Consider the following 57,671-nt stretch of genomic DNA (forward strand, 5'->3'; position numbering starts at 1 on the left):
ACTTATTAGATCCTTTTCATTCAAAGTACAGATATTGTTGCTGGCTTATCATATTTTTAATATGCAATGGCATTGTGACAAGTCGCGCCCCTACCATCTCAGTTAGTATTCACGAAAATTAACGTAATTAACGGTTCAAAATCGCCGAATCCCAGTCTTCCTCGAGCACGTATTGCAGTGCCACCGACAAAAAATAGCTCAGAAAAATAAGATGCCTCTTATCTCCCTGAGCTATTTTGCCAGACCGACGGAGGGTCCGTCTTTAACTGATCAGCGCCTCAGCGGGAGGCGCGAACTTGGTCAAATTGATGCCGACGACCGCAGACTTGTATTCCTCAATATTTGGCGTGCGGCCAAGGATTGCGGAAAGCACAACGACGGGAGTGGAGGCCAATAAAGACTCACCTTTTTTACGATCGGAATCTTCCACCACGCGTCCTTGGAACAGACGGGTGGATGTAGCCATCACGGTATCGCCACGAGCCGCTTTTTCCTGATTACCCATGCACAGGTTACAGCCAGGACGCTCGAGATACATCATGTTTTCGTATTCAGTGCGTGCCGCGCCCTTCGGTGCGTCGTCGTCGAACTCGAAACCGGAGTATTTCTGCAACATCTCCCAATCACCTTCAGCCTTCAGCTCGTCGATGATGTTGTAAGTCGGCGCAGCCACCACGAGGGGCGCCTGGAACTTCACTTCACCTTGTTGCGCTTCGAGATTCTTGAGCATTTGAGAAACAATCTTCAAGTCGCCCTTGTGCACCATGCAGGAGCCGACGAATCCGAGATCAACGGACTTCTCTCCCTGATAGTAAGAGAGCTCGCGAATAATATCGTGGGTGTAGCGCTTCGAAATGTCCTCGTTGTTGACGTCCGGGTCCGCGATCATCGGCTCGACGATGGCGTCGAGGTCGACTACGAATTCGGCCGAATACTTGGCATTGGCATCGGGCATCAGTGCGGGCTTGGCACCGGAGCGAATGTCGGCAATACGCTGATTGGCAATATCGATCAGGCCTTGCAGCACCTTCGAATCATTGTCCATGCCCTTCTCGATCATGATCTGGATACGGCTCTTCGCGATTTCCAGTGATTCGATCAGTGTCTCGTCCTGGGAAATGCAAATGGAGGCCTTGGCCTTCATCTCTGCAGTCCAGTCCGTAAATGTGAAGGCTTGGTCAGCGGGCAGCGTGCCAATGTGCACTTCGATCACGCGACCTTGGAAGACGTTCTCCCCAAACTTCTTAAGCATTTGAATTTGCGTGGCGTGCACCACGTCGCGGAAGTCCATATGCTCCTTCAGCTCACCCTTGAAAGTCACTTTAACGGACTCAGGGATCGGCATGGTGGCTTCACCCGTAGCCAAAGCCAGCGCCACGGTGCCCGAGTCGGCTCCGAAAGCGACGCCCTTGGACATACGCGTGTGCGAGTCGCCGCCGATAATGATCGCCCATTCATCCACAGTCAGGTCGTTCAAGACCTTGTGGATCACGTCGGTCATGGCATGGTATTCGCCCTTTGGATCACGTGCAGTGATCAGCCCGAACTTATTCATGAACTCCATCAAACGTGGGATATTGGCCTGTGCCTTCTTATCCCACACCGATGCAGTGTGACAGCCGGATTGGTAACCGGCATCCACGGTCGGAGAGATGACTGTGGCCGCCATTGATTCCAACTCCTGCGAAGTCATCAGCCCGGTCGTATCTTGCGAGCCGACGATATTGGCGCGCACCCGAACGTCCGAGCCCGCGTGCAAGACAGCACCTTCAGACACACCAACGGCATTCTTATTAAAAATCTTCTCCACTGCAGTCAGGCCCTGGCCTGCATGCGAAATTTCCTTGGAAGGCGCGAAGGCCGACTCCAACTCAACGCCCAGAGTTTGAGCCGCGAAGCTCTGTAGCTTTTTACCGAAAACGACCGCGTAAGAACCGCCCGCCTTCATAAACTCCAGCTTCTGTGGTGTAAACGAAGCCGTGAGATCGACCAACTCTTGCTCACCATTGTAGAGCTTCTTTTCCTTGGTGTTGATTGTCAGCACTGTGCCAGTTGCGACAGAGTAGACTTCCTCCAGCACGGGATCACCGCTCTCGTTCAAGACCGGCTGGCCCTCGGCATCCAATTTCTTGCGCCAGTTCTTCAGGTCAATCCCGATGCCTCCGGTCACATCCACGGTGGTCAGGAAAATCGGCGAAATCCCATTCGTGCCCGCAACAATCGGAGCAATATTCACAAAAGGAATGTAAGGGCTAGCGGGTTTACCGGTCCACAGAGCTACATTATTGACGCCCGACATACGCGAGGAGCCCACGCCCATAGTGCCCTTTTCGGCAATCAACATCACACGCTTATCAGGATGCTGCGCCTGCAGGCCTTGGATTTCAATCTGCGCCTCTTCGGAAATCATGCACTTACCATGCAGCTCACGATCCGAGCGCGAGTGCGCCTGATTGCCCGGGGACAACAAGTCAGTTGAAATATCGCCTTCGCCAGCGATGTAAGTGACCACTTTAATTTCTTCGTCCACCGGAGGCAACTTGGTAAAGAACTCCGCCTTGGCATAGCTCTCAAATAGCTCCTTAGCGGTGGCATTGCCTGCCTGATACGCGGCCACCAAGCGATCTGTGTCCGCCTCGTAGAGAAAAACCTGAGTCTTCAAGACCGCAGCAGCCTGTGCGGCGACCGCGGCATCCTCACCCAGTGCGAGGTCCAAGAGCACCTTGATCGAAGGGCCCCCCTTCATGTGCGATAAGAGCTCCAAGGCAAACTCGGGAGTAATTTCCTCCACCACAGACTCCCCTAGAATGATCTCTTTCAAAAATTGCGCCTTCACCGTGGCCGCACTGGTGGTGCCCGGTAATACGTTATAAATGAAGAAATGCAGCGAATCCTTCCTGTACTCGTTATCGAGATCTTTAATCTGCTCGATTATGACAGCGAGCAATTCGCCATTATCAATCGGTTTCGGGCTCAGCCCTTGACCTTTACGTTCTTCAATCTCTTTGGTGTATTCTAGGTAAGTATTCATATCTTCAGCTAGAACACAAGGTCTGGCCTCGCCTAGGGATTTCAAGAAGATTTTACGAAATATTACATCCTCTCGATTGATTGTTGATTATTAACTTCACAGTGCTAGCCTGTCCTGCCAGCTTTCCAGCATAATTTTCTCCCGACACCTTTCACACCTTACCAGCCCACGCTCTATATGAGTGATCCACAACCACCCACCTTTCTCGTTAGCGCTTACTCCGACCCTGTCGTAGTCAAGATCAACGGCAAAGCGAATTACCTGAATTGTAATTCATTCCGTGAGTTTATCGAAACAATTCTCGCATCGGGAAGTCGTCATATCTTCATTGATTTCGAAGCATGCAAAGGGATGGATAGCACCTTTTTAGGCATTTTAGCAGGCACTGCAATCGAGTTACGCAAGCTCACGCCCAAAGGCGAACTTGTCGTCGGCAAGCTTGGAGAGCGCAATTACGAATTAATCTGCAATCTTGGCCTACAAAACCTACTCACAGTCTCCGAAAGCGAGGGTAACACTGCAGACAACTTTGCGGCACTTAAGAATCAAGAAGTTTCCGATGCAAAAAACATACTAAAAGCCCACGAAAACCTAACCGAGGCCGACAAAGAAAACGTAGCCAAATTTCAAGACGTCATCGCGTTTCTGCGCAATCAAGTCGAGAAGCAGGACAAAGATTAAAGCACACGCCGATCCTAATCAGGAGACGAACAAGGAGACGCACCTCATTAAGCCCCAGCCATGCTGACCTTCATACTTGGATTAATCGCTGGAGCCCTGGCACTATGGCTGCCCTACACAGCGAAGCGCAAACAAATCAAAATTCTCGACGAAGATAAGCAACTGCTTCGGCAAGAGAAGCAAATCGTCGTAGAGTTCATGCACAACATGGTCGAGGCTGTAGCCGAAGGCAGCGATCGTGAAGCGATGTTTCAACGTATCATTCATGCCGCAATTCTAAGTACGGGGGCAATGAGTGCCTGCATTTTTGAGAAACGTCCGAACGACACCTTAAAGGGCATCGCAGTCGAGGGCCTCTTTCCACCGCAACGCAAGCTGCCCAAGTCTGTCACTAGTAAACTAACCACCCGCACCCAGTTCCTAGAAAGTATACTCAAATCCGAAACCTATAAAATGGGCGAAGGTCTGATTGGACAAGTCGCCAAATCGCACCGGGCCTTGCTAATTGCAGATGCCCAAAATGACCCACGGATTATACAACACGATGACCCCTCCCTGCAGGTGCGCTCCTTCATCGTGGCCCCCGTACTCTTTCAAGGCGAACTCATCGCAGTGCTCGCAGTTGCCAACCCCTCGGACGGACTCGCGTTTACAGAAACGGATTTCTCCTTGGTCGAATCTCTGGCCGAACAAGTAGGACTCGCGGTACATAACAGCGACGCAATGCAGTTGCAAATCGACAAAAATAAACTCGATACCGACATCGAACTCGCCAGCAACATCCAAGGCCTGCTACTGCCCAAGAAATTCCCCCCGGCCGACCACATCGCTTTCGCTTCACACTATACGCCCGCGCAAAAAGTCGGCGGCGATCTCTACGACGTTTTTGCACTGGATGAAAAAACGATCGCCTTCGCCATTGCGGATGTATCCGGCAAAGGCATCTCGGCCTCCATCCTAATGGCCATTTGCCAAACGCACCTGCGCCACTTTGCCAAACTCCACCGCTCCCCCTCCAAAGTAATCAGTTCCATCAACGAGGCAATGGAGCATACGATGCAGCGCGACATGTTCATCACTATGGTTTATGCCATGATCGACTTGGAGACCGAACAACTTACCCTCGCGCGCGCGGGACACGAATTACCTATTTTCTACGACCAGCACTCCAAAGGCGGGCTCGACGTCGGCCCAATTCAATCGCCGGGCATGGCTGTCGGAATGGTCCCACCCGCGGTCTTTGACAGCATCATCCAAGACACCTCTATCCACTTTGGCAGTAATGACGCCCTACTACTCTACACCGATGGCATTACCGAAAGCGCCAACAAAGCTGGCGAAGAATATGGTTCGAAACGCCTCGCGGAATTACTACGCAACCACGGCGACAAAGAGGCACAAGACATCATAAATCAAACACTAGAGAGCGTCAGGCGCTTCTCACAAGGCACAGGACAAACCGACGACTTAACACTCATCGCAGTGAAGCACGCTTAAAGACTCAGAAGGTAGATGCACCACTCCATTCCTGAAACCGATACAGCCAAGTCTTCCAGCGCAAGGACCAGCCCTCCTCTGACCAGTCCCCATAAGGCAAACTCTCTTCATATGCCTCTGCATTCGTCCATAGCGTAGTGAAATAGCGATCGAACTCGCGCCCCAACTCAACGTCATCCTGAAATATGAGGTTCGCCTCTAAGTTTAGGTCATTCAAATTGCGCCGAGTCCAATTCGCTGATCCTAAATAAAGAACATTCTGCTGCGGGCCAACAACACGTAACACTTTAGCATGGTATTGCTCTCCATGAGTCGCGGCCCAGCGCACCTCGACACCCCCCGTCCCCGAGGCCTGCTGCAACAATTCAGCCGCCACCATACGATTCGGGATGCCGTTTTTCTCGCGTCCGAAAGCATCCCGATTCGCATCCATCAAAAGCCGCACTCTAGCGCCACGTTGGATGGCCGTGTGAAAAGCTCTGACAATGCGGCGATCAGAAAAATAAAAAATAGCCACATCAATACGACTGCCAGCTCCTGCTTGATCCAACTGTGCCAGTAATTCATTCTGAATCGCTCCCTCACTACGCCACGCGACGCTGGGCCGGTCGGCACGTGCCTCGGGCAGCGAATCGGCCGCTGGCAAACGCTCACGAATCTCAATAATCGCGCGACGTGTCGCCTCGCCCAGCGGCCCCTGAACCTGCTGGAGGTCAGCCGACGACCATTCCGCCACAGCAAGCTCAGAATGGGCGGCATAAATTGCGACAGCACCATCTACAAGTGCAGCAACATTGGAGTGATTGGCGCTCCCGTCGGCAGGATTAAAACTCCCAACAAGCGCTCGTGGTGCCCCACTCAGTCTGCCTGTAATCAGCACCTTACGATGATTCGCTTTAAAATAGAGTAAACGACTCAGCTCAGACAGACTCAGTTTTTCACCGAGCGAATCAAAGGGATTGGGTATCAAACGCCATTCGCCAAGGGGATGATTCGGCGACCAATACTGCCCCCAAAACCACACCTGAGGCGCATACACAAGGTTCGAATCCGGCATCTGGCTCAAATCAGTGAACACCACGGGGATGCCAGCCCCAGCCAAGCGCTCGTAGTAATCAGGCGCATGCTCCCCATAAATTCGGTTAATTGGATCCGTAATGACTAAGATCGGCATCTCCGGATGCTGAATCCGCTTTCGTATTAAAGCATTTGCCAATTCTTCAGACAATCCACGCAACTCACCAGATGCTTCAATCGCACCACGCCACGGGTTCCATAGAAAAAAATCCGCAATTACAAATGTTTCTGCAGCCTCGATTTCGGCTAGAATGGCATCAAATATATGATGTGAACGCACAATTTGCTGGGTCGATTCATCCCACATCGTACGATCGATCAGTAATTTTGCCTCAGAGTATTCGTAGGCGTCGCTCTTTAAACTCGTGCCAGCAGGCAACTCCCTCTGCTGAAAAAGCAAATAGGGCAAAGTCGCCACCCCCAGAAGAGCCCCCACTAGTATCCATTTGATTGTTCGCATCCCACAATCATGCGCACGCAACAAACGAATACAAGTTCCTACACTCAGAGAGTGAGCATACTACTGCCTCCTACCAAACCTGCAAATTCAAGTCGGCGCTGAAACACTGGCTGTGCCACGCAACTCAAATCACTTCATCAACACAGAAGTCTCTTTCAGGTATGCAGTGATCTTGGAGAGTTTCTCCGCATCAAAGTCTTCATGATTCGGCATGATCGTATTAGGATAAAACTGCTTCGGATTCACAACCATTTTGGCAAGGTAGTCTGCGTTATACGTCGCATGCCCCTGCAAGACAATCAAGGGGCGCTGGGAGACATTCCCACCCACATTCCCGGGACCTTGGTGACAAACATTACAACGCTGTAAAAATAAATCACGGCCAGCTTGCGCCATTGGTGAAAGTTTATCCATCGGCGCATTATAAAATGGTGCATAGCGCTTGGCTGTATTCGTTGCATGGATACCATTCATCTGAGTCGCTGAAATCATGCCATACTTCGGCGCGTCCTCATAGCCACTCATATCCCCAACAACAAAGACATAGTATGGTGCCAGCGCTTCAATATCGCCACCAAACATCGGCCACTCAGATTCCTCTGGAGACTTTCCATTATAATACAACAACATTACTGGATCATTTGCCTCGATGTACTCCAGTGTCACAAAACTCTCCCATGCGTCTGTGCATTCTAATACAAACCCATCGCATGTTTCACCGATTCCCAGAACATCGATCAAAGACTTCAGCGGTAAAACTCCCAAATCAGCCTCGGCAGCCCCGGGGAACACTTCCGTACGGATAGTGGTATAGCCCTCAATAGCTGCCAGCTCTGCACGCGTCAGATAACCTGGCGACTGCCCCCAATCTCCGCTAAAATAAATAGACGCCTCTTTAGGTTCTTCAGAATGCAAACTCAGCGCTGCATGAGAAACCGTCTGGCTAGCGAAAGACAGTACACCACAAAGGAATAGAATACGAGATAGGTAGGAATACATCCCAAGCAATTAGCAAAATCCAAGCCAAAAATTTGGAGTGATTCTTATTTTCGTGAAAGATTGTATAATACAATAGCACCACTGTCGCCGACGAAAAGACTCCATCGCGACAGTGGCACTAAGTAGTTCGTCCGCAAAAACTAACGCTTCACACGTCGGCGCCCCAGTGCACAGCCCAATGTGACACAACCTAATAATGCCGCTGCAGCGGCTGGTTCTGGCACTGCAATCTGATCCGCAAGCAATAAGCTGGAACTGAGTGTCCCCGATTCAGCACCACTTGGAAGTAAAATCGAGTTTTCAGTAAATGCATACAATCCATGCCCCGAAGTTCCATCCGCAGGCATAGTCCATTGACTTCCCAAACTTCCAGTCACTTCATCAAACAAACCATACGCGGCACCAAAGTTCACCATGCCATCGATCATACTGACATCGGGAAACCACACCAATGCCAGCGCATCCCCCTCACTTAATGTATGGCTACCGTAACTACCAAGAGTGATACCTGTAGCCGCCCCAATAAGCAAACCGTCGATGCTATTATTCGTCAGATCAGAAACCCAGAGAACAACATCATCACCTGCAGCACCATTCGATGTCAGACCAGAAGATAAATCCCCTCCGAAAGAAAAAGGTTCAACCGACCCAAAGCCATTATCCTGCGTATCCGCAAGCAGCATAACAACACCGGAAGATGCCATCGCCTCACCTAAAATAGCTGTCTGTAATTGATCCGCCTGAATATCAAAAGAGACGGTCGCATACGAGTTGGACATCATCGCTGAGGCACACAGCAAAACTGTAGAACTAATTTTTTTCATAATAATATTAAATAGGAATGTTAAATTAATCGATATCCGGACTCAAATACCCCGGCAGGAAATGCCACAGATGTGTATCCGTTTCAGAGCTGGCAGCTTTACGAAGAATGACACCTTGTCCTGGCTGAAACACTTCGACCGCATCCATGATAGTCAGCAAGCTACCGCCCTTCAAACGCCAGCCCGGGCCACCAAAAGCGGAACCATTATAATAATAGTAAATTGCCACCGCGGCTTTATTAAAGCCTTCAGCAAAATTATCCACAACCAAGACCTGATCCCCACTCAAACCGGAAATAGAATCAGTGGCCTGAAAGCCTCCCGTTTCAATCAGTTTAGAATCTGCCAGGCTTGTGGGCAACATGCTCGCAGAACTCACACGTAGGTCATTAGAGCTTTCACTGCCCTCAATGACAAAGGCGGACTGTGTCATTTGCACATACCCTGGCAGCAGTAATTCAACAGTTGCATCCGTAACATTGCGAAAAACAAAGGCACGATCAGGCGCAATGGGTTGATCATCATGCAAGGTAGTCAAACTATCCCCCTTCAAGCGCCATCCATCACCACCAAAGTCACTGCCCTCATAGTAATAAAAGATTTCCGATGAAGCTGGATTCACCCCCTCGACATTCGAGAAGAAATGCACTTCAGAGCGCTCGCCTAAACCAGTGATCGAGGCACTCGCAGTGACAGCATCTTGCTCACCAAAAAAGGTGCCTAAGGTCCAATAAGGGATGATCTGCAATACTTGATCGTTTAGGTTAAAGCCATCCAAACTTCCTTCCTCCAGATCCAACTCCAGAGAGTCGGCGTCGTTGCCTGAGATCGTGTAGTAGCAACCTTCCAAATCACCACTCATGAAGAGTGCATAGTAGGTCACTAGTTGCGTATCGGCGACATACACCCATTCGTCCTCCGACCAATCTGGGCTGGCGCCCGTAGTGACTAGGTCGATACGATTTCCTTCAACCGTCGCAATCTGTCCGGAATAGACAGCGGTGCGATGCAGCGGCAGGCTGATCAAGGCATCGGATTGAGCCGGCACTTCCAGCTCTAGGATGCCCATAGGGTCCGTTTCCAGGGTGATGGCTGTCCCCACACTCGCCGTCGCGGCGAACAGCGGGAGCAGTATCCAATTTCGGGTATGTAAATACATATTAAATCTTATTCTAAGTGTTAATGTCTGTAGTGCGTATTATTGAACGACGATGCGCCAGAAGAGGGCTTTGACTTTAGTATCAATCTCAAGCTGGACCGATTCGGTGCCATCCTCGTTGTCGACGATACGTTCGGTGATCTCGACGACTTCTTCGCTGGGCAGGTCCCAGTGGATCAAGTCTTCCGAGACGAGGTAGCTCCATTGCAAGCCGGCATCCTGAATGCGCTGGTAGCGCATTTCATTCACGCCCGCCCCCAGTGTAACGGTTGGCATGTGCAGACCGGATCCACTCTTGGGATTTCCATTAAAGACGAACTCATAATAATTACTATAGCCGTCGCCATCATGGTCGTCCTCGCGGCCGACATTGCTATCTTCGGCATCGAAGAGTTGGTCACGCCACGAGGAGTAAGTGGACCCCGCTGCGGTGAATGACTGTAAGCTGGTTTCCACTGGCTTACGTCCATCCGTTGCTTTGGCATACCACTCATAATGACGGCCAGCCAATAGCTCATCCCACTCGAACTCCAATTCGGATTCGGCAGGTATATCGGTGAAGGTCGCCAACTCCTCAAATTCGGAGATGATGGTTCCCATGTCATACTCCAATTCGAACTGACTGTTCGTATCGGTCTCATAGGCATCCACCCAAGGTGAGTAAGTGCGCACGTAGATCTTATTGTGTGCAGGTTCGAATGTCAGGATTCGTAGGTAACCTTGGCCACCTTCGCTGTAGCCCTGATAGTCTTGTAAGAGGGAGTGCGTAATATTTCCCTCGAACTCATCCGTGCGTTGTCCCTCACCGTGGATGTGACCACCGAGCATCAGGTGTAAGTTAGGATAGCCCTTCAAGCGCTCGTAGATCGCTTCACCGTAGGAACTCCAAGAAGCAGGATTGCCGGTATTAACTAGGTGGTGCGTCGTCACGATGACACGACGATCGGGATAGGCTTGCACTAAGCCTTCGGCCCAATCGAGCACCTCTGTATTTGCAGAGCCACGATACTCCAGACTGATCGAAAGGAAGTCGTATGAGCCAACCGAATACAATTGATAGTAATTATCATTGTTACTGCCGTAGTGGTCGCCGTAGTAGCTCTTGTCGGCCCAGTGATCGACACCGAAATACTTGTTATAGTAAGTCGTAGTGCCATCTGGATCCCAGATCGGCTCTTGGTCGTGATTCCCGACCGCGACGCCATAAGGAATACCTTCAGGCAGTCCAGTGGTTAGCGGATCTTCCAGTAAGTAGAGCGCGTCCGAAGCGTTGATCCACTCCTGCTCTGCAGAGCTTCCGTTACCATACGTATCACCGTTCTGAACGATGTCTCCCAGGTGCAAGACGAAGGCGATATTCAAGGCTTCGCGATTATCAATGACCCATTGTGTTTGTGAAGCGAAGATTTCCTTCACAGCTCCATTGATCTCTGCCGAATAGAATTGTGTATCAGGCAGCAATACCACCGAGAACGCTTCGTCGGAATCAGCGACTAGACGTCCGAAGAGTGTGACATCCAGTAGGTCTTCAAGATTGCCATCAGTGACATCCAGATTAATAACCGCGGGCTCGGCAACTTCAGACGCACCGTCTGTAGGCGCATTGATCGTGATCTCTGGATACAGATTCGCAGGATCAGTATCGATTTCAACAATCAGCTCTGGGCGTTGCTTTGCATCGGCACTTAATGATGAATAGAAACCGTATCCATCGTCGGAGTAGGTTTGAATCACCCAGCCATAGACCGGTGCACCATTCAACCAGTCGACCAGGGTCGGCGTGACCTCGACGTCGTAGTATGACTCTTGGCTAGAGAAGATGCTCACGCTATCGGGCTGACTATCTGATTCGATATCGTCATCGTCGATACCGTTACCGCCCCAGGCCTCCGAGGACCAGCTAGACAAATCATCCCAATCCACCAGCATTTGCTGGAAGTGCATGGGGCCATCACTTTGCACGGAAGTATCGGTGCCGACATAGAGTCGGATATAAGCACGATCGATAATCGAGCCTGCAGGAATTTGCCCCGCAGCTTCACCAAAGATGTCGCCAAAGTTCAGCAATACCTGACGCTCACTGCCATCCGAGTTGTGGTCTACCCATAGGATTGCATTCTGCGCATTGGCCTCAGGCGTATCGGAATCTATCTCAATCTCCAATGCACTCGCATAGTCATTGAAACCTTGCTGAAAGGACAGTTGACGCAGACCATAAGGTCCATCGTCGGTGCGAGCAAACGCGGGCTCACTAATGCCGCCACCAGTTTCGCTCAAAGCGACTACACGGTAATAGTGTGTGCTCTCCGTCTCCAAGCCAGTGTGGCTGTAGGACTGCGTATCTGGATCGAGATCCGCAACTAACACCTCCCACTCACCGTAGTAGTCCGTGGCGTGTTCAATCATATAGGCGGTCTCGTCGCTAGCAACGTCAGTCCAGGTCAACTCAATTTCTGAAGTAGAGACCGGCTCTGCAACTACCGAAGTGGGCGCTGCAGGAGTCGGGCCATCGCTATAGACAACCACTAATTCAGGATGAATATCAATATCTGCGGCCTTGGAAGTCCAGAAGCCAAAGCCATCATTATCGGAGTTCAACAACACCCAACCGCGATTGGTCGCAGTGCCTGCAAGATACGCTTCGATGGAAGCGGTGACGTCCCACTCGCTCCAGGTCTCGATGTCCTTATAGGTTTCATGCACATATTCCGCAGTGGCAACTGCTTCGACATCGTCGGCTGTGATACCATCGACCATCGAATTCCAGCTGCTGTTCGCCGACCAATCCGCGAGCATGCGGTGCAGGCTAATGATATCGTTGCTGGGGTTATTCCCATCTCCAACCCATAGGCGTAGCGTCGCGCTCTTAACGATCGCAGTGGATGGTATTTGCTGCGCGCCGGTTCCGATGATATCTTGGAAATCAATCAGCACCTGATCTTCATCAGTCTCACTATTATTGTCGGTATAGAGGTTGGAAGTATTCCAGGTTGCATCAGCACCAGGCGAGCTCGAGGATCGAATGCCGATATCATTAGTCGCGGTGTATCCATTCATTCCATACTGGAACTTGGCAACTTTCTCATTGTAGCGCGTGCCGATATTCGCACGTATCGCGGAGCTATATACCGTGCCCCCAACAGTGCTGACACGGTAGTAGTAATCTAGATCGGGCTGAACTTCCGTGTCGGAGTAGCTTTCCACATTCGCGGCAGTCGTTTCGATCACAATCCATTCACCCTCTGTGCCTTCGCGGCGCTCCAGCGTGAAACCGGACTCATTACTGGAAGCATCTACCCAGCTCAATTCGATCACTTTATCGGCTGTGGCCAATGCGGTCAGATCCGTGGGAGGAAAGGAGATCACAGATGTGTCCAAGTCGGTGGCTTGCCAATCCGCATCAGTAAAGACCCCACTAACAGCGCCGTGAATTTGCTGACTTTCGTCGTAGGCTGCGGCGCCCGCAGTTTCATCCAGTTTCCAGAAGCCGGACAAGTCTGCATTCGGCAGTGCGGGATTCTCAGTCATCAATGCGCGGATCTCACTCATTTCAAGTGCACGATTCCAAACAGAGACTTCATCAATCAAGCCTGCAAAATAACCCGCCGGTGAGCCGGAGGAATTGAGCGCGGAACCAATACTAAAGTGCTGAATACTATCGGCGCGCAACGGCTGTCCGACATAGAGTTCATTCTCCAGCGCACCATTTAAATATAGCTTCCATGTGCTGCCATCGTAAGTCAGTGCGGCATAATACCACACATGATCTTGAATCGGAGACACACCTACAATCGGGTGATTCAGGCCCGGACTGGTGCCGCCAGCTCCTTCTTCAAAGTCGGCCCCCAGCATACCTGTGCCAGAATCAATGCCGAAGAAATAATTACAATCTACTGTAGTGCCATCACTCTCACCGCGACCTTTCGCGACGAGTGGAATGCCGTGAATACCACCCACACCAGTGGTTGCGGTGGAACCTTCACCGGTTTTCTTAAACCAAAGAGTAATGGTCAACTCAGACATACCGAGCGTGTTGCCCATCGTGATGTAATCATCGATGCCATCGAACTCCAGTGCGCTGGTTCCTGTTCCAAAGCGGAAGGCCTGCACCGCATCGGGCTCGCCTGAGCCAAATGTGTTAGAAGCGCTCACACGATAGAAATACTTCGTATCTTCGAGCACGGTGCTGTCGCTATAGGACGTGCTGCCTGCAGGCAAACTATCCGTGAGTATTGTCCACGGACCATCGAGCGAATAAGCGCGCTCTACGATATAGTTCCCCTCGTCACTCACGCTATCAGTCCATGTAATCAAGGCGGCATTCTCTGGCGTGCGGCTCACGCTGGTATCCGTCGGCGAACCGGGAACGGCACCGAGTGTATAGTGAATGACTAACTCCGGACGCAAACTCAGGTCGCTTGACTCCGAGGAAGTGATCCCGAAACCATTACTGCCCGCATTTAATAATACCCAACCACGATTGGTATGACTGCCATCCAAAATACTTTGCACACGCTCAGTCAAATCCCACTCCGACCAGACACTGGCCACATTCAAACCATTCTGCGCAAAGTCTGGAGTGCTCGCGGCTTCGACACCGTCAGTGCTGATTCCGTCGACCATGCTATTCCAGGTGCTATGGCTGTCCCAATCACTCAACATCGGATACATGCTGATGGTGTTAGAACTCTTCTCATTACCATCGCCGACCCAAATACGTAGGGTCGCGCTTTGAACCACCGAGCCCGCAGGCACTTTGCCATCGGCTATGGCTCCCTCAAGATTGGGGAATTGCATCAAAATCTGATCTTCGTTCGTTGACGAATTATTATCAGTATACAGCGTCACAATGTTCCACGTCACATCGGGTCCAGGCGCAACATATTGGCGCAATCCGATATCAAGCGCATCAAAGTATCCATTCACTCCGTAGCGCAGCTTCGTCACATGATGGCCGGCTGAAGTGCCGGCATTGGCTTGTGTAACTAATGAAGTGGCGCCACCAGACACACGTACGCGATATAGATAATCGACGTCTAAGTCGACCGATTCATCCAGATAGGAAGTGCTATCTGCTGGCAGTTCCGCCAACTCGGACCATGCTGCAGTGCTTGAATCATAACGCTCAACAATATAGCCTGCCTCAGTGCTTGCTTGATCCGTCCAGCTAAGGCTGATCGCTCCTACCTGAGAAGCCCAGGCTCGCAGATCTGTAGGAGGCGTCACAAAATCCGCTCTTACAAAATTGCTGTCCACCCATGTGGATTCGGTCTCGCCAGTAAAGACGCCGTCGTTGTTACCCGTCGCATCGGCGACTGTAACACCAGACGCCTGCTCCAGTGGCCAATAGCCCACCAGTCCGGTTTCTGTGACAGCAGGCGACGAGGTCATCAAGTTCTCGATATCACTTTGGCTCAAGGCATGATTCCAAACGCTGACTTCATTCAGGCTTCCTGCAAAATAGCCCTGAACGGCGCCACTAGAATTCATTGCTGCACCCAATCCGAAATGCTGAATACTATCGGAGCGCAGGGGCTGCCCCACGTAAAGCTCAGCGTCCAACTGACCATTCAAATACAACTTCCAAGTCGTGCCATCATAAGTGAGTGCGGCATGCTGCCACACTCCTTCAAGCACAGGCGTGACACCCACCACTGGATGATTCACCCCCGGACTCAAACCAGCAGCGCCCTCTTCAAAATCAGCCGCAAGCATGCCGGCACTATTAATGCCGAAGATGTAATTACAGTCGAGCGTGCTGGCATCATTCTCACCACGTCCTTTAGCGACAAGTGGGATCACATTGACGCCGCCCGCGCCAGAACTGCCTAGAGCCCCGCCCGCGTCTTTTTTAAACCAGACACTGATCGTGAGTTCGGAAAGACCTAAGGTGTCTCCCATTGTCACGTAGTCATCGACTCCATCAAAATGGAGTGCCTTGAGATCGTCTGCATGCACTAGGTTTGTAGTCGCCGCTGTCGCCAAACAGCCGACAAAGCCGTAGCTACAGTAGCGTGCTACTCGATTATATATTTTATCAAACATCATTTTAATTAGTTTAGTAAATCAGCATCATTGCGGCTCTCAGAGTCCACATGACGCGAAAGTTGATTGTTGCTCGCAGGCTCCCAGCGAAAAGAATCCGCTACGGCGTGCATGACCTCAAAAGTCTCACCACGCCCCTCCAACCAGGCGCTAAGAAATAGACGAGGACTTAAATCGGGAAACCTAAGACAGGCCGCCTCCAACCACTGCGCTTCAGCGTCCATCGAAAATGTCATGTCTAATCGCACCAAGGTCGCGTCCGGCTGACCACGCGCAACGTGACGCCCCCTACGATAATCGAAAGTACTCAATGGGAAACGCGCTACAGCTACATTTGATCGTTTCAGTGCTTGAGTGGGTTCATGGATAGCAAATCCCGCTGCGAGCACCTGCGCCAACTTGTGGTCCGACATTCGCGAATAATCGTATGCCGATTCCCCCCATGCCGACAATGGCCCAATCACAGACCATCTTACGCGCGCTCCGTCTTGTTGCAAATAACTGACAACCGGTCGATTCTCCCAGCCAATACTTGCTTGCTCTAAACTCGATAATTTATGAATTGGCTGAAGGGGCTCATCCCAAACAAACGCGAACTGTATCGGGAATCCAGGTCCCACTTTGGCAGGCAACATGATCATTTCTCCCCGTTGACGTAAGATACAATCTGCATACGCAGGCTCCCCATGATGATCCTGCCCGATATCAAACATCACAGCCAAACTCGCTGGTGGCGTATCCAAAGCATAAGCCAACACTACCTCAATGCGCTGTTGATCAATTCCAAGATTTTGAACCGACTGATCACTAAAATTGGGAAGCTGAGCCCATACATTTGTAGGCAGTAGCACTTCATTCGAATCATCAATTAATTTAAAATGCTTCTGAACTTCTCCCTGATACTCGATCGCGAATTCACGCAGATTCCGCGGCGCCGACTCAATCTCAGCTGCCAATGCATCCCCTGCCATCTTCATTAAATCTGGCATCGTCACATCGACACGCACTTCCGCACGATCCTCATACACATCCATGCGGACACTCGTCTGCGCTGGCCCATGAGCGAACAGCTGCTGCGCAAAGACACAGAAACAGGCGATGCATACTAATCTTTTAATCGTATCCATTTATACAATACATTTATTTTCAAGAAAACCCCTTCAACGCCTCGAAAATCCTACGGTCAATTAACTTCTGCCATGCACGACGACTTTTAACATTCACGCCACAATTCTACACAAAGCAGTCACACAAATGCCTCAATTGACAACTAGTCGAAACCAGCTTGTCACAAAACGGGCTCCATCTTCTAAAACGAGCGTTATCGTCGCTCGAATGCACTCAATCATGTGGATAAACCAAAAGTAAGCTACATAAATAAATCACCTACTCTACGTGACTTAAAAATCACAATTCTACAAACTCCAATAGGAATTGTATCATCTATTCCAGTTATAGCAATTACATCAATTTACTGAATTCAAACGCATTCATCAATTCAATAAAACGTAATTCAAGCACTTCAAGCACCAGAGCAGTCAAAGTGAACAACAGATCTGGTATCAGAACCGATAAAAAGAACGGCACCGTTTAACTAATAGCGATACGTCAAAGTAATCCTAAAACTACGCGGCTCGATAACATGCGAATGCACGTCCTCCACGCTCGCCACCTCTGTGCTCAACTTGGACTCATAGTAATAAGTGATATCATCATCATTCGAATCAAATAGATTCAGCACATCGAAACTTAGGCGCAGGTTGGGACTAAAATCATAGCCTGTCCGTAAATTAAATACTAGCGATGGATCCGACTCCAAACTCCCGTCTTCAACTAAAGGACGACGACCAAAATAACGCGCACGCAGGCCAGCAAAGAACCCAGATTCACTCTGATAAGTCACTCCGCCACTGAGCACTGAATTCAATGCTCCGGGAATTTCATCTCCATTTTCGAAACGTGCCTGCGTCAGTGCCAGGTCGAGGTCGAAGCTCAACCAATCTACTGGATGATAATCATGGCTCAATTCCATGCCATAACGCTCGCTGCCTCCCGAGGCCTCAGTCGCGCCACCATCGCCCACATAAAGCAGCTCTGAATCCAGTTCCAACCACCACACAGAAAGTGCCGTGCGCCACTGTGGATTCCAATCCACATGCAGTCCCACTTCCGCCCCTGTCGAGCGCACCAGGGGATCGACTGCATCAACCGCAGACAAATCCTTAGGGTCCACGGTGATGGTGGTGCCACGTGCATCGTTACTGTGAAACCCAAGACCAAAACTCGCATACAGTTCCACCTGGCGATTCAGCGCATAGAGCATGCTAAACTTAGGACTCAAAATGAGATCATCGGCACTGCCAGAGTTGACATCCAGATCACTCTCCACATCGAAGGCATAATAATCAGCCCGCAAACCGAACACGCTGCGCAGTCGATCGGTCCAGTATATTTCGTTTTCATAAAACAAGCCCGCCGCCAGCTCGCGTACATCATCCACCCGCACAGCATCTAAGCGCTCACGTCCTGCAGTATGGTAGAGCCCCAGGTTATCAATCACGTCATAGCGCACTTGCGTACCAAAAGTATGACGCACATCGCGCTCGAAGAGATGCTCGTGCAGTAAACTATGCGCGAAATTAAAACCGTAAATTATACGATTTTCGGCCTGCTCGAATTCATCGCCATTGACGGGATCATCCAAGTAATAGGTGAAATTCGACCACAAATTGATGTCATAATAGATCGCATAGGCGCTGAGTGAAGACGATTGATCCCCCAGCACTTGCTGGTAGTCGGCCGACAAACTATAGCGCGAGCTTTCGCCCCCAACATCCTGATCCAGAGAGCCCAAGTCTGATATGGTCCCATGCTCTACCGCACGTTCGGGGATCTGATCGGCCGAATCCCAACTCGCTTGATAGCCATGAAAGGTGAAAGACAAGTCCCCCATGTCGATTTGCCTGGTGTATTTCGCAAAGCCCTTAAACTGATTTAGATTTTCGCCAATGTCCCATGGTCCGTCGTAATACTGTGCCTCAAGGCCGACCACCATACGATCCGTGGCATTCAGATCAAAGGCATCCGCGATCACAGTACGCAAATACCCATCCCCCCCAAAGCCTAGCTTCAGCATGCCTTGGTCCAGCCAATCAGCCGTCTTTATCTGCGCCGAGCCAGCTGAGGAAAAATCCCCCAAAGCCGCATAATAAGGCCCTTTGGTATAATTCACCACATCGATCAATTCGGGAATGATAAAATTCACGTCAGAGTAGCCCTGGCCGTGTGCGTGCGATACCATATTGACTGGCATGCCATCGACGTACGTGGCAAAGTCGGTGCCATGATCGAGATTAAAACCGCGCAAGAAATACTGGTTGGCCTTACCAGTGCCACTGTGCTGCGTAACGATTAGGCCGGGCACGACTTCGAGCACCTCCCCAGTGCGCAAGAGAGGACGATATTCGAGATCAGACTGATCGACCGAACCAACTGAACCAAAACTCGCAATGCCCATAGCATTGGCGGCACGATCCCGCACCTCATAATCTGGCAAACTGTGCATGGGGTCTGCACAGAGCGCACAGGTAAACATAGAAAGTGTCAGTATCTTTTGAATCGGGTACATAGTTATTTTATATTTGGAATGGTCGTCAAAAATCAGAAAGTCAGCAGATGTCGGCAAAGTAGTCTCTCCTAAAATTGGTAACATTTCTGTTACAGATCAAAATAAATACGTATCCAAAATTCGAATACCAAACAGCATCCAAATCTCAACCTTGAGTAAAAGTCTCACTCACATTTGTATGTTTCACCGTTCGATGTATCGTAGCACAACTTATTATGCGCCAATCGACCCAACAAACTGAAAACGAAAACCGTCAACTTGTATTATCAGAACGCCCTCAAGGCGAACCCACGGAGCAAACACTACGCTTGGAATCGAAAGCCGTGCCCACTCCCGCAGCTGGGCAGATGCGACTACGAACTGTCTTTCTATCGCTTGACCCCTATATGCGTGGCCGCATGAGCGATGCACCGTCCTACGCACCACCAGTAGAACTGGGCGAGGTGATGGTAGGTGGCACCGTGGCGCGCGTACACAGCTCTAAATTAAACAATTTCAAAGTGGGTGACTGGGTACTCTGTGCCAATGGCTGGCAAGATTACGCGTTGTCAGATGGCCAGGGTGTTACGAAACTAGCAAATGACCTTGAGCACCCCTCGTGGGCCCTAGGCATCTTAGGCATGCCAGGCTTCACCGCCTGGGCGGGGCTTTTAAAGATTGGGCAGCCTCAAGCAGGCGAAACGGTGGTGGTCGCTGCAGCCACAGGTCCGGTGGGCTCCACTGTGGGACAAATTGCAAAAATCAAAGGCTGCCGCGTGGTGGGCATCGCAGGTGGAGGAGAGAAATGCACACACGCAGTCAAGCACTTAGGCTTCGACGCCTGCATCAACCATCGATCCGACGACTTTGAGACGGAGCTCGCTGCAAAGCTACCCGACGGAATTGATGTTTACTTTGAAAATGTAGGTGGCCGAGTCTTCGATGCAGTACTGCCACATTTAAACGCAAATGCACGCATTCCCGTCTGCGGAATGGTCTCGCAGTATAATGCAACCAAGCTGCCGGACGGCCCTGACCGTATGGGTTGGTTAATGGGACAACTACTGCGCAAGCGCATTACAATGCGCGGCTTTATCATTTTCGACGACTTCGCCCCACTCTACCCCGAATTTGCAAAAGAAATGGGTGAATGGCTCAAGGCCGAGCGTATTCATTATCGCGAAGAAGTCATCCATGGACTCGAGGAAGCACCTGCTGCATTCATCGGGCTTTTGCGTGGAGAGAATTTCGGCAAGCGTGTCATACAAGTAGGTGCACTCTAGAGTGAAACTAGAACAGTCGCTGAGAAAGGATACAGTCATACCCATTCTAAGAATGCATGATCTGGTAGACAGGCCGAAAGGTAGCCTCGAAACTGGAGCGCTTCTCAAGAGTAATGACGTAAATCGTATGATGAAATGAAGAAATCTAAATGAACCGCCTCATGCTATAATCGCTCACTCTTACCTGAGGTTACACAGCCAAAGGTAAGCGGTCCGGCTTTAGCCATTAAGCATATTCTAAATTCTTATGCTGTAGTATAAGCGCAAAGAATTTTGAGAAATGCTATATGTTCCGAAGGCGATCGGCATCTCCCCGGTGCTAAGAACCGAAGCTACCAAAAATATCGCGATTTGCTCCAAACTTTTGGCGAAGTCACGGGATTTAGCGGCACCAGCATATGCTCATACGCCCACAAAAAAGCCCGTCCAATGTAAGTGGACGGGCTTTGCTGCAAAGCGGTGCGACTTATGCCTCCACCTGAACAGGCTTCAAGTGCCAGATCTGTTCGGCGTACTGCCCAATGGTGCGATCGGATGAGAACTTCCCAACACGAGCAGTGTTCATAATCGCCATTTTGGCCCAACGTTTCTTATCGCTGAAAGCCTTATCCACATCCTCCTGCACACGCACGTAGTCGGCGTAGTCGGCAAGACAAAGGAAGGGGTCGCCTCCCTCGAGCAAGCTGCTGCAGAGTGGAGCGAAGGCGTCGTGCTCGCCAGGTGTGAAATAATCTGAGCGCAACCAATCGATCACAGCTTTCAACTCCCAGTTACTATTGTAATAGTCATATGGATTGTAGCCCTTGGATTTGATCGCTTCGACCTGTTCTACGGTGTTACCGAAAATGAAGATATTCTCATCGCCGACCTCTTCGCCGATTTCCACGTTCGCCCCATCCAGGGTTCCGATGGTCAGCGCACCATTCAGCGCGAGCTTCATATTGCCCGTACCAGAAGCTTCCTTACCAGCAGTGGAGATTTGCTCGGAGAGATCCGCTGCGGGAATCATCTTCTCGGCCATCGTGATACGATAGTTTTGCGGGAAGACGATCTTGATCTTACCATTGATACGCGAATCGTTGTTCACCTTCTCAGCGACTTTATTGATCGCGCGAATAATATTCTTAGCCAGAGCGTATCCCGGTGCCGCCTTTGCGCCAAAGATAAAGACGCGTGGGTTCATTTCATAATCCGGATCATTCAGCAGGCGCCGGTAGAGCGTCAGAATGTGCAGCAGATTCAAATGCTGGCGCTTGTATTCGTGTAGACGCTTGATTTGAACATCGAAGATTGCATCCGGGCTGATCTCTGTTCCGGAATCTTCCAAGACGAAGTCCGCAAAGGCCTGCTTGTTCGCACGCTTGATATCCATGAACTTCTTCTGGAAAGCAGCATTGTCAGCCAACTTTGAAATCGCTTGCAACTCATCGAGGTGCTTCGGCCAACCGTCCCCGACTTCTTTAGTGATCAATTCACTCAGCCCAGGATTACATGCAAGCAACCAGCGACGTGGCGTAATGCCATTGGTCATATTGATCAACTTGTTTGGGTATAATTCGTGAAATGTCGCGAAGAGATTCTTCTTCAAGAGCTCCGTGTGCAAGGCAGCCACACCATTCACCTTGGTGGAGCCAACGACTGAAAGATAGGCCATGCGCACCATCTTAGGGTTGCCCTCTTCGATGATCGAAAGCTCAGACTTCTTGGCATCGTCGCCTGGCCACTTTGCCTCAACTTCACCTTGCAAGAAGCGTGAATTGATTTCGTAAATAATCTCCAAGTGGCGCGGCAATACCTTCTCAAAGAGGGGCACACTCCACTTTTCCAAAGCCTCTGGCAGTAGGGTGTGATTCGTATAGTTGCACACGCCACGCGTGATCTCCCAAGCAGCATCCCACTCAAGCGCATACTCATCAATCAATAGACGCATCAACTCAGGGATAGCGATAGCCGGGTGGGTATCGTTCAATTGAAGCGCGTTGTAATCCGCAAACTCAGACCAATCGCTATGATTTGCCTCGAAGCGGCGAATAATGTCGCGCAAGGAGCAACTCACGAAGAAGTACTGCTGCACCAGGCGCAGTTCTTTACCGCTCTCAGTGCTATCGTTGGGATACAGGACTTTAGTGATGGTTTCGCTGAAAGCCTTCTCGTGAACGGCCTCAGTGTAGCCCCCTTGATTAAAAGTATCGAGATCGAATTCATCCGAGGAACGCGCGCCCCAGAGACGTAGGAAATTAACGGTTTCGCCGCCGTAGCCGACGATTGAAATATCAAAAGGCACACCTTCGACTGTCTTGGTGTCGACCCATTTAGGCTTAAAGACGCCCTTATCATCCATCTGATGCTCAACACGGCCGTAAAGCTTCACCTCTTGCGCAAAATTAGGCCGCATGACCTCCCATGGGCAGCCCTTGTCCATCCAGTTATCAGGCAGCTCGACTTGATAGCCATCGCGGAATTTTTGACGGAAAAGACCGAACTCGTAGTGAATACCGTAACCAACCGCAGGTAAATCCAGGGTCGCGAGCGAATCCAGGAAACAAGCGGCCAAGCGCCCAAGACCACCATTGCCCAGACCCATGTCCGCTTCTTCATCGGCGACTTCGTTAAAATCCTGCCCCAACTCGGTCAGCGCGTCACGCGTCTGCTCGAAAAGCCCTGCATTGTGCAGATTATTAATCAGCAAGCGGCCCATCAAATACTCGAGACTCAAATAATAGGCACGACGCACCTTCTGCTTATGGTGCACCGCCTGCGTCTTCATAAAACGGTCTAACAAGCGATCGCGGACCGCATAACACGTCGCCGTCCACCATTCATCCTGAGTGGCGTTTTCCTCGTGGCGTGCGAGGGTGTATCGCAAATGGTTCAAAATCGATGTTTTCATCGACTCTTTACTATCACCGACGTCGAAGCGAAAAGCTTTTCCCCCATCCGGGGCGGTCGCAGTTTTTTTCGCAGGAGATTTCTTTGATTTAGTCGCTTTTGTAGTCATGAGATATGTGTGATGTTAAATAAAACTAGCGTAGGTCGAGAAGCACCTGTCTGGGTGCATTAAATAGGCATTTCGCCCCAATAGGGAAGATAGAAAGCAAAAAAGACGCCGAATCCTTACAAATTTGATCTTAGTTTTCAAAAAAGAGACATATCCCCCAATTGATTCGCTCAAACTGCCGCCTCACGTATGACGCAGGGCAATAAGGCGGCATCTTTCATGCCGTGGATAATTTTTTTATCCGCCGGACAAAGTGTAGCCAAAACACCTTGCAAATTTGCGACCTTAGCCGTGTCATCCACGAAATAATAGGGGCACAGCCGCATACGACCTTCCATTTGATACACACTCCCATCGGCTGCATAGACTGGATGCCGTAAACGCTTGGGTTTTTCGTAGGTCTGTAAAATGTGCAGCGATGTGTCCGCCATCGCAATGGCTTGTTGAATCGCACGCTCCCAGTCCGCCCGCGAGGAGTCACTCCCCAAGGTCACACTGCGCGCGCCCCATGCGCTCTCGTGAAAACCACTAATTTTGATAATTAAGTTGCGCTCTTTCTTACTGGCATCGATCAACTGTGACCAATCCGTCATCGGCTTGCCTCCGATATAGGGCGCATCCAACACTGCATTAGGCGGCAATTCAACTGGATCCATCACCCAGCTCTTTGGAATAACTTTAGCCAGCACCTTATAGGCCTGCTTGGACAAATTCTCCCGCCAGAAATCTTCCAAGATATGATGGTGAAAGAGCGCGAGGTTCAGCTTTTCTTCTTGGAAAGGACGCATCGGCGGTGTCAGCCGCACCTGGGCCGCCTCCCGGGCTTTCAGCAAGAAGTCAGCAATCGACACATTGGCCAAATCAAAGAGCTCCCAGAAGCGGTAGATCACATCAACCTTTTGCGGGTCTCCATCCATACCGACACAGATGTCGTCCCCCAACGGCATGACATCATCGGGATGAAACACGTGCACCCGCTTGCCCAGCTGACGTAACTGTGAAGCCAACCATTCCATTTCAGGGCGGTAGGTCGCCGCTTCATCGCTCACAACGATTGCAATATAGGGCGCCGAGATATTGGGCACCCGGCTGGCTAGAGCTTGATAAAAGGCCGTCAGCATATCCTGAGTGCCGGCGCCAATCAACGCATCGCCATGCACATCGGCATAGAGTTGATTCAAAAACGCGGTCAGACCAATGCCCCCCGGCACGGAATCGATCTCCGTCATCGCAAACCCATCCTCCGTCATTAACAGGTCGGGGCGAATCACCATCGGTACGGTGCCACGCAAGGCCTTGGCCCGCGCATGCTGAATCAAAGCTTCCGGCTTGCCACGGTCCAAATACGCGGCCACCCAAGGTGCTTTCAGCGGTCGATTGCGCAGCAAATTCTTCCCTTCGACCGAGCGCAGGTAAAGTGACTCCTGCGCTTTGTAGAACTCGTAGCAAGCCTGCCCAATCTGCTCGACCTGCTTCACTTGCGCAGGTGTCAGCGGAAACGCCTCTGGAGAATAACGCCAAGTCTTGTTTTCAAACAAGCTCTGATCAGAAAATGCCTGCAAGGCATCTTCGTAGCTTAAGGCTGATCTATTTGCTTCTTTCATATCGAGTCGGATCTAACTCAACCAAGCCCGATTCGCGGACTTGGCTAAGATTTTTGATAAGAACAATACACCTGTCTGACCGTGCGAATATGTCAAGGGACCGGAGCAAACTAGAAGCCGCAACAGGCAATTACGACCGAACGGGCAATTGTACCAATTACTGCGGCAGCCAGTCAGCCACAACCTACCAAGCCCCGCAGAGCGGAGAGGGCAAGACCGCCTGAGGCTCAGCACAATGAATATGGCAGCTAAAGCAGCCACTACGCGACTCCGCACTAATCCCCAAATTCGCGATCCGCGGCAGAGACACGTGACGTGGGGCCACCGGCGCGCAACCACGCATGCACGAAGGGATCGAGCGCACCGTCCATCACGGCTTGCACATTCCCGGTTTCCACACCTGTGCGCAGATCCTTGACCATTTGATAAGGCTGAAACACGTAGGATCGAATCTGGTTCCCCCAGGCGATCTCGCCCTTCTCACCGTAAAATCTTTCCATCTCGCTGCGTTTTTCGTCTTCCTGCTTTTCATAAAGACGTGACTTCAATGTCTTCATCGCCGTCGCCTTATTCTTAATTTGAGAACGCTCATTTTGGCAGGTCACCACGATACCACTCGGCAGGTGAGTCAGGCGCACCGCCGACTCAGTCCGGTTGACGTGCTGTCCTCCCTTCCCACTGGCCCGGTACACATCGGTTCGAATATCGGCCTCATCGATCTCGATATCCACATCGTCTTCAATCTCCGCAGTAACGTCCACAGAGGAGAATGAGGTATGCCGCCGGGCATTGGAATCAAATGGGCTAATCCGCACAAGACGGTGCACCCCACGCTCAGCTTTCGCATAACCAAAAGCATTGGGTCCCTCGATACGAATCGTGGCCGAGCTAATGCCTGCCTCTTCCCCTGGCTGGATATCAAGCACCTCCGTTTTGAAACCGGCTTGCTCGGCCCAGCGGGTATACATGCGCAGCATCATATCCGCCCAATCGCAACTCTCCGTGCCACCCGCACCAGAATTCACGGTTAAAAAGGCATTACACGCGTCATGCGGTCCGCTCAGGAAGGACGCCAGCTCCAGCTGATCCAGCTTTGGCTGCAGACGTTTCAATGTGTCCAGGATTTCCTGCTGATACACCTCCGCATCCGGGTCAGTGCCCATTTCATCCACCAATTCCAGCATGGCTTTCAAATCTGCAATCTCTGCATTGAACGCCTTCGAAGGGTTCACTGTGTTTTTAAGTCGATTCGCTTCAGCGATCACCTTCTGGGCGGCCGCTTGGTCATCCCAAAAACTCCCTTCCCCCATCTGTGCCTCCAAGGCATCAATACGTGCTCTCTTAGTATCCCCGTCAAAGATACCTCCAGATATGGCCAGCGCGACGAGTGAGCTCTTGTATTTGCGAACGAACTTCAGGTGTAATTAAATTCATAGCGCAATAGCAACAAAGCCCACCGAATATTAAAGATAAAAATGTTTACCTCGATGCCTTCGCACTAGAAAAAGATGTGAATGAATATTTCCCTCTTTGATTATCACCTACCGTCAGAGCTCATCGCTCAGGAGCCAGCCACGCAACGTGACGCATCTCGCCTGATGGTAGTGAACCGTCAAACGCGTTCCATCACACACACGCAATTCTCTCAGATAGGGAAGTTTCTACCTGCCCAAACCCGCTTCTTTCGCAATAATGCAGCCGTGCTCAAGGCCCGCCTCTTCGGCCAACGCCCTACCGGTGGCAAGGTCGAGTGCCTACTGCTACAACCGGCTGAGGATGCCCAAACCTGGTGGTGTCTACTCAAACCGGGTAAGAAAACCTTTAACGCCGGCAGCTTTGGCCTGCCGGGCGAATACACTGCCGATGTGCTCGAAGCTGGCAGTAATGGTAATTATCGCGTCCGCTTTCACCCCGAACGCAACGAATCTGTGACCGAGCTGTCCGAGCGTCTCGGCATCCTCCCCCTGCCCCCCTATATCGAGCGCAGCAACGACGACCCACGCCGCAGCAACGATAACGAGCGCTATCAAACCGTCTACGCCGACCTCAAGAAACGCATCGCCGTGGCCGCGCCCACCGCAGGACTGCACTTCACACCCGAGCTAATCACTGATTTAGAGCAGGCGGGCGCACGTTTTCACGACCTTACACTACAAGTCGGCATTGGTACCTTCCACCCAATCCAGGTGGAAAACATCAAAGAACACAACATCCACCACGAGTGGTATGAGATTCCTGGCAAGGCCTTTGCCGAACTACAAAATGCCAGCACGGGACCACGCATCGCAGTCGGCACCACCTCAGTACGCTCGATCGAAGATGCCATACGTCGCACGCAACACTCCCCCGAGACATGTCTCACCCCGGCTGGCTCCGTGCAGGCCGAAGCCGACATTTATATCTATCCGCCCGCTCAATTCGCCGCAATTGACGGCATGATCACCAACTTCCACTTACCAAAATCCACCTTGCTCTGCTTGGTCGCTGCCTTTCTCACGCCAGGCAGTGTAGATGGCATCGCATGGCTAAAGGAACTTTACGCCGAGGCAATTGATCACAAGTATCGTTTTTACAGCTATGGGGACGCCATGCTCATTCTGTAAGCTCCTGCCTGCACTCTATACTCTTTAAAGAATCGGGAATAATCTCCTTCCACAACACTCACATGAACGATCCAGAAACTTTAAACTTCGACGAAATCGTGAGTACCTACTATCAAGCACTCTATCGTTTTGGCTACAGTCTAGCCAAAAACGAGCATGAGGCGGGCGACCTCGCCCAACAGACTTTTTTCATCTATGCGGAAAAAGGCGACAGCCTGCGCGATAAGTCCAAGGTCAAATCCTGGTTATTCACCACACTTTATCGCGAATTCCTACGCCGGCGGCGTAAAGAAAGCCGGATGGACCACTACGAGCCCGAAATGCTCGAAGCGGCCGGCGGTGCCGTAGAACCACACATTCGACGCTCCATGGACGCAAATCTAGCAGTGGAAGCCCTCGAAGAAGTTGACGAAGTTTACCGTCAACCACTCGCGCTATTTTACATGAAAGATCTCTCCTACAAGGAAATAGCGGAAACGCTGGACGTGCCTATCGGCACGATCATGTCACGCTTGTCCAGAGGCAAAGCCCAACTGCGCGATATTTTCAAACGTAAGGAAACCGAAACCGTTTAAAGGAGTCACTGTCATGAACCACGAAGAAGCCAAACAACTCCTCGAACTCTGCCGTCCTGGCAATCAAGAGGACCGTGAAGACCCTTTGCTTGCAGAAGCCTTTGCTCGACTCGAAACTGATGCCCGACTCAAGGCATGGTTCGAAGAGCAACAAGCGATCGATGCCCAAATCAGCAAGAGCATCAATTCAATCACTGTGCCTGCCGACCTCAAAGCCAGCATTCTTGCGGGTATGCGCCTGCATCAGGCCCACGCCGCAGATACAACGACTGTCTCCAGCATCCCTTTTCCAGCAGAAGGCCTGCCAGGCAGCACGGAATCCAGCCCGCCGGAAGTCAGCGCAAAACAGCGTGCCTGGTGGCAGAGTCCCTGGACTGGCATCGCCGCCCTATTCGTCATCATGATGACGGTTTTAAATGTCCCGAAGAGCAATGACGCCCTCACCGAATCTACAGCAATCGCTGGTCTACCACCTGTCATTCAGTTTCTCGCAGATGAGATCGATGCTTTGAGTAGCGGAGAATTCGATCGGCGCGACCATCGGCCCGAACAACTGCAAACCTTCCTCGCTAGCAAGCAGGCTCCCTTCCCGAAATCCATTCCCAACTGCATAAAAAAAATGCCTACCATAGGCTGTATTACCTATGAGTTCAAAGGGGCCAAATTAAGCATGATTTGCTTTAAAGAAGGCGAAGTATACCACCTGATTACAGCCGACAAGGCCACTTATCCTGACGCCCTCCCACTCGAGCCCGAAGTCTTTCAGTGCTCCGGTAAAGCATTTAAAATTTGGGTCGATGGCGAACAGGTCAAGATCCTCTCGGTAAAAGGCACCAAAGAAAACATTCCCGAATTCATCTAATCAAATCCTCTACTCGATTCAGCAATATCATATATGAAAAAAACAATCTACCTTCTCACGGCCTCCATCCTCGCATCGCTGACCAGCAATGCCGCCGACATGGAGCTCTACACCATCGACCCAAGCCACTCTTCAGTTAAATTCAGCATCCGCCACTTTGTCGCGAAAACGACCGGAAATTTCTCTGAATTTGCAGGCACACTGTCCATCAACCGCGAAGACCTCACCCAAAGTTCGGTTGAAGCCACCATTCAAATTCCCTCGGTCGACACCGACAATCAGAAGCGCGATGCGCACCTGCAAGAAGATGACTTCTTCAATGCCGCTCAACACCCACTAATGACCTTCAAATCTACTGAATGGAAGGCCACTGATAATGAAAACGAATTCAAGGTCACCGGCGACCTCAGCTTTAACGGCATCACCAAACCTGTCATACTCGACGTCGAGCTCCTCGGCTTCGGTGATGGCATGCGCGGAACTCAACTATCCGGCTGGGAAGCGACCACCACACTCGACCGCACGGAATGGGGCGTCAATGGCGGAAAGCCTGCTGTCGGCGACGAAGTAGATGTCACAATCAACATCGAAGCCCACCGCAAGTAGTCGTAAAAACAATCGTAAAACACTAGGCGCTCAAAAGTCACGCGCTTGTGAATCTACCACCAGCGTTACAGGACCATCGTTCTGTGCATCAATATTCATATGCGCACCGAACTCACCGGTTGGCACTGCAATACCCAGCGCCTGCGACAGCTGCGTAACAAAATACTCGTAGAGCGGCACGGCTTGCTCTGGCAAAGCCGCGCGATTGAATGAAGGCCGGTTGCCCTTCTTTAAACTACCATACAAGGTAAACTGACTAATCACCAGTGCTTGCCCCGAGACGGCCAACAACGACTGATCCATACGCCCTGGCTCAGATTCGAAAACTCGCAGCTTCACGATACGTCCGACCAACCAATCCGCATCAGATTGCGTATCTTCCCGGCCCACACCAAGGAAAATCAACAGCCCCGGCCCAGTAATCTGGCCCACGACTCGGCCAGCCACCGCCACCTTCGCACTCGAAACTCTTTGAATCACTGCTCGCATAGCCGAACTCAAAGCAATCTATTCCCTCGAGTGAACTAAAAACTCACGGTTGCAATCGAGCTATCTTCAACTACCTTACCTGTTATTATGAAGCCTATCGTCTCCTTACTTTTGCTTGCGACTCTTTTACTGGCTGGCTGCGTCTCACCAACCACTGTGGATTACGACCGTGCCTCAGCTGCTAAAATCAGCAACTACCAGTGCTTTGTCATCGACAGCCGTGAAACTCGCTCCAACTACCAGGACATCGTACTCAGCCCGATTGTAGATCGTCGCATCGAACAAGCGATTAGCCGGACCTTGCAAGCCAAAGGAATGCAACAGGACTGCCCAGAACCGGATTTTCGAATCACTTTCAACACCATCACTAAAACCAAAACTGAAGTCAACGATCTGGGCGTGGGACCTACGCCCTTCCGTCGATATCCATACTATGGATACGGCCGGTTCAGCCAGTTGGATATTAACCAATACGAAGAGGGCACCTTCATCATTGATATCATCGACCAGGCTAGCAAAGAGCTAGTTTGGCGTGGGACCTATACAAAACGTCTCGGTTGGAGTGCCCCCAATGACGAAGAAGTGCAAATGATCGTCGAAGAAATTTTAGCCAGCTTCCCCCCATACTAAGCAGTCGGCTAATTGCCACACACCACAGTGACACAAAAGATTGATCCGAGCGTCACAGCCGCACTAATGTACGGCAATGGATCCTGCCGCCACCACCTCCACCACTACACGCCCACTCGCCGTATGGATGGTGCTCTGTATGGGCCTGTTTTTGGGCATTCTCACAATCTGGTGCTGGCAGAAGTGGGAAAGCGTGTGGATCGAACGTAGCGAAAGCTTTTTCCCACCGGAATGGCAAAACGAAGATCTGAAGTCACTCGCCTGGCAATACCCAATCTACCGCTCGAATGACACCTACCAATGGGTGCATGTAGCTGACGCTTTAGCTGCTGGCGACCCGACTCAACTACTCCACCGTCCAGACGAAGGTTTGCCCACGGGACGCCCCAATCGCTGGCATTCGGGCCTCGCTCACCTACTAAGTAGCGGCGGAACACTAGTCGCCAAAATTCAGGAATGGCCTCGCCAGCGCGGCATTCACCACCTCGCACACTGGCTAGGTTCCAGCATCCATATTCTGGCCATCATACTCGGCAGTTGGGCGGTCAGCCGCTGGTCTGGCAGAGCTGCCGCATTGTTGTTTGCTGGACTCTTCTATTTCAATGCGGGAATCGCATGGGACTTCGCCTTCTCTCGGCTCGACCACGAAGTCATCTTTCAATTCTTCTTCTTACTCCATCTAATTGGGTTAGTGGGGCTATGCACACAGCAATGCCCGCCACGGCAGCGTAAATCATGGGCACATATGGCAGGAATCGGCGCCGGCTTTTGCTGGTGGGTGAGCGCCACTACAATGACAGCTCTAGCGGCACTCATTACCCTCGGAATAGCGATCGAATGCTATCGAGCACGCCAGCGAATCGCAGCAGAGATGTCGCAAGCAGTGCTGCACTGGGGCGGCTCCACTTGCCTGACTCTGATCCTGCTCAGCCTCTGCGACGGACGCCTCAACTTAAGCCCTTCCATTGCCACCATACATCCAATCTTTATTCTCGCGCAAATCGGGACCACTCTCTTTTGCCTGACGCCGCTACTAATGCGCAGGAAGCAGCAAATCCTCAGCTTAGGGCTAGGCCTACTCATGGGCCTAAGCCCACTGGCCTGGTTAGTAATCTATCAAAGTGAAGCGCATCCTTGGCTAAACCCAATGATGCGACGGGTGCATGATTACATCGTCGAATTTCAAAGCCCCTTTAGCAATGGCCTATGGGCCCAGGCAGAATACCTGCAAACGCTGAGCGTTACACTACTCGCACTGTTTGCCCTACGCTCACTTAAACGCACACGCAACGCTCTGTTCCTCTGCCTAGTGCTCGGCTTACTAGTTCTATCAGCTCTACAAACTCGCTGGGGCGGACTCCTGGCCGCAGCATCCACCCTAGGCCTATGCCTGCAAATCACACAGGATCAACACAAGTTTCGTTACTGCTGCACTGGTCTGCTAATCATCTTCATCAGCCTGTGGGCCCATAAATGGCAGCAAATAGAAAAAAATCCCGGGACCATCTTCGTAACAGATCTGATGCTGCAAGTCGGCGCACGCGACATTAACTTAAACCTACAACGCTACAGCGAAGGCGAAACACTCTACGTCGCCATGCCCTACGCGTTTGCCGCCACGGCCGCACTATTTCCACAAGTACATCCGATCGGCACTTTCTATTGGGAGAATGCTGATGGGATCCAAGCTTCCGCAGATTTCTTTGCTGGCCTTGAAACGCAGGCCCCCATCGACTTCGTTGTCGTTCAGGGCGGACGTCAAGGCGCCCCCTTCGCCAAACTCACCAATTGGGTGGCTAGAAATGATATCACTCCCCGCACCATAGAATCCAGCACCGCTTGGCAATTATCCTCACAACCACATCCTCCAGAATGGATCGAAAAACCTTATTATGGAACCTTCGACACCCAACAATTTTCGGTTCGAATTTTTAAGAAGCCAGCATCTGAGTAATTAAAACTTCTTTCGTGCTAGACGTGGTCTCGCAATTCAAAACATCAATAGCCAGTCACAATAGAATGGGCACCCGACCTATTCGCAAAAGATTCGAACCACATCGAGACCGTTCTCATAGCATCGATTCTTAGAACCGGAGACATGCCCACGCCCCCGAAACTCAGTTTCAAGGCTACCTTCGGAACTACTAATGATTGCTCTATATGACAGTCGAAATCGATGGTTATCACTCGACATGAAAAAAGCCCGCTGTTTCCAGCGGGCTTGATTTAAATAGTGATCTAATCCAGGAATTACTCAGCCGCAGGCTCGATCGAACGATTTACAGTGCCAGCAGGCGTCATAATCGTTGGATTTTGGAACAATGAGTTCGCATTCACATTGCGATAGTTCTGACGTGCAGGCGAGCCACCTGGGCTAACCAAGTTTGCAGTCACGAAGATCAAAAGATTCCGCTTCTGACGTGTTTCACCTTCCGAACGGAAAAGACGTCCCAGACCAGGAATGTCACCGAGTACAGGCACACTGTCATTCACACTCTTAACTTCATCACGAGTCAAACCACCCATAACAACTGTTGCACCGTCAAAAACAGTTACCTCAGTCGAAATTTCACGAGTAGAGAAGATCGGTTGATAGAAACCAGCAGGAACTGTAGCAACTGTCTCATCCGCCAAAGCAATGCTAGGACCGCCGTATTCCACAAAGCCTTCGAACTCTGTAACACGTGGCTCTAGAATCAGGCTAATGGTGTCGTCGTTCTCAACATTTGGAGTTACTGACATTTCCACACCGACATTACGAGAGACGAAATCCTGCGGTGTGCCTGCAGTAATCGAAATCGCTGCACCACCAGTGTTATTGGATGAAACAGTCGACTCGATGTCGCCATAACTTTCAGGATAACGAAGCTCTTGCGCTACGGTGATATTTGCACGCTTACCAGAAAGTACGGTTACTTTAGGCGCACTCATCAAGTCACTACCTGACTTACGTGATAGAGCACGGATCGCAAAATCGACTCCAGCACCATTCACACTCCAACCAGCAGCAGAAAATAAATCTGTGCTCAGGCCAGAAGCCAAATCAATTGTGGTCGGTAGATCTGGAGCAGAATTATCTGAAGTAGTCGAACCGGAAGGTGTCACGATGTTGATCGTGCTGCTATCAGTGTTCACTCCGAAAGCGTCTGCCAATTGGCGACCGCCAAAATCAAAAGTTTGGTTACCGCTAGCGCTTGTCACTGTCCAGTCAAAGCCAACCTCGTCAAGGTCGTTTTGAGACACTTCAAGGAACTTCGCTTCGATCTCAACTTGCTTCACTTCGTTATAATTACGAAGAATGATGCGCATACGCTCCAAATTACGACGTGTTTGAGTGATAATCAACTGCTCTCCATCGAAAGCAAGGCTGGCACCTGGAAGCTCGAAGTTTACACCAGCACTTTGGAAGAAGTTTTGCAGTGCTTCAACTTCATCGTTCTGGGAAGGACCGCCACCGCCGGCAGAAGGTGCGGCAAATGGATCCACAGGGCCGGAAGAACTGCCACCGCCATCACGGAAACCTGTGAGGCGAATCACTGTAGCACGAGAGATGGGGAAGAATTCTGTGACTGTATTCACATCGCTGCTACCGCCATCAGGGCTGACTGTGATGGCATCGCCACCTACGTCATAAGCAAAGTTAACTTGTTGTGTCACAAACTGCAGGATACGATCTAAGTTTAGATTACGTAGGCTGATGTTCACACGTGGATTCGCATCGTTTGGATTGAACAATGGAACAATGTTCACACCAACACGCTCGGGATCATACTCAACGGAAAGCTCAGACAGAGTTTCGATGACACGTGTCAGCTCCATGCCCGAGAAGTTTACTTGAGGAATAATGATACCATTTAACTTGTCCTGTAGACCTGGATTAACCACGACATCTGGACCAGCACTTTGAATGTCGAACACTTTAGGACGCTCCCAGCTTTGATCCACTTCCGTCAGCATTTGCTCACGTGTCTTGTAGAAATTTTGCTTATGAATACCACCGAGCAATTCTGCGATCTTAGTTTGAAACAGTTTTGCTTCGGAGTTGTTGGCGTCACGTGCTTCGACTTCTTTAAACGTAGAGGCTGCACCGTCATAATCACCGTTCAGGTATTGTGCACGGCCACGAGTCAAGAGGTCACGAATCACCTTGGACTGAGCGACGTATTCTGGGCTGATCTCCTTAATATCGAGATCGTATGGATTGGTGATTTGATCATCCAACTTACCAGATAAACGACGAGCAGCAGCGGAATCGCCACCAGCAGCACGATAGTCTTCCATGCGTGCTTCAGCTGCCTTAGGATCGCCGGCATCAGCCAGTGCCTTTGCCTCTTCGAGAACGATTTTCGCCTTAGCTTCGTCCAGTGCTTCAATAGTAGAAGCTGTGGCAGTGTTCAATGTTAAGCTGGCGCGAGCCGAATTCAGAAGAGTGGAGGCGTCCGAGTAAGCACCCAGTTCTGCAAGTTGCTCAGCATCCTCGATCGCGTTCTGAGCTGCAGCAATCTTTGAATCCTGATCAGCAGCTGCGGCGGCAACAATCGCATTGGCGCCAGTTGCACTCGATGAACCAGCAGATACAGCCATTGCGGTCTCGGCAGAAAGATTTGGTGCCTTACCATATACTGTGCTGGAAGTACCGCCACTACGACGATCCAAATCACGGTTAATAGAAGCCAGCAAGCGCTGAACATTCTCATCATTGGGAGCGATCTTAATCAGCTCCTCAGCCTTCTCCTTTGCCAGGTCCAAGTTTCCAGAATCACGAGCACGTAGCGTGTCGGCCATCAGGCTGATCTTTTCCGGTGCGCTTTGTGCCTCTGCCAATTGAGGCAAGGCAAGAGCGGAGGTTCCTAGCGCGCCCGCTACAAGTAGAGCGGAGACGCGCGTGCGTGCTGCGAGGTATTTTTTCATAATTTTAGATGACAACTAGTTGTTTGTTAAAGTGTTTTTAAATCAGTGTGCAATCAAAACATAAGGTCAAAAGCATCGCTTACATCTTCATTTTGATCATTTGTCGGTGTGTTGTTTGTAGTTGGGGTAGAAGAAGCCGCCGACTCGACCTCTAAGGTCACAGTTTCGGGCTCTCCATCTTCGATAGCATGTTTCTTCACAGTAACGGATGTTTCTTCAAGGTTAATTTCCTCCAGGGTGTATTGACCAAGCGGCCCTTCGAACTCAGTAGGCGCTTCAGTTAGCTCCTTAACATAGCTCGAATCTTCGTTGGAACGAATCACAACAGTCACCCCAGAATCATAGCGGCGTTCACCGTGAGTCAGCACAACTTCTTCACCAGTGCGCTGGTCAAGAATGGTTGCCTTGGCAATCACCTCGATATTATTATCCGCATCACGGATGCGTTGAATATCAAAGTTCAACAATTCAATTTCAGCCTCTTCCTTTTCAGTGCCAGGACGTGCCCGCACTTGCTTCTGCGCTTCCTCGTCAAATAACAGCAGTAGTGTCTTGGATGGATCGGAACGGTCTTCCTCAATGTATCCTTCAAGCTGGATACGGTAAGGCTTGCGATCGATTGAAGCGAGATACACTCCGAAAGGAGGTGGCGGCGCGACCTGAACAGGTGGGTCTGCAGAGAATTCCCCCGTGCTCATATCGACATAAATCTTAGGCGGCGTGAAGACATCATAGATCCACTTAGGACCAGATGGCTGCGCTTCGACCTCGGGCCAACTTGCATCGACCGACTGGGAAGGCTTCATGGGGACTGCCTCATAGGGGCTATCACCAGTCTGCGCGTTCACGGGCGCAGACATAGAAGGCGTGGCATTTGCCTGCTTTAGATAGAGTGCGACTCCACCAGCAAGTAGAAGCACTGCGACGGCAAGGATGAGCTTATCGTAAATCTTATTCATCGAAACTAAATGTTATCTTCAGCAGAATCCGCCGGAAGGACGATCTCGATAAACTCGAGAACGACAGTAAATGTGGAAGTATTTTCAGAGATCACTAATTTCTTTGTTTCTTCAGGGGCCGCTGATTCTGCAGCAGAATTTGAAGACCCACCAAAGACACCAAAGATGGCATCCAAATCATTGCCTTTTTTGCCCGCGTTGGTTTTAGCGGTTTGCCCGGTCGGACGTGCCACTTCAATGCTACGCACGACAATCGGCAAATCGAACTTGGCCAGCGAATTCAAGAACTCACGCAAGGAGTCGGTATATCCAGTAAAGGAAAGACTAAAGCCCATAGTCTCCACCGCTCCAGGCACACGAGCCGAAACAGCAGGACTAATACTGAAGCTCTGGGATTGATCCCGGCCTTGGGCCTGACCGCTTTGCTCCAAAACTTCACGCCGCACAGATACAATACTCTCTGGATCTGCAGCAATTAAGCGGTCCAACAAGTAACTTAGGATCTGACGCTGTTTATCCAGCGCCTGTATCTTAGACTCGTCTTCCAACGGGCTGGCATTGTCAACATACCGCTCAAATCCGAAACCAAAGTTCTCTGGCAATTCAATCGGACTTTCGATATCGTTCTCGTCCACATGAGCGGCTGCCTTGCGACGGTAATCAGATATGAACTGCTGCACACCAGCCATCACACCAATGCCATCGCTTGATGCGGTGATTCGCGAACCGCGCTCCAGATTATCTCGGATTTTATTCAGCTCCGCGACCAACTGCTCCACATTCTGTCGTGAAGCGGCCACGTTCTCTTCCGAGGGTGCAGGATCAGCAAAGCGCATGTTATTGAGCTGTGATTCCGCACTCGTGATTTTTGATTTCGCTTGATCGATTTTACCCGACTCGGCGAATGCGAGGTATGCACCTGCGCCAAATGCCAATAGGCAAATGACCACAATAATGGTGAAAGTGAGATTTTTCTTTAGGAGACCCATGGTGTCTAGAGTGGTTTGGCTGTATCCACGACCAAGTTAATAGTAAAAGGTAATACATTGAGTCCGTTGTGCAGACTACTCCAATTGATTTTCGGAGGCTTCGAGGAAACGATAAACTCTGAACTTTCAAAGCTGTCCTGCAAGCTCTTGATGCGACGTGACAACACGGCTTGGTCGATATCACCATTACCGTTAGCCGTTTCGCGCACAAGCATTTGCCCTTCCACAACGACTTCATAAGAAGCTGGCCCCTGACTTGGTTTTTCACGATTCACCTTAAGTGAATCCAACCAAGCGTCCTCAGCAGTGGTCAGGCTTTCCTGTAACTCTGCGAAAAATTGAATCCAGTTACTCTTGGAGTTAACCAAGCCTTCAACACGGCTAATAGATTCGCTAATCTCCGCCGCACGCTGCGCGTTTTTGGCGATCTGCGCCTGTCGACTTTGTAGCGGAGCCACTTGCGCTGTGGTCGCCTCCGCAGCTTTGGTATATCCGGCACTAAGCTGCTTATAACCAATAAATGCAGGCCATGGCGCAAGCGCCAGACAGATCGCAGCAACCATTAAAAATGGCTTCTTTGAAGCAAATTGCATCTCACGCTGCACTTCATCCGGCAATAAATTCACGCCTGCACTATCAGCAACAAGATCCTGCGCAGCAGCACCTATGATCTCACTGATCTCAAGGCGCAATGAATTGGAATCAGAACCAATATCCCCATCCAAGGTGACATTCTGCAAGGGATCGAAAAATTCCACTGCGACCTTTTGTGTTGTGGCCAGCTGTTCGGAAAGCCCCTCCAACAAAGCTCCACGACCACTCAACAGAATTCGCTTCGGCGCGGCACCTCCCTTTTGACGACGGTAATTTACGATCGAGCGTGTGATTTCCTGACTCATGCGACGCATGAAGGAATCCGAACAAGAGCTCAACAACTTCGCACCTGAATCATCCTGCGAATAATCCATGCCCGCATTAAAGAATTTATGCTTCACCTCTTCTGCCTGCGCAAAGGGCTTGCCCAAGCTATCTGCAATATTCTGTGTGAGCGAATTGCCACCCAGTTGAATATTACGAACAAAGAAACCTTCTGAATTCTTGAAAAGTAAATTGGTCGAACGAGCACCAATGTTAATCAACAGCACATCTTCATCCAAACTAGGATAGGCGAACTGTATCGCGTTGTAATCCAACACTGTCGCCGCATTGATCGTCTCAGCAGTAAATCCCGCCTGCGATACTTCCCGACAAAAATCATCAATGGTGTTCGACTTACAGGCGATAAAGAGGACCTCAGTCTCCACGCCATCGTCGCCGACCACTTGACTATCCCAAACAACTTCATGCAAGGGATAGGGAATGTTCTGCTGCGCTTCAAAAGCAATAATCTGCGCACGCTTCGAGTCTTCCACATGCGGAATACGAATTGTCTTGGTCAGCACTTGGTTGCCCGGAATAATAAACGAAGCCTTTCCGGAGAACTTATGCTTGCCGTGCAAATCACGCAATGCGAGCCCAACTGCATCGAGCCATGCATCATCGTTCGAATAGTCGTATTGCAGACTCTCCGTAACTAATTTTTCAATTTGAAGTGTGCCCCCGCCTGAGGAAACCACCGCTGCGGTGACTCGGCTTGCGCCACAGTTTATGATAAGTTGCTTAGAGCTGCTCATGTAATAATCCCTTGGAGGAACGATTCAATAGATAGAGATGATTGGATTGGAGGGCATTTAGTTTCGAACGTCGCGGCGCAAGAAGGCAGGTAATTTACTCACTCGACCAAGCTCAACACCGGAAACCAGATAGATGGGCATCAATAGATGTTCATTAGCCGCGCCTTCTGAATCTGCTTTCGATACGAACGAATTTAAAATATCAATATTTGGAATGTTACTGCTCATCGCCGTCTTCTGCGGCTTTTGCGCCTCACCATCGACCGAGACTTCAACGTAATAAAAGTCGGGGTCCTGCTTCAAGTTATCACGCTCAGCAATTAAACCAGGTAAATAAAAATACACATTATTATCATCCCCCTTCTCCATGATGATAATCTCAGCTTCACTGGTGTAGTAATCATACTCACGCGAGGAAGCATCGCGAGTATAGGCCAAGTAAACTTTAACCTTAATGTTCTCTACGAAATTTTTATGGCGCGCCTCTTCCGATGGATTGCCCTCACAGGACAACTCAATTTCCATCTGTATCCAATCATCACGCAAGGAGTTAAAATCAACACGATCTACCTTAATAGCTTCCTGTGCACACATAATAAGTGCGCTAGCTAGAAGAGTCAGAATTGGGGCAAAATATTTCTTCATGTTTCAGGGGATAAACTAAATCACCGCAACTTAGCGGCATGAGGCTGTAATTGCTATGTACTGGCTTCGCGCATAGCAACCCCTTTTTCGGAGAATTCCTAGCTTTCCTTAGGAACTCTTAATTTGATTCACTGTCCTTAACCACACCATTAGCAGATAAATGCCTTTTTTAAAGGGATTAAGACAGTACGAAAGGGAGAATTCACTTGCAGAAATACTTTGTAAGCAAAGCCTCTAAAACATGCAAACAACGCTCCCTTTTAAGATTAGCGCCCTCGTATTTGTGCAAAATGCGCAGGGGAAGCAATTACTCATAAAACGCAAGAAGGCTCCCAACCTAGGCTGCTGGAGCCCGATCGGCGGCAAACTGGACATGAATTCCGGGGAATCTCCTTATGAATGCGCCCGCCGCGAAACCCAAGAAGAGATCGGATTGCAACTCGAAGACCATGATCTACACTGCTTCGGTTACATCTCTGAAAAAAGTTATGAAGGCACCGGCCATTGGTTAATGTTTCTCTTTGATTGCAAAAAAACACTCGCACATCTCCCACAAGCCATCAATGAAGGCCATTTTGCGTTTTTTGCGCGCGAGGAAATAGAGCAATTACCCATACCAGAAACTGATCGCAGCCTGCTGTGGCCTTATTATGATCAATATAAAGAGGGCTTTATCGGTTTACGCGCGAACTGCGCCCCAGGCGGACAACTCGACATCACGGAAGAACTGAAGATTACACCCTAGGCAAACTAGGTATATCTATGCAGTAGCATGTAGTCAAAAAAGAACTACACCAACGGACCCGTCGCTGCAGTAGTCGCCTGCCCGTTGGCTATAGATGTGATACGCCACTCATCTAAATCAACCGGCAATTCAGTGCCAGTAGCAATGACCTGCAATTCGGCCGGACATGCACGCCAAAATCCTTGACGACGCACGGGATCCAATTCCCCCAATACATCATCAGCCAATAGCACTGGAGCCACACCCAACTGCTGATGATAAAAACTAGCCTGTGCAATGCGAAGCGCCACGCACAGCCCTCGTTGCTGACCGTCCGAAGCATATTCGCGCGCGCCCCCGACTTGCAACGCCAAGTGAAAGTCATCTCGGTGAGGACCACGCTGAGTGGCACCGATCATACGATCTCTGGGACGACTGTCCTGCAAAAGTCTGCGGTAGACTTCTGGATCGCGGCAATCAACATTAGGACGAAAGTCCAGCTCCGGGCCCTCGCCAGCTTCTGCGATCTGATCATATACGCGACACAAGACCGCCCGCAACTCAGCCATACCCGCCTCACGATAGGATGCGATGGTACTCGCATGCGGTGCAATTTCAGCCTCGAAAGCAGATAACTCAGCTGCGCTGCCACCATTTTTTAAGAGACGGTTCCGCTCTGCAATGCCACGATGGAAGTCGCGCAATGCCGTATAGTAACCACGATTCACCACGGCAAGCGTCAAGTCCATGAAGCGCCGACGCTCACCAGGCCCTCCACGCAAAAGCATCAAATCCCCCGAACAAAGCGTGACCGTCGGAAAGCGACCAATAAATTCAACTAATCGCGTCACCTTTTCACCATCAACCTGCACGCTGCGCCCACTTCTACCCGAGTGAATCTCTAAATGTGTCGCGCCCTGATGATCATGCTCCAACTGATAAACCAGTGCATACTCCTTATGGCCCTTGCGTGGCAAAGCTGTTAAAGTCTGCGTACGAAATGAACGCAATGCAGTGGCCAGCCCCAGCGCCTCTAACAAGTTAGACTTCCCCTGTCCATTTGCCCCAAGTAAAAAATGACGCTCACCGCCCAAAGGAAGTTCGGTAAACTCGATATTACGAAAATTTTGCAAACGTAGGTTTAGAAAACGCATGGAATCAGCTCTCCGATGTCAATCAATTGAGATTACCTGACTCCGCGAAGACGCTGCCTCGGCCTTCAGAGCTTGATAACCACTCATCAAGGCTTCTACCAGGGCATACCAATCAGCCAAGGTGGTCTCCGCGCCGGAACTAATACGCAAGACTCGTCCCGCACTCGCGGAGTCCAGTCCCATCGCACGCAAAACCGACGATTGCGTCGACTTCCCAGTCGAGCAAGCTGAACCCGCCGAGCACAAAAAGCCGGCTCGCTCTAAAGAACGTATCCAACGCACACTCTGAAACTCTGGCATAATTAACGAAACGGTATTCCACAAACGCTCAACGCCCTCCCCTATAACTTGAACCCCCGGCAAGCGACGCGATAGTTCTGCAATAAAGGCATCACGGGCAGCTGGCTCTCCAAGGGTTACATGTTCAAGCGCCGCGACCATGGACAGAACTCCAGCCACATCTTCTGTCCCGGCTCGTTGCCCTGCTTCTTGCGCTCCCCCATATAATAAACGGCAAGGTTCCACACCTGCAGCTGGTAACACCATAAAGCCGACCCCCTTGGGCCCACCGAATTTATGCGCACAAGCTGTCACATAAGTACAATCGCCCAAGCCAGACAAAGGCATCTTCCCCACCCACTGCGATGCATCACAATGATAGGGTAAGTGCACTTCAGCACACAGACGCGCAATCGACTGCCACGGTTGAATGACACCAGTCTCATTGTTTGCTGCCATTACAGACAATGCTGCCAAGTCTCCGTCCGCAATTAATCGCTGCACCGCATGTTCGTCGACACGCCCATCTGATAACAGCGGGAGCCACAACACCCGCTCAGCTAAAAATGCCTTAGCCGCCTCAATGACACTCGGATGCTCAGTCGGATTAATGCCCACGCGCGCATTGGGGCCCAGCACCTCGGCCCAATACCGCATCACTCCATTATTCGCCTCAGTGGCTCCTGAGGTAAACACAACTCTTCCTGCATCCACACCGATGCGTTGCGCCACGCTCGTGCGGGCCGCCTCATAGCGCACACGTACGCCAGCAGCTTGCCGGTACGGACTAGAGGGATTCAACCACTGCGCCTCAGTCGCTTCCACCCATGCCAATTTTGCAGCCCCAGCCAATGGCGTAGTCGCATTATAGTCGAAATAGCGTGGCTTCATAGTCCCAATACGCTAAGCGAAGCTCAATATAGGTCAAATGAAGTTCGCCCACTATGGGATGCGAACTTCCTGCCCCACGCGCAGGGCGCTCTCACTGGAAAGTCGATCGCGATTGGCCTGATAAATGTCAATCCAACGTGAAGGCGTACCATAAAAGCGCTTACTGATCGCACTCAGGGTATCGCCCGGTTGTACGGTATAAGTGCGAGGTGCATCACTGGGGCTGGGAACGCTGTTAGCTGCTGTAGTCGTGGGAGCCACAGCGGTAGCGCCTACACCTGATTGCCCCGCCTGGGCTGCAACCGGAGCCGGTGCGCGTCGCGCCTGCCCCAGCATATTCTCAAGCTGCTCAACCCTCGCCGTCGACGCCATCAAATCACGCTTCAAACTGTCATTTTCTTGTTTCAAGGTTTTAACCAAATCCATCAAATCGATACGATCCAGTTCTCCTTCATAGGGTTGCGCAGGCAATTGACGCGCAAACTCCTTTTGTGCAGTTTCAATCAACTGGCGCACCTGCGTGGCCTGCGGTGACTGCGGCTTAATTTGTAAATAGCGATCAAAATGATAAATCGCCCGCACAGGATCCTTCATGGTACGCAAATAAATGTAGCCAGCTTCTAAATGCGACTCAGGCGCATCCCGCCGCACCTCCAACACACGCAGAAAAGCACCCAACGCTTCTTCCATCCGCCCCTGATTCTTATAGTCCTGCCCCAACTGATACTGCTTTTCATCAGTCTCACTCACAATTTCAACACCACTAGGTGCACAACCAATTAGATGCACTAAAGCGAGAATAATGAGGTGGTAATAGCAAAACTTGCGTAACATTGAGATAAGTGTGTTAAATCCGCGCTAAAGACCGTCAACGCTATTCGATTCAAAGGATATGCTCAGGCATTGCCTTGCATAAGTCGAGTCCAGTCATTTCATGCGAGTATATGCAAACTATCGAAGAATTCAGAATCGGAGAAGTTATTCTAAAACAAGGGGAACAGAGTAAGGGTTTTTACGTTCTCGAAAAAGGTGCTGTCGAAGTCTTGAAGAATGATGTCATGCTGAACGTGTTGATGTACCCAGGCACGATCTTCGGGGAGATCGGCGAAATACTCAACGACGCCCGCACCTGTACCATCAGAGCCCGCAGCCAGACCCAAGTCACCAAATACGAATGTCCCGACCTGGACAGTCTGGTGCAACAACATCCGGAAATCGCTGTCAAAATCATGCAAACTCTCGCCAGCCGCCTCGAACGCACCACCCAAAAGCTTGCCGACTTATCCAACATGTCTGCCTTTTGGACCGACACCACCAAGTAAACGTTCGATTCACCGACCAACCACTCAATTGTCGAAATGCTCAAATCCCTCACAGCCATCATGATTTTCTCCTTTCTCCATAGCCTACTGTTTTCTGAACCGCTGGAGATCGGCAGTTCGGCACCACAAATACAGGCCATCAATGATCAGGGAGAATCCATCGATCTGGGTGCGGCACTCGCCCGTGGTACCACGCTGGTATTCTTCTACCCCAAAGCAATGACCATGGGTTGCACCGCACAGGCCTGCAGCCTTCGCGACGCCTGGGACGAGTTGCAGTCACGCGATGTCCAGATCTTCGGCGTATCCACCGACAAAGCAGAGCTCCAGGCCGAGTTTCGCGCCAAACACACGCTCCCCTTCACACTCATCGCCGACCCCGAAGGCGAAGTTTGCGAAGCTTTTGGAAAAGGACGCTACAGCCGCCAAGCGTACATTTTTAAAGATGGCACACTCGTCTGGCGCGACCTCAAAGCAGCCACCAGCCAACAAGCCGCCGAAGTGCTTGCCGCGCTCGACGAACTCCAAAATCCCTAGAAAAACAAGGCTTCCGCCAGCGCCTGCTCCGCTCCCAGCGGCTTCACTCGCGTCGAAATTTTCTCCACCGACTTCCCCAAAGATGCCTCAATCTCACCCATCGGCCCCTCACAGAATTTACGCCACCGCAGATAGCGGCCATCCGTGTAGACAAACTCTAAACTCAAGGCACACTCCGCGTCGCTGTCATCATAGGCTTCCACTGCATACTCGACCTCCCGCACGGAGCAATCCGGATACTGCTGGCAATCACTCAAGCAATCGCGCACCCACTCCATCAATCGTAAACCCTCGCCAGACATAGAGGCACCATGTCGCACGCGAACCACCTCTAGGCCGCGACACAATTCACCGATCTGATAACCACTCAAAAATTGACCGATCGCTTGACGCACTGGCAACAAGCGCGCCATGGCAAGGTCGCCGATCCGTCCACTTTCAGGCCAATTCAGCTGGTTGAGGTCCCGCCCCTCATAGCTGCTATCATAAATCGAACGACGTACCCCCAGCAGCAGATTGTCAAAATACTGCTCGATACGCTCTCCGGGCACTCCGCAAAACCAATGATAGCTCGGCAGGTCCGGCTCTAGCCACACAGACACCTGATTGGCCAAATACCCACAGTTCTCAGGCTGATAACCCAGTATCAAAGCCTCACAGCAGCACATTTCACGATGCGAATCACCAATATAACATTGGCTAAATAATTTCGCTCGCATCGAACCATCCGAAATCTCACTGGAAGGACAAAGTACGATAATCCGGCTCGGATAGCGCTGCGCAAAAGTCAGCAAGGCCTCAAAGCGCTCATGCGCCTCTTCAGCCGAAACAGCCCAGCCAAAATGCAAGACCACATTCATCTGCGACGCACGGAAGGCCGACGGCGATCCCGCTGTATCGCTCTCCCACATCCGGTCAAGACGACTCGTCACCTCCCCCACGGGCAGATCAATACCTGGCAATACGTCGATTAAATCTTTCATAAACAGAAATTACATTTTCATTGTCGAGACAGTGCCACCAGCCAATCAACCGGAACGACGCCATTGATGCCCACGTTCCCACAGTAGACGCTCGCTCTCCAGTGGCCCCCACGAACCAGCGGTATACTCCTTCAGTCCATGCACACCACATTGCTCCCAGTCTTCCAGCACAGGTGTCACCAACTTCCACGAAGCCTCCGTCTCATCGCCTCGAATAAACAACGTACTATCACCCACCATCGCATCTAAGATCAAACGCTCATAAGCTTCCGGTGTGTTCGAGCCAAAAGTCGTCGAGTAGCGGAAGTGCATCTTCACAGGTTGCGTGCGCGTCTCCAGACCAGGAATCTTAGAGTTCATAACAATCGTCACCCCCTCATCCGGCTGAATGCTGATCACCATAGTATTGGCGGCCACGTTAAACTTGTCCCCCTCCGAAAACAAAATACCGGGAGGACGCTTAAACTGAATCGCAATCTCACTCGCACGCCGCGCCATACGCTTACCCGAACGAATGTAAAAAGGCACTCCCTGCCAGCGCCAATTATTAATTGCTAAGCGCATCGCCGCATACGTCTCCGTCGAAGAGTCTTCAGGAATCCCCTGCTCTTCCGCATACCCCTTAACGGGTTCGCCCTTGACCAGGCCATTCGTGTAGCGGGCACGCACCACGTCGCCCCCATCCACATCAAGCTTCAAAGGCTGGATCGCCTTGATCACCTTTACCTTCTCATCGCGAATCGATTCCGGATCCAAGGAAACGGGTGGCTCCATCGCCGTCAGTGCGACCAACTGCATGGTATGATTCTGAATCATGTCACGCAACGCTCCACTGGTGTCATAATAACCACCACGCGAGCCGACACCCAAACTTTCGGCCACCGTGATTTGCACACAATCGATGTACTCACGATTCCACAAAGGCTCAAAAATTGAATTACTAAAACGCTGCACCAGTAAGTCCTGCACCGTCTCTTTACCTAAATAATGGTCGATCCGATAAACCTGTGGTTCTTCAAACACTCCATTAATAACCTTATTCAACTCACGCGCCGACTCCAAATCACGGCCAAACGGCTTCTCGATCACCACCTTCGATGCCAACTTCGTATGCACATGTGCTTGCGCCATACCACTCGAGCCCAAATTCTCTATAATCGGCTCAAACACACTCGGCGGCGTTGATACATAAAACATCCGCTGCATATCACGCCCCAGGTCTTTTTCGATCTGATTAATCTTCTCAGCCAGAGAATCAAAAGCAGCCGCCTCATCATAGCCACCCGAGTGATACGACATGTTCTGCCGCACCCGCTCCCAAATCTCTTTGTTCAATGGACGACGTGAATGCTCCGCAATCGCCTCATCCATCATCACACGAAAATCCTCATCCGCAATCGGCTTACGTCCAAAACCAATCAGGTGAAACTCCCCCGGAAGCAAATTATCCACCCCAAGGTTAAAAATCGCAGGCACTAGCTTACGTGCCGTTAAATCGCCCGAGGCACCAAAAATTACGACCACCGTAGGCGGTGCACCACGATGTTTACTTAATCCCTTCAAAAAGGGGTGTCTCGCTTCGTCAATATCAGGACTCATACTTAGTCAGTGTAATGTTTAGAAAAAAGTGGCACATTGCCATAATGGCGAACGCATCCCTCTCCCTCATCAGAGATGGATACCTCAATCACATCAAAACGGACGTGTTTCGGCGGATTTTGCAACCGATTTATATAGGACTTACACCCGCGCAGCAATACCTTCTTCTTACGAGCGTCAATTGAGTGGTATCCACCCACCAGCGCATGGGCCGCCCGCGCACGCACTTCAACAAAAACCAACACGCCCGCATCCAAACAAACAATATCCAGCTCAGCCCGCTTATAGCGCCAGTTGCGAGCGATTATCCGATAGCCTAACTCACGCCGACAATAGGCCGCAGCAAGGTCTTCACCAAACTGTCCCCGTTCCGCTCGCGAGCTATTCGGCCCCAATTTGCGTGGCCGACGACAAAATAAATCACGCAGCTTATTAAAAATACTCATTGCTCAGCGCCTCTTCTAGACAAGTCCTCCCAACAGGCAACCTAGAACCAAAGGCTCCGCCACCCTCCAAGCTCCCACTACCACTCGCGAGAAACAAGCTGACGTGCAACTGCACACAATGTCTTGCTCCCCGACGCCTTCAGCATTCAGCATACATTCATCAGCACCTCATCTTCCAGTCATACACCCCATCTCATCGTCGGCGCCGGCCTTGCAGGCTGCCTACTTGCTTGGCGACTCCAGCAAGCTGGCCAGCACTTCCTCTTGCTCGGCAGCACCGCCATGCCCGCGGCCTTTAAGGTTGCCGCCGGCGTGATCAACCCGGTCACCGGTCGCTGGATGACAAAAACCTGGAATTTTGATCAATTGCTCCCCGAGGCTCAGGCCACTTATCAGGCCCTCGAACAACAATTCGGCATACAAGTCTTTCACCGCATTCCTGAAGTTCGTTTTTGCCAGAATGCAGATGACATCAAGCGACTCGGCCGTCGCTTACGCAATCCGCGCTACCATAATGTGCTCAGCCGCTACTTCGCGCCTGGCGAAGCCGCGCCCGGTTTCAACGATCCTCATGGTAGCTTCGGCATCGAACAGGCGGCCTATATCGAGCTGCCCAAACTGGTCACACACCTACGGACCGCCTTTGCACAACAAGGTCTATTTCGCGATGAAACCTTTCACCACAGCGCGCTACAGCCAACAACCGACGGCTGGCAGTACCAAGACCTATACGCAACAAAAGTTATTTTCTGCGAAGGCGCGGCGGCCATGCACAATCCTTGGTTTCCCAACATAGCCTTACAACCAGCCAAAGGCGAAACCCTCCTCTGCCACAGCCCCACCCTACAGCTCCCGCACAAACTGTATCATCACAAGAAGTGGTTATTACCCTACCCGGATGGCAGCTTTCGCGTGGGAGCAACTTACGACGAGGCCGACCTCAGCGAAACACCCACCGCGCCGCGCAAAGCAGAACTACTGGCAGCCACTCACGCAGCACTCAAAGAATCGCACCGCATTGAAATCACCACTCATCTCGCTGGCGTCCGCCCCAGCACCCGCGACAGTCGCCCAATCATCGGAGCCCACCCCTCTCAGGCGGGCCTCTACCTGCTCAACGGATTAGGCTCCAAGGGTGCCTCCACCGCACCCGCCATGAGCCAACAACTCGTGAATCACCTACTCACCCATGCGCCCATCGATACTGAAGTCGATCTGGCGCGCCTCGATACAAACGCATGCGCTTAACTGAAAAAGTTCATCAAATCCTCGCAGAACAGCTACAACCTGGTGACCTGGTCATCGACGCCACAGCTGGCAACGGACATGACACCCAATTCCTCGCCGAGCAGACCGGCACAGCAGGACATGTGATCGCCATCGACATCCAGGCAAGCGCCATCGAGTCGACCCGCCAACGCTTAATTAGTCAAGGACTGGAGCAGCACGTCACGCTCTACACCAGCGACCACGCCGCGCAACTCGAAGCACTGCGCCCGTCACAGGGTGAACGCGTCACCGCCGTCGTCTTCAATCTCGGTTATTTACCAGGCAGCGATAAAGCCGTGCAAACACAGTCCAACAATACACGCAAAGCCCTCGAAGCCTCGCTCCACTTACTACGCCCCGCGGGGTTGCTCTGCGTCACCGCCTACCGAGGCCATCCCGGTGGTGCTGAAGAATCTCAAGCCGTAGAAACCTGGATGCGCTTGCAAGAAAACAGCGGCCACCTCCTCGAGTGCTATGAACCGCAGGCAAACAACACCCCTCCCATACTTTGGGTACTGCATAAGCGCTAGTGTGCTCTAAAGCCAAGCGCAGCAAACGCACTACGAGAACACAGTCTCCCGCAGGCTGCGAATCACAGCCATATCCCCCCAGGCCGCCCCTTTGAGAGCGTTCACCTTGGGAGGATGCTTACGCTTACACTCCATCTGCACCGTGCTCACAAAGCCCCGCACATATTCGGCAGAGCCCAAAATCACCCCGTCAGTGAAATAACGCACACGACAGCGCAAGACCGCGGCCCTGGGCAGCACCCCATCTTGCTCTTCAATGACTTGTGCCACCTGACTGCGATTCATCCGACGCCCCTTGACCTCCCACGGATCGGCGCCCTTACCAAATATTAGAGAACGATGCGCCTGCAGCGCAGCTGCTGGGGATCGATCAGCGCCGACATGGTCGGACCAAATACGCAACAGGCCATCGCAGGCCCGCTCATCCCCCGCCACCGCTTGCGCATAACCACAGCAACGGTAATCCTTTGGATCAGCTACGATTCCCGCGCGCACCGGATTCAAATCAATGTACGCGGCCACTGTCTGCAAGGCATTACCAGCGCCCTCCACCAACACCGATTTAAAACGGTCGGCCCACAGCGTGCCAAAGCGCTGATGCGACTTATTGTACCAAATCGTAAAGCGTTGTTTCACCGTTTTCATAAACTCCGAAACATCCCCCATGCGCAGCAACAGACGTTGTCGAATCGCCTCCGCCGCCTCACCACCAGCCGCCAGGTCGGCGGCCAGCACCTTAATCGAAGCTTCCTGATACTTTGTCGGTTGCGGGTAGAGCACTTTATAGCGCTGCAGTAATTCCGCATCGGAAACATCCTGCGCTTCAGGCACTTCCACCAGCACATGAAAATGGTTCGACATCACACAATAGGTCAAAACATTCACCCCGCAGAAATCAGCCACCTGCCAAATCATCTTGCGCAGCACCTCTTGCTCACGCTGCCCAAACAAGCTCTCACCATTCACCGTGCGCGTCATACAGTGATAACTGGCAGTCGACCCAATAACTTTTACCCGATTCGCCCTCATCCATCCACTCAAGCAGTCTCGCGAGCTGATGTAAACTACAAAAGTAGGGACAGGCACTACTTGTTACGGTGCGCGGTGTTTGGTTCGTCAGGGCAGTGATTTGCCAGCGGCGGCCTGCCTGGGGATCGCTCGCGATGCCGTAGCTTGGGCGCGCGCGTCCCCTTGCGGAGTGAGTCACCGCCTTTTATCAATTTTCAGCATCCGCTCGAGCGTGTCCGTGCGCCCGCCGGGCGTACACAAAAAAGCCCTCCGATCTAAATCGAAGGGCTTTGAAAAAATGATTTTACTCGAAGTTCAGCAAACTAGCCGCGGCGACGCAGCATCACCCAACCCAAAGCAAGAAATCCAGCAATCGCACCGTAGGCAGATGGCTCGGGGACAATAGTTGCACCTGTAAGACTCGCAACTAAAGCGTCTCCTAACCCACCTCCATTTATGTCTATTCCAATTACTCGGCTAAAATCAAAACTATCACCAACACTAGTAAGAGAGAGAACAGCTAGGCCTGACTCTAAATCTGTCCAAGATCCTCCACTAAATTGTGCTTGTTGGAACTCCTCATCAAATAGGATCACACTAAAAGTTGTTCCAGGATTAGTAGTAACGTTTCCCGTTAATGTTAAGTCATTGCCCCATACACTGCTAAGATCAACCAATGGGACATCACCGCTCAAAACACTTGTGTCCGCTCCAGAAAAAGCAAGACCATTAGCATCTTGAGAGTCTACCGAAAAATTGGTAAAATCAGAATCTGCCCATGCACCCGTCCCAAAATTCGTAATAGTAATCGCACTAAGCGTGTAACCGAGACACACGCTAAAGAGAATTAGACATTTTTTTTTCATATAAATAGTTTTTAATTAAAGTGTATAAGGCAAAACTTGAGTGTAAGTGACGTCCGAACTAGTGGCTGTCTTCTTTTGAACAATAATAGCACTTCCTATAGCAATCATAAAATCGTCGGAATTAGGAAAGCCACGAACATTCTCAACCCACTCACTTCCGTTATGAAAAAACCTTTTCCATGAATTACCATCGCGCACGAAAACAATATCAGCCAAATCGGCATCAGATGATGATTCCCAATCCGGAATACTTTCAAGTCCAACATCACTTAGCTGCATATCTACAGGAAATGAATTAGCAAGGACAGTTAAACCGGCCTTATTGATAGTCATCTGCCGACCTAAACTAGGGACAGTACCAGTAAGAATAAGCTCAGTAGTCTGAGTAGCCTGCCTGAGAACCAACAACCCGTTATCAGGCAACAACGGTTCATTATTTGCAGCAGGAAATCCTCGGATATTCCTAACCCAAGAATCTACATCTGTATCATAATAGAATTTTTTCCAGCTGCCGCTGTAATCAAGAAGCCAAATATTATCAGCTGAATCAAAATCAGAGCCACCAATAATAGCCCCATCACTAGGAGTGCCCAACATACTAAGCAGCGTATCGCACTCAACCAATTCAAAGGTATCAACACCAACATTAATATCTAAAGATGTCAAAACATCCACATCGGAGGCAACAAGATCTATAGTAAGAGTATCTGTGGTATTAGCTTCACTAGCATCAGTTGAAACTAGTAAATTCCTCCCAGAAGCAAGCCCAGATGTTATACGTATAATATATGGAGCAGCCTCAGATGAGAGCTCACCAGCCAGCCAGCCAGCACCCGCAACCGTTATATTATCAGATGATACGCCAGTAATAACACCTCTAGAAATGCCTGTAACGTTATCAGACGGCATGTAAAGAGGGATTCCAAGAGGAGAAATATTACGTGCGTTACCAGTCCCCTCCTCGATAGTCCATGTTACGTATCCCACTGGATCCGTTGTCACAGCAGAGAGCGTTGATAGGCTGCAAAGGGCTGCGCTTGAGAGGAGGGCGAATGTTTTTAATAAAGTTCTCATAAGGTCAGTGGTGAGGCTAATACTGTTGGAGTACTAACGGCTTACAAGTACAAAAAAGCCTCAAAAACCGCTGTAAACTACAATTAACAAGCCCGTTACAAACGTGGCATTCATTGCGTCAACGGGTCAACTTCGAAGAATGAGGGAGCTGATTGAGACTGAAAACTGGAATTTGGCTGTATCAAATCAACATTGAGCAATGGCTCGACACTAGGCTGTGGTGGCGGTTCGGTGAGTTTTGAGGGGACAGCAGGACGCTTAAACATCCACGGAGTCAGCCCTAAATTTACCTGCACGCGATCCAGTTGGGACTGGTGAACTTGCTTGCCACCAATGGTGAGCACACTGGTAAATGGAATACGGATGCCTTCGATTGTGCGGAAATCGCTGTGAGTGGTGACCTCTTCAGCGCCTGTCACGTTATTGATGACGATTTGACGAATTTCCTTAAAGGTGGTCATATCCAGGAAGTATTGTATTTCCTGGCCATCGGGTAGTTGGGCGTGCAAATGATAGGCGCGCTGCCCCTCGACATCGGCGGTGCCGAGGAGTGAAATGGTCTTGCCCGCGATCAGGGGATAGAGCAGGTGGCCGGTGGTGGTAGCGTCGCGAATAAAATTGAGGGCATCGGCGGGTGGCATATCCATGGGCTGCCCATCGCCCTGCAGGGTGTTGAGCTGCCAGGCATCGCGCCCATCGTAGCTCATCACGACACGCTCACCGCGGACGTAGATGACGACTTTGCAGAGATTGGGCTTTTTCTTAAAGGCGGTAAAACGCAGGGCGCCCTGTGGCAGTTGGAGTGTGCCGTCGAAACGGAGGCTTTCGAGCAGTTGCCAATTTTCCAAACCGCCTAAGCTGCGCTGATAATAATTTCGCAGCACAGTGGCCAGGCCAGAATCGAGGCCAGTGGTGTCCATTGGCTGCACGCGCTCGATAGAGACGAGGTAGTCGGACTCGGCAGGCTGGACTGATTCGGCTGCGCCATGCGTGGGCAGTGAAAATTGGGCAGTGAGCAGTGCGACTAGAAAGAGTATGCGTGGCATGCGCGTGATGTAACTCGCGACGCGAGGGGGCGCAAGTCATCTATGGAGAAGACTTGAGGGGCGGACAGACAGCTAGGGGCTATGCGAGCCCGGGAACGCTAGGCGACTTTCGTTGAGTGACGGGGGGCCCGAGAACTTCGCCATAGATAAAGGCGGCGCGGGCGGCGGCAGGATCGCGCAACACGCGGCGCACAGGGCCTCGCAATGCACGGCGGCTGCCTGTGGCGGCGCTGGGCCTGCGATGGGGCAGCGCCTTGGCGTCGGAGGCACGGGCCTGCTTTTTGAGCTTTTCGGCACGGCGCTTAGTGGCCTCAATTTGCTCTAATTTGGCTTGGATATCGTATTCGCCGGAGGACTGAGCGGGGGAGGGAGCCTGATAGATGGGTGTTTCCGGTTCGGACTGCCGCTGGCGCTCTTGTTTGGATGGCTGATAGGGGCGTTCGACTGGTGTGGGTTGCGAGCGACGCAGGGGCTCAGACATGCGGGTCTGCGGTGCGCGCTCGGCCGCCTGAGGCTCACCGGTCCCCTGCCCTTCTTGGCCTTCTTGACGCCGCTGCAGGATTTTACGTCGAATTTCCTCTTGAATGCGCCGCTGACGCTCGGCGACCTCGGGGTCGAGCTCGCCTCTGCGTTGGCCCGGGAGGGGCGCCGCCTCATCCTCGTCGGCATTCTTGGAAAGCATGTTTCCAAAGAAATAGATGGCCGCGAAAATGACGGGGATGATGTATTCGAGTAGATTGTCCATTTAGGGATGAATGATGGTGGATCTGGGATGAATGATGAATGATGAATGATGGCGGATTAATGATGAATGATGGGGGATCTGGGATGAATGATGGGGGATTACTTTTTACGTAGATGTTTGGCAAAGCCGCCTAATTGCCGGGAAATGCTTTCGCACTGATCGCGGCGCTGGTTGGCGGTGGATTCCTCCACGAATTTCAATCGCTCTGCTAGATGATACATGCTCCTGACTTCGCCGGTAGATCCTTTGGCTATATCGAGGAATCTGGCAAAGTCCGGTTTTGTCGAGCGCTCGGCACCCTCTGCAATATTATTGGAAATCGACACAGCAGCGCGCTTAATCTGATCGACAAAGGTAAGGTCACGACAGGCACGAAAGTCGCCATAGACATCGACAGCCAAGTCCTGAGCATCCTGCCAGACCTCCATCTGCTCAAAGTCTAAGAGTCCTCCATTCGCCATGATTCATCCTCCATCATTCATCATTAATCATTAATCCGCCATCATTCATCATTAATCAAAAAAAGACCTAACTCTTCTCGTCGCCTTTGGAGATGCTGTCGCGCATGTCGGTGTCGGCTTTGATGTTGTTGAGGCGATAGTAGTCCATGACGCCTAGGTTGCCGCTGCGGAAGGCTTCGGCGAGTGCGAGGGGCACTTGTGCTTCGGCTTCGACGACCTTGGCGTTCATCTCTTCGACGCGGGCCTTCATTTCTTGCTCGAGGGCAACGGCGGCGGCGCGGCGCATTTCGGCCTTGGCCTGGGCGACGTTCTTGTCGGCTTCGGCTTGGGACTCTTGGAGTTGGGCGCCAATATTCTCGCCGACGTCGACGTCGGCGATGTCGATGGAGAGGATCTCAAAGGCGGTGCCGACATCGAGGCCGCGCTGCAAGACGACTTTGGAAATGCTATCGGGGGATTCGAGCACGGACTTGTAGGAATCGGCCGAGCCGATGGTGGTGACGATGCCCTCACCGACACGGGCGATAATGGTCTCTTCAAGGGCGGAACCGACGTAGTTGTCCAAATTGGAACGCACGGTGACACGGGCGCGGGCTTTTACCTGAATGCCGTCTTTGGCGACGCCATCGATGGTGGAGCGCCCACTGCCGGAAGCGGGGCACTCGATGACTTTAGGATTGATGGAGGTGCGCACGGCTTCCAGCACGGACTTGCCGGTGCCTTTAGTCGCGAGGTCAATGGCGCAGGCGCGCTGCCAGTCGAGGGCGATATTGGCCTTATCAGCGGCGATGAGTGCTTGCACGGTTTGGATAACATTTCCCTCGGCGAGGTAATGGGCTTCGAGCTCGTTGGCACTGATTTCGATGCCGGCTTTGACAGCGGTGATACGGGCATCGACCACCAGCGAGGCGGGCACGCCGCGCAGGCGCATGGCGACGAGGGTGGGAAAGCCGACGGCTGCCCCCGAAAGCAAGGCGCGCAGCCAGATGCTAAAGAAGGTGATCATGATAAAGAAGCCAATCAGGAGGATGAGTCCAAGAATGGCGGCGGCGCCGAGCTGCCAACCGGCAAGGGCGATAGGGAGGGTACTAATAGTCATAGTTTTTTGATGATGAGTTTAAAATTATCCTGGGAAACGACGTGAATGGGCTGATCAGCATCGATATAGCCGTCCTGCGAGTAAGCTTCGTAGGCCTGGCCGTCGATTGCAACCTTTCCACTCGGATTCAAACGAGTCAATGCAATGCCGTCTTGCCCGACAATAGAGGCCTCGGCCGGGGCCGTGTTCGAATGCCCGGAAACGGAAGATTTCAGAAAGAACGCCTGTCCCAGTGAGGTGCGGGCCAAGAGTCTGAATTCGATATAGACGAGCAAGGCGATCGCGATGGCTGAGCCGACAAAGGTGAGGATGGCGACGCCGGCACCGAACTGCACGCCGGCGATCCAGGTGGCGAGGATGAGGCAGAGCGCAGCGAGGACGCCGAGCACGCCGCCGGGCAGGATGACTTCGAAGAAGACAAGCACAAAGGCTGCGACGAGGAGGCCGATAATGGTGCTCATGATTGGGCCTCCTGGGATGAGGGCGAGCCGCTCGGAAGCGTGGTGTTTTCGGGGGTGGCGGCAACCTCCGGCGGCGGATGGGGGCATCCGCCCTCCCTTGGGGCAGTGACGATTAGGCCGAAGGCGCTGGCCTTTTGGACTTGGACCGTGGCCCCGCAGTCGATGCTGCCAAGGGCACTGCGGGCGTCGTATCGGCGGCCTTCGATTTCTACCCGACCGCTCGGAAAGAGGTCGGTAACGGCAACACCGAGGCTGCCGACAGGCGGAAACTGCGACTCACGCTGGGCGCGAAGGTTTTGACTGTTGCCACCAGCGGCGGTGGCGAGCACGAGTTTGCTTTCCATCCATGAGCCAGGAAAGAAGCGGGACAGTATAAAGACGCCCACGACAGCGATTGACAGGCCGAAGACGAGATTGACCAATGGCTCGGCCAGCAGTTGGGGCGAGACGCTGATCGGCTCGCCGGGCCAAACATCGACCATGGCCCAGAGCAAGGAACCAAAGATAAGCGCCAGTCCCGACAGGGCGAAGATGAGGGTGCCGGGAAAGAAGAATAGCTCGACCAAGACCAGGATGACGCCGAGGGCGAAGAAGAGAATGACCTCGTTGCCCGCGAGACCGGCGATGTATTGGCTCATAAAAAAGACGCCCAACAGGACAATGCCGGCGATACCGAAGACACCGAAGCCGGGGGTCTTGAATTCAAAGAAGAGCGCGAGCAGCCCGATGCCGAGCAGCGCTGGCGCAAAGGTATTCATCCACTTGGCCAGCACCTCGGAGTAAGTGAGGTGAAAGTCTTTGATCACATACTGCCCGACACCGAAACGAGCATCCAGCAGGGCATCGACTGAGTCGTAGATACCACTAGCGAGCAAGGGCTGTGCGGGCTCGCCGTATTCGCGCATGGCCTCCTTTGCAGTGAGGGTGAGCAGTTCACCGGCGGGCTTGATGACTTGATCGTCGATTTTGA

46 protein-coding genes (1 of these 46 running past the window's edge) are annotated in these 57,671 nt (G+C 51.4%); 14 read left to right on the plus strand and 32 right to left on the minus strand.

Annotated features, from left to right (window positions below; all coding sequences use genetic code 11):
• Positions 1–262 precede the first annotated feature (262 nt).
• Positions 263–3,031, minus strand: a complete 2,769-nt coding sequence (locus QEH59_RS08135) for a bifunctional aconitate hydratase 2/2-methylisocitrate dehydratase (protein WP_308984869.1) — start codon at positions 3,029–3,031, stop codon at positions 263–265.
• Positions 3,032–3,208: 177 nt separating this feature from the next.
• Between QEH59_RS08135 and QEH59_RS08140 the strand changes: the two genes are divergently transcribed.
• Positions 3,209–3,712: an STAS domain-containing protein gene (locus QEH59_RS08140; RefSeq protein ID WP_308984870.1), complete on the plus strand. Its 504-nt coding sequence runs from the start codon at positions 3,209–3,211 to the stop codon at positions 3,710–3,712.
• 60 nt (positions 3,713–3,772) lie between these two features.
• Positions 3,773–5,209: a SpoIIE family protein phosphatase gene (locus QEH59_RS08145; RefSeq protein WP_308984871.1), complete on the plus strand. Its 1,437-nt coding sequence runs from the start codon at positions 3,773–3,775 to the stop codon at positions 5,207–5,209.
• Between the two features lie 4 nt (positions 5,210–5,213).
• Here the strand turns inward: QEH59_RS08145 and QEH59_RS08150 are convergent, their stop codons facing one another.
• The 7 genes from QEH59_RS08150 to QEH59_RS08180 all read right to left on the minus strand — a co-directional run bounded on the left by QEH59_RS08150 (position 5,214) and on the right by QEH59_RS08180 (position 19,485).
• A complete protein-coding gene (locus QEH59_RS08150) occupies positions 5,214–6,746 on the minus strand; it encodes a phospholipase D-like domain-containing protein (protein ID WP_308984872.1) in 1,533 nt (510 codons plus the stop codon).
• Positions 6,747–6,875: 129 nt separating this feature from the next.
• A complete protein-coding gene (locus tag QEH59_RS08155; RefSeq protein WP_308984873.1) occupies positions 6,876–7,745 on the minus strand; it encodes a c-type cytochrome in 870 nt (289 codons plus the stop codon).
• Between the two features lie 140 nt (positions 7,746–7,885).
• Positions 7,886–8,569 (minus strand): hypothetical protein, encoded by a 684-nt coding sequence (locus tag QEH59_RS08160; RefSeq protein ID WP_308984874.1) that lies wholly within the window; start codon positions 8,567–8,569, stop codon positions 7,886–7,888.
• Positions 8,570–8,594: 25 nt separating this feature from the next.
• Complete coding sequence (locus tag QEH59_RS08165) at positions 8,595–9,728, minus strand: TIGR02597 family protein (protein ID WP_308984875.1); 1,134 nt, start codon at positions 9,726–9,728, stop codon at positions 8,595–8,597.
• A 39-nt stretch (positions 9,729–9,767) separates the two neighbouring features.
• Positions 9,768–15,776: a DNRLRE domain-containing protein gene (locus tag QEH59_RS08170; protein ID WP_308984876.1), complete on the minus strand. Its 6,009-nt coding sequence runs from the start codon at positions 15,774–15,776 to the stop codon at positions 9,768–9,770.
• A gap of 5 nt (positions 15,777–15,781) precedes the next feature.
• On the minus strand, positions 15,782–16,900 hold the full coding sequence (locus QEH59_RS08175; protein ID WP_308984877.1) for a hypothetical protein: 1,119 nt from the start codon (positions 16,898–16,900) through the stop codon (positions 15,782–15,784).
• Between the two features lie 467 nt (positions 16,901–17,367).
• Entirely contained in the window at positions 17,368–19,485 is a 2,118-nt protein-coding gene (locus QEH59_RS08180) for a TonB-dependent receptor (RefSeq protein WP_308984878.1), read from the minus strand.
• Between the two features lie 131 nt (positions 19,486–19,616).
• On the opposite strand from QEH59_RS08180, the gene QEH59_RS08185 reads away from it, so the two are divergent.
• Positions 19,617–20,663, plus strand: a complete 1,047-nt coding sequence (locus tag QEH59_RS08185) for an NADP-dependent oxidoreductase (protein ID WP_308984879.1) — start codon at positions 19,617–19,619, stop codon at positions 20,661–20,663.
• A 466-nt stretch (positions 20,664–21,129) separates the two neighbouring features.
• Here QEH59_RS08185 and QEH59_RS08190 read toward each other — a convergent pair whose 3' ends face one another.
• The 3 genes from QEH59_RS08190 to prfB all read right to left on the minus strand — a co-directional run bounded on the left by QEH59_RS08190 (position 21,130) and on the right by prfB (position 26,699).
• Positions 21,130–23,661 carry a glycogen/starch/alpha-glucan phosphorylase gene (locus QEH59_RS08190; RefSeq protein ID WP_308984880.1) on the minus strand — a complete coding sequence of 844 codons (2,532 nt, stop codon included), beginning with the start codon at positions 23,659–23,661 and terminating at the stop codon, positions 21,130–21,132.
• 170 nt (positions 23,662–23,831) lie between these two features.
• Entirely contained in the window at positions 23,832–25,265 is a 1,434-nt protein-coding gene (locus QEH59_RS08195; RefSeq protein ID WP_308984881.1) for a hypothetical protein, read from the minus strand.
• Between the two features lie 275 nt (positions 25,266–25,540).
• Positions 25,541–26,699 (minus strand): peptide chain release factor 2 gene (prfB, locus tag QEH59_RS08200; RefSeq protein WP_308984882.1). Its coding sequence is split into 2 segments (ribosomal slippage): positions 25,541–26,620 and positions 26,622–26,699, totalling 1,158 coding nucleotides; the frame shifts between segments, so codons are not numbered across the junction.
• Positions 26,700–26,779: 80 nt separating this feature from the next.
• Between prfB and queA the strand changes: the two genes are divergently transcribed.
• The 4 genes from queA to QEH59_RS08220 all read left to right on the plus strand — a co-directional run bounded on the left by queA (position 26,780) and on the right by QEH59_RS08220 (position 29,911).
• Complete coding sequence (gene queA / locus QEH59_RS08205) at positions 26,780–27,868, plus strand: tRNA preQ1(34) S-adenosylmethionine ribosyltransferase-isomerase QueA (RefSeq protein ID WP_308984883.1); 1,089 nt, start codon at positions 26,780–26,782, stop codon at positions 27,866–27,868.
• Positions 27,869–27,930: 62 nt separating this feature from the next.
• On the plus strand, positions 27,931–28,443 hold the full coding sequence (locus tag QEH59_RS08210) for an RNA polymerase sigma factor (RefSeq protein ID WP_308984884.1): 513 nt from the start codon (positions 27,931–27,933) through the stop codon (positions 28,441–28,443).
• A gap of 13 nt (positions 28,444–28,456) precedes the next feature.
• Positions 28,457–29,305, plus strand: a complete 849-nt coding sequence (locus QEH59_RS08215; protein WP_308984885.1) for a hypothetical protein — start codon at positions 28,457–28,459, stop codon at positions 29,303–29,305.
• 33 nt (positions 29,306–29,338) lie between these two features.
• Positions 29,339–29,911, plus strand: coding sequence for a YceI family protein (locus QEH59_RS08220; RefSeq protein ID WP_308984886.1), 573 nt, complete (start codon positions 29,339–29,341; stop codon positions 29,909–29,911).
• Positions 29,912–29,941: 30 nt separating this feature from the next.
• Here the strand turns inward: QEH59_RS08220 and dtd are convergent, their stop codons facing one another.
• Positions 29,942–30,400, minus strand: coding sequence for a D-aminoacyl-tRNA deacylase (dtd, locus tag QEH59_RS08225; protein WP_308984887.1), 459 nt, complete (start codon positions 30,398–30,400; stop codon positions 29,942–29,944).
• 87 nt (positions 30,401–30,487) lie between these two features.
• On the opposite strand from dtd, the gene QEH59_RS08230 reads away from it, so the two are divergent.
• On the plus strand, positions 30,488–31,030 hold the full coding sequence (locus QEH59_RS08230; RefSeq protein ID WP_308984888.1) for a DUF4136 domain-containing protein: 543 nt from the start codon (positions 30,488–30,490) through the stop codon (positions 31,028–31,030).
• Positions 31,031–31,106: 76 nt separating this feature from the next.
• Positions 31,107–32,984, plus strand: coding sequence for a hypothetical protein (locus tag QEH59_RS08235; RefSeq protein ID WP_308984889.1), 1,878 nt, complete (start codon positions 31,107–31,109; stop codon positions 32,982–32,984).
• Between the two features lie 296 nt (positions 32,985–33,280).
• On the opposite strand, the gene QEH59_RS08240 is transcribed toward QEH59_RS08235, so the two are convergent.
• From QEH59_RS08240 to QEH59_RS08260, 5 genes are read right to left on the minus strand one after another with little or no spacing between them, the layout of a single operon-like run.
• Entirely contained in the window at positions 33,281–35,941 is a 2,661-nt protein-coding gene (locus tag QEH59_RS08240; protein WP_308984890.1) for a hypothetical protein, read from the minus strand.
• Between the two features lie 53 nt (positions 35,942–35,994).
• The gene (locus QEH59_RS08245) at positions 35,995–36,900 is read right to left on the minus strand and encodes a hypothetical protein (RefSeq protein ID WP_308984891.1); all 906 of its coding nucleotides are present in this window, start codon (positions 36,898–36,900) and stop codon (positions 35,995–35,997) included.
• A gap of 5 nt (positions 36,901–36,905) precedes the next feature.
• Complete coding sequence (locus QEH59_RS08250) at positions 36,906–37,889, minus strand: Amuc_1100 family pilus-like protein (protein WP_308984892.1); 984 nt, start codon at positions 37,887–37,889, stop codon at positions 36,906–36,908.
• 5 nt (positions 37,890–37,894) lie between these two features.
• Positions 37,895–39,562 (minus strand): pilus assembly protein PilM, encoded by a 1,668-nt coding sequence (gene pilM, locus QEH59_RS08255; protein WP_308984893.1) that lies wholly within the window; start codon positions 39,560–39,562, stop codon positions 37,895–37,897.
• 57 nt (positions 39,563–39,619) lie between these two features.
• Positions 39,620–40,156, minus strand: a complete 537-nt coding sequence (locus QEH59_RS08260) for a hypothetical protein (protein ID WP_308984894.1) — start codon at positions 40,154–40,156, stop codon at positions 39,620–39,622.
• Between the two features lie 292 nt (positions 40,157–40,448).
• Here QEH59_RS08260 and QEH59_RS08265 point away from each other — a divergent pair, with 292 nt between their 5' ends.
• The gene (locus QEH59_RS08265) at positions 40,449–40,952 is read left to right on the plus strand and encodes an NUDIX hydrolase (RefSeq protein ID WP_308984895.1); all 504 of its coding nucleotides are present in this window, start codon (positions 40,449–40,451) and stop codon (positions 40,950–40,952) included.
• Between the two features lie 44 nt (positions 40,953–40,996).
• Here QEH59_RS08265 and recF read toward each other — a convergent pair whose 3' ends face one another.
• Genes recF through QEH59_RS08280 form a run of 3 tightly spaced genes read right to left on the minus strand, consistent with a single transcriptional unit; the run spans position 40,997 to position 44,089 of the window.
• Complete coding sequence (gene recF / locus QEH59_RS08270) at positions 40,997–42,085, minus strand: DNA replication/repair protein RecF (RefSeq protein WP_308984896.1); 1,089 nt, start codon at positions 42,083–42,085, stop codon at positions 40,997–40,999.
• Between the two features lie 18 nt (positions 42,086–42,103).
• Positions 42,104–43,255 (minus strand): cysteine desulfurase family protein, encoded by a 1,152-nt coding sequence (locus QEH59_RS08275; protein ID WP_308984897.1) that lies wholly within the window; start codon positions 43,253–43,255, stop codon positions 42,104–42,106.
• A 51-nt stretch (positions 43,256–43,306) separates the two neighbouring features.
• The gene (locus QEH59_RS08280; protein ID WP_308984898.1) at positions 43,307–44,089 is read right to left on the minus strand and encodes a Cell division protein CpoB; all 783 of its coding nucleotides are present in this window, start codon (positions 44,087–44,089) and stop codon (positions 43,307–43,309) included.
• A gap of 110 nt (positions 44,090–44,199) precedes the next feature.
• On the opposite strand from QEH59_RS08280, the gene QEH59_RS08285 reads away from it, so the two are divergent.
• Both QEH59_RS08285 and QEH59_RS08290 read left to right on the plus strand, forming a co-directional pair.
• Positions 44,200–44,577 carry a Crp/Fnr family transcriptional regulator gene (locus tag QEH59_RS08285; protein ID WP_308984899.1) on the plus strand — a complete coding sequence of 126 codons (378 nt, stop codon included), beginning with the start codon at positions 44,200–44,202 and terminating at the stop codon, positions 44,575–44,577.
• Positions 44,578–44,613: 36 nt separating this feature from the next.
• On the plus strand, positions 44,614–45,114 hold the full coding sequence (locus QEH59_RS08290) for a peroxiredoxin (RefSeq protein ID WP_308984900.1): 501 nt from the start codon (positions 44,614–44,616) through the stop codon (positions 45,112–45,114).
• Here the strand turns inward: QEH59_RS08290 and QEH59_RS08295 are convergent.
• Genes QEH59_RS08295 through QEH59_RS08305 form a run of 3 tightly spaced genes read right to left on the minus strand, consistent with a single transcriptional unit; the run spans position 45,111 to position 48,142 of the window.
• The gene (locus tag QEH59_RS08295) at positions 45,111–46,097 is read right to left on the minus strand and encodes a glucose-6-phosphate dehydrogenase assembly protein OpcA (protein WP_308984901.1); all 987 of its coding nucleotides are present in this window, start codon (positions 46,095–46,097) and stop codon (positions 45,111–45,113) included. The two genes, QEH59_RS08290 and QEH59_RS08295, sit on opposite strands and share 4 nt — an antisense overlap.
• Before the next feature lie 45 nt (positions 46,098–46,142).
• Complete coding sequence (zwf, locus tag QEH59_RS08300) at positions 46,143–47,696, minus strand: glucose-6-phosphate dehydrogenase (protein WP_308984902.1); 1,554 nt, start codon at positions 47,694–47,696, stop codon at positions 46,143–46,145.
• A 2-nt stretch (positions 47,697–47,698) separates the two neighbouring features.
• Entirely contained in the window at positions 47,699–48,142 is a 444-nt protein-coding gene (locus QEH59_RS08305) for a YraN family protein (RefSeq protein WP_308984903.1), read from the minus strand.
• A gap of 123 nt (positions 48,143–48,265) precedes the next feature.
• On the opposite strand from QEH59_RS08305, the gene QEH59_RS08310 reads away from it, so the two are divergent.
• On the plus strand, positions 48,266–49,390 hold the full coding sequence (locus QEH59_RS08310) for an NAD(P)/FAD-dependent oxidoreductase (RefSeq protein ID WP_308984904.1): 1,125 nt from the start codon (positions 48,266–48,268) through the stop codon (positions 49,388–49,390).
• A complete protein-coding gene (mnmM, locus tag QEH59_RS08315) occupies positions 49,381–49,941 on the plus strand; it encodes a tRNA 5-(aminomethyl)-2-thiouridylate-methyltransferase MnmM (RefSeq protein ID WP_308984905.1) in 561 nt (186 codons plus the stop codon). The genes QEH59_RS08310 and mnmM overlap by 10 nt, the downstream gene beginning before the upstream one ends.
• A gap of 30 nt (positions 49,942–49,971) precedes the next feature.
• Here the strand turns inward: mnmM and QEH59_RS08320 are convergent, their stop codons facing one another.
• The 9 genes from QEH59_RS08320 to QEH59_RS08360 all read right to left on the minus strand — a co-directional run.
• Entirely contained in the window at positions 49,972–51,027 is a 1,056-nt protein-coding gene (locus QEH59_RS08320) for a transposase (protein ID WP_308984906.1), read from the minus strand.
• Between the two features lie 245 nt (positions 51,028–51,272).
• A complete protein-coding gene (locus tag QEH59_RS08325; protein WP_308984907.1) occupies positions 51,273–51,815 on the minus strand; it encodes a hypothetical protein in 543 nt (180 codons plus the stop codon).
• Positions 51,816–51,830: 15 nt separating this feature from the next.
• Positions 51,831–52,889, minus strand: a complete 1,059-nt coding sequence (locus QEH59_RS08330) for a hypothetical protein (RefSeq protein ID WP_308984908.1) — start codon at positions 52,887–52,889, stop codon at positions 51,831–51,833.
• Positions 52,890–52,999: 110 nt separating this feature from the next.
• A complete protein-coding gene (locus QEH59_RS08335) occupies positions 53,000–53,935 on the minus strand; it encodes a hypothetical protein (protein WP_308984909.1) in 936 nt (311 codons plus the stop codon).
• A gap of 79 nt (positions 53,936–54,014) precedes the next feature.
• A complete protein-coding gene (locus tag QEH59_RS08340) occupies positions 54,015–54,680 on the minus strand; it encodes a hypothetical protein (protein WP_308984910.1) in 666 nt (221 codons plus the stop codon).
• A 98-nt stretch (positions 54,681–54,778) separates the two neighbouring features.
• Positions 54,779–55,141 (minus strand): four helix bundle protein, encoded by a 363-nt coding sequence (locus tag QEH59_RS08345; protein WP_308984911.1) that lies wholly within the window; start codon positions 55,139–55,141, stop codon positions 54,779–54,781.
• Positions 55,142–55,208: 67 nt separating this feature from the next.
• The gene (floA, locus tag QEH59_RS08350; RefSeq protein WP_308984912.1) at positions 55,209–56,240 is read right to left on the minus strand and encodes a flotillin-like protein FloA; all 1,032 of its coding nucleotides are present in this window, start codon (positions 56,238–56,240) and stop codon (positions 55,209–55,211) included.
• Positions 56,237–56,701 carry an NfeD family protein gene (locus QEH59_RS08355; protein ID WP_308984913.1) on the minus strand — a complete coding sequence of 155 codons (465 nt, stop codon included), beginning with the start codon at positions 56,699–56,701 and terminating at the stop codon, positions 56,237–56,239. The genes floA and QEH59_RS08355 overlap by 4 nt, the downstream gene beginning before the upstream one ends.
• A protein-coding gene (locus tag QEH59_RS08360) for an NfeD family protein (protein ID WP_308984914.1) crosses the window boundary here: on the minus strand, positions 56,698–57,671 show its 3' portion. Its footprint extends 547 nt past the window's final position; only the last 974 of its 1,521 coding nucleotides appear in the window; the start codon falls outside the window, past its right edge; its stop codon occupies positions 56,698–56,700. The genes QEH59_RS08355 and QEH59_RS08360 overlap by 4 nt, the downstream gene beginning before the upstream one ends.

It is taken from the genome of Thalassobacterium sedimentorum, from assembly GCF_031127905.1.
GTDB classification, from domain to species: domain Bacteria; phylum Verrucomicrobiota; class Verrucomicrobiia; order Opitutales; family Coraliomargaritaceae; genus Thalassobacterium; species Thalassobacterium sedimentorum.

Coding starts and splice junctions, on each gene's coding strand:
- dtd (WP_308984887.1), bottom strand. CDS start 30,400: ATGCGAGCAGTGATTCAAAGAGTTTCGAGTGCGAAGGTGGCGGTGGCT.
- QEH59_RS08345 (WP_308984911.1), bottom strand. CDS start 55,141: ATGGCGAATGGAGGACTCTTAGACTTTGAGCAGATGGAGGTCTGGCAG.
- QEH59_RS08240 (WP_308984890.1), bottom strand. CDS start 35,941: ATGAAAAAATACCTCGCAGCACGCACGCGCGTCTCCGCTCTACTTGTA.
- QEH59_RS08280 (WP_308984898.1), bottom strand. CDS start 44,089: ATGTTACGCAAGTTTTGCTATTACCACCTCATTATTCTCGCTTTAGTG.
- QEH59_RS08250 (WP_308984892.1), bottom strand. CDS start 37,889: ATGGGTCTCCTAAAGAAAAATCTCACTTTCACCATTATTGTGGTCATT.
- QEH59_RS08150 (WP_308984872.1), bottom strand. CDS start 6,746: ATGCGAACAATCAAATGGATACTAGTGGGGGCTCTTCTGGGGGTGGCG.
- QEH59_RS08230 (WP_308984888.1), top strand. CDS start 30,488: ATGAAGCCTATCGTCTCCTTACTTTTGCTTGCGACTCTTTTACTGGCT.
- QEH59_RS08340 (WP_308984910.1), bottom strand. CDS start 54,680: ATGGACAATCTACTCGAATACATCATCCCCGTCATTTTCGCGGCCATC.
- QEH59_RS08175 (WP_308984877.1), bottom strand. CDS start 16,900: ATGGATACGATTAAAAGATTAGTATGCATCGCCTGTTTCTGTGTCTTT.
- QEH59_RS08195 (WP_308984881.1), bottom strand. CDS start 25,265: ATGAAAGAAGCAAATAGATCAGCCTTAAGCTACGAAGATGCCTTGCAG.
- QEH59_RS08145 (WP_308984871.1), top strand. CDS start 3,773: ATGCTGACCTTCATACTTGGATTAATCGCTGGAGCCCTGGCACTATGG.
- QEH59_RS08170 (WP_308984876.1), bottom strand. CDS start 15,776: ATGATGTTTGATAAAATATATAATCGAGTAGCACGCTACTGTAGCTAC.
- QEH59_RS08235 (WP_308984889.1), top strand. CDS start 31,107: ATGGATCCTGCCGCCACCACCTCCACCACTACACGCCCACTCGCCGTA.
- QEH59_RS08165 (WP_308984875.1), bottom strand. CDS start 9,728: ATGTATTTACATACCCGAAATTGGATACTGCTCCCGCTGTTCGCCGCG.
- QEH59_RS08210 (WP_308984884.1), top strand. CDS start 27,931: ATGAACGATCCAGAAACTTTAAACTTCGACGAAATCGTGAGTACCTAC.
- QEH59_RS08220 (WP_308984886.1), top strand. CDS start 29,339: ATGAAAAAAACAATCTACCTTCTCACGGCCTCCATCCTCGCATCGCTG.
- queA (WP_308984883.1), top strand. CDS start 26,780: ATGAATATTTCCCTCTTTGATTATCACCTACCGTCAGAGCTCATCGCT.
- QEH59_RS08290 (WP_308984900.1), top strand. CDS start 44,614: ATGCTCAAATCCCTCACAGCCATCATGATTTTCTCCTTTCTCCATAGC.
- floA (WP_308984912.1), bottom strand. CDS start 56,240: ATGACTATTAGTACCCTCCCTATCGCCCTTGCCGGTTGGCAGCTCGGC.
- QEH59_RS08355 (WP_308984913.1), bottom strand. CDS start 56,701: ATGAGCACCATTATCGGCCTCCTCGTCGCAGCCTTTGTGCTTGTCTTC.
- QEH59_RS08260 (WP_308984894.1), bottom strand. CDS start 40,156: ATGTGTGCACAGGAAGCTATTAAGGTAGATCGTGTTGATTTTAACTCC.
- recF (WP_308984896.1), bottom strand. CDS start 42,085: ATGCGTTTTCTAAACCTACGTTTGCAAAATTTTCGTAATATCGAGTTT.
- QEH59_RS08275 (WP_308984897.1), bottom strand. CDS start 43,255: ATGAAGCCACGCTATTTCGACTATAATGCGACTACGCCATTGGCTGGG.
- zwf (WP_308984902.1), bottom strand. CDS start 47,696: ATGAGTCCTGATATTGACGAAGCGAGACACCCCTTTTTGAAGGGATTA.
- QEH59_RS08305 (WP_308984903.1), bottom strand. CDS start 48,142: ATGAGTATTTTTAATAAGCTGCGTGATTTATTTTGTCGTCGGCCACGC.
- mnmM (WP_308984905.1), top strand. CDS start 49,381: ATGCGCTTAACTGAAAAAGTTCATCAAATCCTCGCAGAACAGCTACAA.
- QEH59_RS08155 (WP_308984873.1), bottom strand. CDS start 7,745: ATGTATTCCTACCTATCTCGTATTCTATTCCTTTGTGGTGTACTGTCT.
- QEH59_RS08160 (WP_308984874.1), bottom strand. CDS start 8,569: ATGAAAAAAATTAGTTCTACAGTTTTGCTGTGTGCCTCAGCGATGATG.
- QEH59_RS08330 (WP_308984908.1), bottom strand. CDS start 52,889: ATGAGAACTTTATTAAAAACATTCGCCCTCCTCTCAAGCGCAGCCCTT.
- QEH59_RS08265 (WP_308984895.1), top strand. CDS start 40,449: ATGCAAACAACGCTCCCTTTTAAGATTAGCGCCCTCGTATTTGTGCAA.
- QEH59_RS08215 (WP_308984885.1), top strand. CDS start 28,457: ATGAACCACGAAGAAGCCAAACAACTCCTCGAACTCTGCCGTCCTGGC.
- QEH59_RS08190 (WP_308984880.1), bottom strand. CDS start 23,661: ATGACTACAAAAGCGACTAAATCAAAGAAATCTCCTGCGAAAAAAACT.
- QEH59_RS08140 (WP_308984870.1), top strand. CDS start 3,209: ATGAGTGATCCACAACCACCCACCTTTCTCGTTAGCGCTTACTCCGAC.
- QEH59_RS08335 (WP_308984909.1), bottom strand. CDS start 53,935: ATGCCACGCATACTCTTTCTAGTCGCACTGCTCACTGCCCAATTTTCA.
- QEH59_RS08185 (WP_308984879.1), top strand. CDS start 19,617: ATGCGCCAATCGACCCAACAAACTGAAAACGAAAACCGTCAACTTGTA.
- QEH59_RS08295 (WP_308984901.1), bottom strand. CDS start 46,097: ATGAAAGATTTAATCGACGTATTGCCAGGTATTGATCTGCCCGTGGGG.
- pilM (WP_308984893.1), bottom strand. CDS start 39,562: ATGAGCAGCTCTAAGCAACTTATCATAAACTGTGGCGCAAGCCGAGTC.
- QEH59_RS08245 (WP_308984891.1), bottom strand. CDS start 36,900: ATGAATAAGATTTACGATAAGCTCATCCTTGCCGTCGCAGTGCTTCTA.
- QEH59_RS08285 (WP_308984899.1), top strand. CDS start 44,200: ATGCAAACTATCGAAGAATTCAGAATCGGAGAAGTTATTCTAAAACAA.
- QEH59_RS08135 (WP_308984869.1), bottom strand. CDS start 3,031: ATGAATACTTACCTAGAATACACCAAAGAGATTGAAGAACGTAAAGGT.
- QEH59_RS08180 (WP_308984878.1), bottom strand. CDS start 19,485: ATGTTACCAATTTTAGGAGAGACTACTTTGCCGACATCTGCTGACTTT.
- QEH59_RS08325 (WP_308984907.1), bottom strand. CDS start 51,815: ATGAAAAAAAAATGTCTAATTCTCTTTAGCGTGTGTCTCGGTTACACG.